This is a genomic window from Helicobacter pylori (assembly GCF_011175115.1).
Lineage (GTDB): Bacteria > Campylobacterota > Campylobacteria > Campylobacterales > Helicobacteraceae > Helicobacter > Helicobacter pylori_DF.
The window spans coordinates 1-57,671 of sequence record NZ_SHOW01000006.1; the positions used below are offsets into that span (position 1 = coordinate 1).

The window sequence follows — 57,671 nt, forward strand, 5'->3', positions numbered from 1 at the left end:
TTTTTAAAAAGTTTAAGATTTATATCTTTGGCAAGAAAAGAGTCCGTATCAATTAAACATGGATTTAAGAAAAAAGTTTTATTCTTTGAGAAAAAGGAAGGGTGAAGGTTATAAGCCTTATAAAAGGGGTCAAAAAATTAAGATTGCTAACCACATCAATATTGACCAAAATTGAGAAAGCCCCAACTCCCCTAAATTCTTAAAGAATTACTCAGAGACTTTTAAACACACCATAGCTTTTATGCGAAAATCTTATGGAGCGGTATCTGTTAATAGTGCAACGATAAAATCCATTAAAGCCAAGCTAAGGGATAACCATTACCATAAAGTGAGTGGTAGCCATCAAGTTGGGGGTGCGCATAAAGTAATCTCTAGTTTCAACGCTAAAAACCCCTTTTTCATTAGACAGCATCTTAAAAGCCACTGAATTTATCGCTAATACTGGATTGGGCGTTTGAGTTGTGGTAATAAGGTTAGTCCTAAACATGCTAACATGTCAAATTAGCTATATAAGGATAAGTTATCTTGTCTCTTTTAGCGATTTTATGATTTGCAAGGAAAGATTTATGGATGAAATTAAAACGCTGTTAGTGGATTTTTTTCCGCAGGCAAAGCATTTTGGGATAATCTTAATCAAGGCTATTGTTGTCTTTTGTATAGGTTTTTATTTTTCATTTTTCTTACGGAACAAAACCATGAAACTCTTATCCAAAAAAGATGAGATTCTGGCGAATTTTGTCGCGCAGGTTACTTTTATCTTAATCCTTATCATCACCACAATCATCGCACTCAGCACGCTAGGCGTCCAAACCACTTCTATTATCACTGTTTTAGGAACGGTGGGGATCGCTGTGGCGTTGGCTTTAAAAGATTACCTTTCAAGCATTGCTGGAGGGATAATCCTTATTATTTTACACCCGTTCAAAAAAGGAGACATCATTGAAATCTCTGGTCTAGAGGGCAAAGTAGAAGCACTTAATTTTTTTAACACTTCTTTACGCTTGCATGACGGGCGCTTGGCGGTTTTACCCAATAGAAGTGTCGCTAATTCTAATATTATCAATAGCAATAACACTGCGTGTCGGCGCATTGAATGGGTTTGTGGGGTAGGGTATGGGAGCGATATTGAACTGGTGCATAAGACTATAAAAGATGTTATTGACTCAATGGAAAAAATTGATAAAAACATGCCCACTTTTATTGGAATCACGGATTTTGGACAAAGTTCATTGAATTTTACCATTAGGGTTTGGGCAAAGATTGAAGATGGGATCTTTAATGTGAGGAGCGAACTCATTGAACGCATCAAAAACGCCCTAGACGCTAACCACATTGAAATCCCTTTCAACAAGCTAGATATTGCTATTAAAAATCAAGACTCTTCTAAGTGATTGGTGTGAGGTGCATTGATTGTAGTAATACTTGAATTTTAAAGGAGACCCTATGTCAAGCGATTTTAAAAACCTTTTCATCGGTGCTAATAATTCTAAACGCACCAAGTTAGCTTAATAGTGAAAAAAACCCTATCAATTCTAACTCGTTATCATCTCTCATTGATGCCCGCCTTTAAGGAATACAAGGAAGCTAAAAGCCAACTACCTCTCTTTAAAATCTCTGTCAACTCTAACCAACCCCTATCCGCTCAATTAAACGAGTATGATAAGAAAAAGTCAGCGTTAAAGTATAGTGCAAGTGGTAGAGTGGTTAGCTCTAGCAAATTGTTACTAAACTATGATTTTTAGAAAGAATTGAAGGCTCTAAAAAGTCAGAGCCATTGATGAGATGAGTAAATAAGAAAAAGAAACCATTAAAAGCCGAGACTATGAGAAGCGGAATTTGAGTAAGGTATAGATTGAGCGCGAAACAAAACCTTGAAATCATTAAAATTTCTAACGCTCTATCACAAGGTAAAAGCGTGAGCGTTGGCCTTATTGCGAGCGTGTTAGAAGTAAAGCTAATGAGCGAGAGTTTTTCACTGATGCGTGCGATTTCTTGAAAAAAGATTATCAAAGAAAGTGATGGATTGTCTGATAAAATCATTGCTATTATCAATTATTTTGATAGGAAAAATATTATCTGTATTTGATGAGATGTGAAGCCCAATCAAATTAAAAATGCATTGATCTCACAAATTCATAACGGAGCGTATAGTTTTAGGGGTGGTGAGTGTGAAAAATAAAGCTCTTGGTTTTTGCCAAATGGGTTTCTAGCGTTTCATTAACCAGGGGGTGCTTTGGGATATTCCCCTTTAAGCACTTTAAAATCTCTCTAAACGCTCTAAAAATCAGCATAACGAAAAATCAAAGTTTTAAAATCAAAGCTTCTCAATTTTATTCTAAAAAAATAAATGAGAGCAAACCCAACAAACCGCTTTATTATGACCCTATAAAAATAGGGGGGAAAGCGAGATCTGCAATTAATCTTGCTGGATCCTTATGGCTGTGGGTGTGGATAGTTCTTCTTCGGTAGGGATTCTTAAAAAATCGCTATTACCCACTTTTCTTGTTTGTTTCACCACAGGCTGAGAGGGCGTAGCGATAGATTCCAAACCCGCTCCACCGCTGTTTCTTTCAGCACCGGTTGCAATGATAGTAACGCGCACATGATCAATGGGGATACTCTCGCTCGTGTGCTGGCCAAACTTAACATCAACATCTTGATTGGCTCGTTCTTGAATAGATATGCAAGCTTGAGAATAAGCATACATAGGATAATCAGGGTGGTGCTCAAAAAAGACAATAATGCTCTTAGCCCCATCAATAGAAGCGTCATCAAGAAGAGGCGATTGGATCGCATTTTCCACCGCTAATTTAGCGGATTCTTCGCCAGTGGCCTCACCAATACCCATTAACGCAAAGCCTTTAAAACCAAGAGCACTTTTTAAATCGGAAAAATCAACATTAATATCACCGGGCTTAGTGATGATCGTAGAAATACCGCTCACAGCCCTAACCAAGACATCATCAACTTCTTTATAGCATTCTTTTGTGCTGGCGTTTTTTTTCATGGTCAAAAGAATTTTATCATTAGGGATAACCAAAATAGAATCGCTAGATTGCTCCAATTCCTTTAACCCCTCTTCGGCTTTCTTGCTTTTTTGAGATCCTTCGTATTTGAAAGGCTTGGTAACGATAGCAATCGTGAGCGCTCCCACTTCTTTTGCGATTTTAACGATAGTAGGGGTGGCTCCAGTCCCAGTCCCTCCTCCAAGCCCTGTAGAGACAATGACTAATTTAGCGTCTTTAATCGCTTCTCTAATTTCATTAGCGCTTTCTTCAGCGGCTTTCCTACCAATATCAGGAATCCCCCCAGCGCCCAAACCTCCAGTGGACTCTTTGCCTAAAAGGATTTTAACCGGAGCAGGATTGTTTTTGAGATGTTGGCCATCAGTGTTCGTTGCAATGGGGGTAACATCTTGATGCACGCCGTATTCAACCAAGTGTTTGATCATGTTAGACCCCCCACCTCCAACACCGATGACGACAATCTTAGCCCCTTTATAAGCTGGATCGCTTACTTCTTCAATGCTCGCTTGACCGATATTATAATTTTCCATCTCTGATTGATGAACCATAGCCACATTCCCCTTGAGATACGATTTTTGCAAATCTTAAACTTTGATAAATAGCTAAAGGATTATACCATGTTTTCTGGCTTTTGATAACTATCAAGGCGTTTTTATCGCATAAAGAAATGGCTGTATCTTAAAAGATTTTAGAAATCTTATCCAAGAGGTTTTGAAAAAAACCTTTTTGTTCGGTGGGTTTTATGGGCAAGAAGTCGTCATTTTTAGCGGTGTTTAAAGGAGCGCTAGGGGTTTTTAAATCGCTTAAATTCCTTTCTGTGGGCGATGAATGGATGTGGGGGGTAGGGTTTGATTGGTGGGCTTTTCTTATATAATCATCGCTTTCATGATAGCGGATAACCCCTTTAGAATCCCTTTCATAATTGGTATGCCCCCCTGCTTTGTATAAAATCAAGCCGACTACGACTGAAAAGCGAGGATCTTTCAAGTCTTCAAACATGCCCATGATATTGTATTTTTCCACAGGGGCCGCCAAACGCACCGGGTAATTAGTGAAATGGGTTCTAGCTAATTCCTTGATCCCTTTCATTAAAGCCATGCCACCGGTTAACACAACGCCCCCGCCCAAATGCTCTTCTAATCCGCTATCTTGAATGCTCCTGTGGATGATTTTAAAAGTTTCTAAAGCCCTTTCCCTCATGATAGTTTGGATTTCACTAAGCGGCACAATATGGCTTTCATGGCCATCAGAGCCGGTGGTAGGGATTTGGACACTTTGAGAGGGCGTTTCTGCGCCGCTTTCAAAAGAAAGATCCCCGTATTTGATCTTAACTTCTTCAGCGTAAGGGAATGGGGTATTGAGCATGTGCGACAAATCCGTGGTTAAATGGTGAGAGCCTACGGGTAAGTATTTGTTATAGCGTATGGAATTGCCGCTATAAATCGTAAGGTTGCATGTCTCTCCGCCCATATCCACGCAAGCCACGCCCAATTCCCTTTCATCATTAGACAAGGTAGCAATTGAGGCTGCATAAGAATTGATCACAATGTTTTCAATCTCCACCCCAGATTGGATCATGATTTTTTCTAAATTTTCAATGTTGTTTTTTTCTGTATAGACAATGTGGATAAAGACTTCTAAGCGAGTCCCGCTCATTCCTAAGGGGTCATTCACTTCTTGTTTGTCTAAAGTGAAGCGATAGGGGAGGGCATGCAAAATATGTTTGTCGTTATCCAAGCCTGCTTTAGCGCATGCGTTATTGATAGCGCGATTGATTTCATCTATAGTAACCACATTGTCTTTAGTGCTAGCCACACCGGTAACATCTCTAATGCTTTCAGTATAAGCCCCAGAAAAAGAAACAATCGCTTTAGTTTTAGGGTAATACGATTCTCTAAAGGAGGAAATGGGGTTATTCCTGTCTTCATCAGCGTTCAAACCTGCCATTTTTTTAGCGCTATTAATCACTTCTTTAATGGCGTTAGAAGCGTGAGCAAGGCTATTGATACGCCCTCTTTTAATGGCTTTTGAATTGATTTCTTTAGAGTCTTGATGGGCGGTGCCAATGATGCGCAAAATCCCTTCTTTAAATTCAGCCACTATGGCGCAAATCTTTCTAGAGCCTATATCAACCCCTATAACGATTTCTTTATGTTCCATGATTTCCCCTTGCATTTATTGAATGTATTTGACTATCTTATAGCGTTTTTTCAATTCTTCTATCAACGCTTTATCAAAAAAATCCGTTTTAGTGTTATTGACTAAACGCTGCATGTATTGGTTTTCTTCTGTGCTAAAGGGGTGGTTGAAATTTTGCTCTGTGATTTGATAAAGCACCACTTTATTACCTATAGTAATAAACCCTTTTTTTTCTTGGCGGTTAAAAAGGGTGTTGATAAACTTAGCGCTTTCTTCTTGGTTAAGCTCACTAATAGTGCCTCCAAAATTAGGGCTTACATAGCCCACGCTTTTGCCTTTAAAATCCTTAAGCTTTTCTTTGGCTAAAGTTTGCAACGCCATAAGGGTTTTTTCTTGAGTTAGGCGGGTTTTAAGAGCGCTTTTGGCTTCATTAAAATTCTGCAATTCGTCTTTAATTTGAGAGATGAGTTGCACCACGATAAAACCATCTTTAAAAGGCTCTGGTTTTAGGATTTCAAGGGGCTTGAGAGCGGTGAGTTTTTGCGTGATTTCAGCAGTATAGGGGGAGTTGTTCTCTTCAAAATCTTGCGTGGTGTAGTTTTGCATGTTCGCTTTTTTTAGAGCGACATAACTCCTTAAGGCTTTTTCATTCGCTTTTTGCATGCTTAAATCATGCTTGACTTGCTCTTGAACGCTTTTAAAATCCTGTAATTTCCCCTCTTTGTCCAAATAAGACACCTTGTTTTTATGGTAGTATTCCTCCAACTCTTTCAAATCAGTTTTTTCTAAACTAGCGTCAAAATATAAAGAGCGTGTTTTAAAGCTTGTGGGCTTTTTAAAATCCTTTTTATGGGACTCGTAATATTTTTTCATCTCTTCTTCATTAAGAGAGATTTTAACATCACTAGGGTTTAGGATAAGAATGTCTAATTTGTCTTGCAATTTTGCCCAAAGCGATAGGCTGGATTGCTCCAAAGGGGTGGTGGTTTTGGGGAAGAGAGCGCTGATTTTTTGAAGGATTAAAAGCCTTTCAACGCTTTCTTCAAAATGCTTGGGGCGGTAATGGCTTTGTTTTAAGATATTTTTATACAATTCTTCATCAAAAACCCCATCTTTTTGAAAAACGCTCGTTTTTCTGATCTCTTTGGCCACTTCTTGCTTGGTAGCGCCAAGCCCTAAATCTAAAGCGAAATTCCTCAATAAAGCTTGATTGATAAGCGAATCTAGTGCGCTTTTTTCCAAATGCATGGCTTTGATTTGATCTTCGGTGAGTTCTTTAAAATCAGGGATAGACTCAGCATAAGCGTCTTTAAGGCGGCGGTATTCTTGGGCTAATTCTTCTTGAGAAATCTTAATCTGTCCCACTTTGGCAGCACTATCGCTATCTAAAGAAAAGCTGTATTGCCCCCAACCTATCATCCCAGCAGCAATAAAAGCGATCGTGCTTATCCATATTGTAACCACTAAATACTTTCTATGATTTTGCATCCATTCAATCATAAGAACTCTAATCCCTTTTAAAAAATCAAAAATGTGAAATTCAGGTTTAAACAACCTTATAGTAAAATCAAATAACCTTATTTTAACCAAAGGTTATTAAAATTATCCTTATTATAGAGAGTTTTTAACATGAATTTTCAAGAAAATTTAGCCGCTTTGGATTTGGAGTATCTTTGGCACCCTTGCTCGCAAATGCAAGAGCATCAAAATTTCCCCATTATCCCCATTAAAAAGGCTCAAGGGATTTACCTCTATGATTTTAATGATAACGCTTACATGGATTTGATCAGCTCATGGTGGGTGAATCTTTTTGGGCATAATAACACCTACATCAGCCAACAGCTCAAAAATCAAATTGATAATCTAGAGCATGTCCTTTTGGCCTCTTTTAGCCATAAGCCCATTATCACGCTCTCTCAAAGGCTTTGCCAGCTCACTCATATGGATAAATGCTTTTATGCGGATAACGGCTCATCTTGTGTTGAAATCGCTTTGAAAATGAGCTATCACGCCCATTTTTTAAAAAACCAAATGTGCCCTAAAAAGCTTTTTTTATCGCTTTCTAATTCCTATCATGGCGAGACTTTGGGAGCGTTAAGCGTGGGCGATGTGAAACTTTATAAAGACACTTACACCCCCTTATTGCTCAAGAATCTCATCACGCCCGTTCCTAAAAACGACAGCGAGATAGAAAATAGTTTGAACGCTTTAAAGCGTTTGTTAGATAAACATGGTGAAGAAATTTGCGCCTTCATTGCAGAACCTCTTTTGCAATGCGCAGGGAATATGCATATTTATAGCGCGAAATATTTAAAACAAGCCGTTTTATTATGCAAGCAAAAAAACATCCACATTATTTTTGATGAAATCGCTACCGGGTTTGGGCGCACAGGGAGCATGTTTGCTTATGAACAATGCGAAATTGAGCCGGATTTTTTATGTTTGTCTAAGGGGATTAGCGGGGGGTATTTGCCTTTAAGCACACTATTAACTCATAATGAAATTTATAACCGATTTTACGCCCCTTATGAAGAAAATAAAGCGTTTTTGCATTCGCACAGCTACACAGGAAACGCCTTAGCATGCGCATGCGCGAACGCCACGCTGGATATTTTTGAAAAAGAAAATGTTATTGAAAAAAACAAGGCTTTGAGCGAGTTTATTTTTAGCGCGCTCCAAAATGCGTTAAAAGACTTGATAGAGCGGCAAGTGGTGTCTAATCTAAGGCATTTGGGCATGGTCTTTGCCTTTGAAGTTTTTCTTCAAACCAAAGAGCGTTTGAGTTTGGCGGTTTTTAAAAAAGCTCTAAAAAAAGGCTTGTTATTACGCCCTTTAAACAACACGATCTATCTCATGCCTCCTTATATTATCACGCATGAAGAAATCAAAAAGGCGATTGTAGGATTAGTGGAAGCGATTGATGAATTAAAAAAGGCTGAAAACAAATAGTAAAAAGCTTAATTTTAGTCAAGCGATAGCTTTTTTGTCTGTTTGATTTCAAAAATCAAGCTTTTATGATATGAAACCTATTCAATGATTTTAGGCACAACGAAGTAATGATCCTGGCTGTGTTTGTTTTGGCTTAAAATCTCTTTGGCGATGTGGGGTTGGCTTTTGGGTTCGTCTTCTCTTAAAGGGGTGCTAAGATGCGTATCTGTTTTTAGATTATTAGTTTCTAAAGCGAAGATGTTTTCTACAAAGCCTAAAACCTCCGCCAAATGGCCTTTAACGCTCTCTTTATGCTCGTCTTTAATTTCTAACATGCTTAATTTTTCCAAGCGTTGCAATAGTTTATCATCAATTTGCATTCTTTTCCTTTAGTTTAAAATAGGGGTTCGTCCATTGTTGCTGGGGCTTTGATGCCCATGAGTTTTAACACGCTGCTAGCGATATTGTTCAACGCTCCGTTTTTTATGGATTTGACTCCATTCCCTAAAACAAAGCAATACACGCTACCGGCAGTGTGGTTGGTTAAGGGGTTTTGGTTTTCATCTTTCATGCGCTCGCAATTCCCATGATCGCTTGTTAAAAGCATGGCGTAATCCAATTCTTTAGCCAGTGAAAGGATCTCCCCTAAGCATGCATCCACCGCTTCTACCGCTTTAATGCTCGCTTCAAAATTCCCTGTATGCCCCACCATGTCGCCATTAGCAAAATTCACAATGATCAAATCCGTCCCTAATTTCATTTGCTCCAACACCGCAAGGGTTACTTCTTTAGCACTCATTTCAGGCTTTAAGTCATAAGTGGTAACTTTTGGGCTTTGGATAAGCACCCGGTTTTCATTTTTAAAAGGCGTCTCCACTCCGCCATTGATGAAAAAGGTTACATGCGCGTATTTTTCAGTTTCAGCGATATGGCTTTGGGTCAGGTTGTGTTGAGAGACCACTTCAGCGAGCGTGTTTTGAACGCTTTCTTTGGGGAATAAAACAGGGTAGGGGAAAGTGTTATCATAAGGCGTCATGGTAGCGATATGGAGTTTTTTAAAAACTTGGCGTTTAAAGCCACTGAATTCCTTTTGGCCTAAAGTACTCACGATTTCTCTAGCCCTATCATTCCTGAAATTGATAAAAATAAAGCTTTCATCATCTTGCATGCCGCAATAATCTTTAAAACAAGCGGGCATGATAAATTCATCGGTAATATTTTTATCATACTGGCTTTGGATATACTCGCTAGGGCTTAAAGGCGTGTGATTAAGCCCCATTAAGCTATGATACGCAAGCTCAATCCTTTCAAAGCGCTTATCCCTATCCATGGCATAAAAACGACCGCTTATGGTAGCGATTTGAATGTTTTCATTGCAGATATTTTGCATTTGTTTTAAATAAGTTAAAGCACTTTTAGGAGCGACATCGCGCCCATCGGTGATCAAATGCAGAAAGACTTTTTTATGGGATTTTTCACACTCTAAAGCCAGAGCGATAAAATGCTCAATGTGTGAATGCACGCCTCCATCGCTCATTAAACCCATAAGATGCACCACTTGGCTTTTTTGGATCGTGTTTAAAAAAGCGGGGTTGTTTTTTAACCCATCGTTTTGAAGGCTTAAAGAAATTTTGACTAAATCCTGATACAGCACCCTACCAGCCCCAATGCACATATGCCCCACTTCAGAATTTCCCATTTGCCCTTCAGGTAATCCCACGCTCAAGCCATGCGTATCAATCAGGCTATAAGGCAAGGTTTTAAACATCAAGTCATAAGTGGGTTTTTTGGCATGGAAGAAAGCGTTATGATCGCTATCTTTACGATACCCAATGCCATCAGTGATAATCAAAAGAGTTTTTTGCGCCATTTTTAGGACTTTTTAAAGCTCTTGCATGAGAGTGATATGGTTAGCTAAAATCGCATTCCTTTGCCCTGGAGAGCAATTTTTGCACACTTCTTTACTTTTGGAAGCGGTTTTGGTGTTGTTTTTAACGCTGATATTATTTTTAGAGGAGCGTTTTGGACTCGCTTTAGCCGGTTTTTTGGGGCTTTTTTTAGCGGGCGCAAAATCAGCGCTATTGATTTGAGCGAAATACATGGGTTTATCTTTTTCTTTTTCTAGCGGCTTATTGATGGCTTGCTCGCTAGCTGTCTCTTTCATTTCTTGGGATTTTTGCGTTTGAGCTTCCTCTATTTGAGTTTCTTTGGTCTCTGTTTGAGCTAAAGTTTGGGGCATGGTGCTGCCGATAGGGTCTAGATCCAAGTTGCTATTAGCGCTTTTTTGCAATTCTTGGTCATTACTAGACTGCGAGTCAAAGATTTTAGATTCTTTCAAACGCCTGATTCTATCTTGTATCTCCTCATAATATTTCTCAGCATCAGCGTTAGCCTTCTCGTTTTTTTCCCAACGACTGCCCTTATTGTAAGACTTGATCATGTCTTTTAGATTGTCGTGGTAGCGCGTTTTCCAATAGAGCAATTCTTTTAGGGCCACTTCAGAAGCAAACGCATCGTCTTTAATGAGCAATTCCCCCATCACGTTACGCAAAAAGGGGCTATTATTATGCCCATAGCTTTTTAAAACGCTAGGGATATACGCATGGTAAATGCCTGCGCTCGGATCCGAAAAATTGATTTTATAAGTCCCTGCGCATGATTCTTTCCATGCGATGCCCGCCATTTCATAGCCTAAATTTTCTTTAGATCCGAATTGATAAGCGGCTTTTAAAACTTCTTTTTGCTTAGCGTTAAAGTCTTTAAGGTTATCGCAATTGGTCATCATGACATTAGTAACAGGCGATTTGGGCTTGTTTTTAACCCCTTTAGCGGGCTTAGGCTCTGTTTTAGTAGGGCTTTCTTCAGCGTTCAAATTCAAACTTAAGAACGCGCTTAAGGCTGCGCCTAGCCATAAGGCTTTAAAAGGGATATGAATGAGTGGGGCTAAATGTTTCAAAACGCTCACCTTTTGTATTAAGAAATAAATTAAACTAGGAATAAATTCAAGTATAATTCTAGCATGATTTAGCTTATTCTTAAGAGTGATTTTGTTTTTTAGGGAGGATTGAGATTTTGCATTCAGATGAATTGTTAGTAGAGGTTTTAGTTGAAGAATTGCCCGCACAAGCGCTATTGAATGAATATAAAGAAATGCCTAAAAAACTCCACGCTCTTTTTCAAAAACGCGCTTTAGAAGTGGGAAATATAGAGGTTTTTTACACCCCTAGGCGTTTGTGTTTGTTCGTTAAAGACTTTCCTCTTTTAACCCAAGAAACTAAAGAGGAATTTTTTGGCCCTCCCGTTAAAATCGCATGCAATCATCAAGATAAAACGCAAGGCTTGAACGCACTGGGTTTAGGGTTTTATCAAAAATTAGGGCTAAAGGATCACCAGCATTTCCAAACGGCGTTTAAAAACAATAAAGAAGTGCTTTATCACGCTAAAATCCACGCCAAACAGCCCACAAAAGATCTGATCATGCCCATTGTGTTAGAGTTTTTAGAGGGCTTGAATTTCGGGAAGTCCATGCGTTGGGGCAATGTGGAAAAAAGCTTTATCAGGCCCATTCATAATATTTGCGTGTTGTTTAATGGGGAAAATTTTAACGGCATTGAAGTTAAAGAGTATGGTTTTAAAACCAAGCAAGCCACCAAAGTGCACCGACAAGAGGGTTTTGATTTTATTGAAGTGGATAGCCCTAAAGCGTATTTTGAAGTTTTAGAAAAAAACCATGTCATTTTAGACCCTAAAAAGCGCGAAGCTAAAATCTTGCAAGAAATTAAAGAATTGGAAAAAAAGCATGACATCATCGTAGAAATGGATAGGGATTTATTAGATGAGGTTGTAGCGATCACGGAATACCCCAGCGTGCTTTTGGGGGAGTTTGACAAGGCGTTTTTAAAATTACCCAGTGAAATCATCACCACTTCCATGAAAGAAAACCAGCGCTATTTTGCGATCTTCAATCAAAAAAGCCAAGAAGAAAGCCCAACATTACACAACGGCTTTATTGTGGTGAGTAACGCTATCAATAAAGACAAGCAAAAAATCATTTTAGGCAATCAAAAGGTTTTAAAAGCCCGCTTGAGCGATGCGGTTTTCTTTTATGAAAACGATCTTAAAAAGCCCTTAGATAACGCCCCTTTAGAGAGCGTGGTTTTTGTGCAAGGTTTAGGGACTTTAAAAGATAAAATGGAGCGAGAATCAACCATCGCTCAATATTTGACGCAAAAATACGCTTCATCTTTAAACATGCCTTTAGAAAAAGCCCTTGAGTTGGTTAAAAGAGCCGTTCAAATCGCTAAGGCGGATTTACTCAGTGAAGTGGTGTATGAATTTAGCGAGCTTCAAGGGATCATGGGCTATTACTACGCTTTAAAACAAAACGAAAACGAATTGGTCGCCTTGAGCTTGAAAGAGCAGTATTTGCCCGCAAGCGAAAACGCCCCCTTGCCCTCTAATGTTTTTAGTTCAATCGTGGCTTTGAGCTTGAAAATAGACAGCCTGTTTTCTCTTTTTAGCGTGGGTAAAATCCCTAGCGGATCTAAAGATCCCTTTGCGTTAAGGCGTTTGAGTTTTGGGCTATTGAAAATCATCGCGCATTATGGGTTAGAATTTGACTTGAAAGCGGATTTAAAAAACCTTTTTCAAAAAGTGGGCGTTTATCAAAGCTTTGATTTAGAGATTTTAGAGAAGTTTTTATTGGAACGATTTAACAATTTAATAGATTGTAACCCCTCTATTATAAGGAGCGTGTTAAACACCAACGAGCGAGACATCGTTACAATCATTCAAAAAGTCAAGGCCTTAAAACGCTTTTTAGACGATCCTAAAAACGCTCAAAAAAAAGAGTTGCTTTTTAGCGCTTTCAAACGCCTAGCCAATATCAATAAAGACAGAAACCCTAACGAGAAAAGCGAGTTTTTTACCCGTCTTTTTAAAGAGCCAAAAGAGCATGCCCTTTTTGAAGCGTTCAATGCGATCAAAACGAGCGCTTTTGAGAGTTTGGATAGCAAAATAGAGGCTTATTTCAGTTTGCATGCGCCTTTGGAAGAGTATTTTAAAAGCGTGTTAGTGATGGATAAAGATATAGAAATCCAAAAAAATCGTAAAAATTTCCTCTGGGATGTGTATCAAAGTTTCTTAGAAATTGGGGATATTAAAGAAATTGCGATTTAATTCTGTCAAACGCAAAGTCCAGCGTTTTTTAGGGGTCGTTTCTTTTATAAGCATGCTTGGTGTGGGCATGCTTGATGCGAAAATCTTTACCCTGCAAGAGTTTTTTAAAGAAGTGGAAACCAACTCTATGGAGTTGATCGGAAAAAAAGCCGATTTTAAAAGCCGTTTGAATGAGCAACGCTCCGTGAACGCTTGGGATTTCCCTTACATTGAGAATGAAACCTCTATGGTGAAAAACTTCCAAGGCATTATAGAAGCACAGCCCAGAACCCTTTTAGTGGTAAGACCCAAGCTCCCATGGGTGAGTTCGCTTTTATCCAAAAGCCTTTCTATTAAAACCATTCAATACGATAAAAGCTATCAATTAAATAAAAATCTCGCTTTTATTGGCGCTAAACGCCTTTATTTGACTTATGTGATGACTAAGGAAAAGTATCAGGTGTATGTGCAACGAGAAGCGAACTTTTATTCGCAGCTCAAAATCGCTAAAGAAAAAGTCAAAGCCGGCAGCATGAGCGAAAAGGATTACATCAACTTCAATAATTCTTATTTGGAATCCAAACTCGCTAAAACCAATGTGGAAACCAAACTCATAGATTTAGAAAAAATGCTAGACACGATGCTCGCTATTGTGGAGCCGGTCAAAGAGGGGGCGCATTTTGACACTTATTTAGACCATTTGCATGACGTCAAGGTGATCGGTTTGGATTTTGAATACGTGCGATTAGAGCCTGAAGCTTTGAAATTCAAACTGGATCGCTCGTTGTATGTGGATATTTTGGATCTAACGGCTAAAGATTATCAGGTGAATGCGAAACTGGCTAATAGAGACGTGTTTAATGCATTTGAATTTGGGATTGGCTCTGAAAGCTATAACTCTTCCACTAATCTTTCCGTGGAAGTGCGTATCCCTTTGCCGGTCACGCCTAAAAATATCTATCAAAAGCGTAAATTCTTGGATTTGCAAAGCGGGACGCTCGCGCAAAATGAAGTGATGAAGCGAAACATACGAATCAACGCCAACTCCTACTTAAACCAGCTCAAAACCAAAGAAGCATACATTGAAACCCAAAAAGAAGCCATTGCCAATAAGAAGCGTTTGATGGAAATGGGGCGCATCGCTTATGAGGCCCAAAAAATCGGGCTTTTTGAATACTTGATTTATCAAAATTCTTACATGGACGCTCTTATTACTCTAGCGGAAGCCAAGATTGAATACATTGATATTAGCGCGCTTTTAGAAGAGACTTTAGGGGAGAGTTTGACCAGATTAGGAGAATTGCATTGAATCGGGCGTTATGGTGGCTTATGTTAATGGGCGTTTTTTCAATTGGTGTTTCTTTAAAGGCCAAAGAGTATCCAGAAATCGTTTTAGAAGAAAAAAACTTGCAACCCATGAGGTTAAAGGTGATTAAATTAGATAAAGAAATTTTCAGTAAAGGGCTTCCTTTTAACGCTTATATTGATTTTGATAGTAAAAGTTCTGTGGTGCAGAGCTTGAGTTTTGATGCGTCTGTGGTTGCGGTTTATAAAAGAGAGGGCGAGCAGGTGAAGGCTGGAGATGCGATCTGTGAAGTGAGTTCTATTGATTTGAGCAATCTGTATTTTGAATTGCAAAACAATCAAAATAAATTAAAAATCGCTAAAGATATTACTAAAAAAGATTTAGAACTTTATAGGGCCGGTGTCATCCCTAAAAGAGAGTATCAAACGAGCTTTCTAGCCAGCGAAGAAATGGGCTTAAAAGTCAATCAACTAGAAAGCACTTTCAAAAGCTTTGGCGTGGATCCCAAAAACCCTAAAGGGCAGTATGGTTTTAGGATTGTGGCTAGAGACAGCGGTCTTTTAGCGTTAGCGCCTAAAAATGTGGGCGAAAAGATTTTGGCTTTCACTAGCTATGTGCGTATTTCAAAAAGCGATGATCTGATCGCTCAAATCAAGTTGCCTGTAGGCGTTTCTAAAACCATTAAAAGGGATTCGCCGGTCTATAATGAAGAGGGGGAAAAAATCGGGAGGATCCAAAGCGTTTCGGTGGTTTTAGATAAAGGATCTAACACGATTTTAGCCACCGCCTTATTAGATGAGGGCAATTACCATGTGGGGGAAATGGTAGAAATGTATATTCAAGGCTCTCAACCCAAAGATTCGGTTTTGATCCCTTCAAACGCTTTAATCAGAAACGGGAAAGATTACCTGGTGTTTGTTAGGACGCCTAAAGGTTTTAAGCCTGTGGTGGTTCAAGTTTTAGAAGAGCGCAACAAGATTTTTATCGTGAACGCTCAAAATTTACACCCTAATGACAGCGTAGCAGTGGGGTCATTGATAGGGTTAAAAGGCATGATCAACAATTTAGGGGAAGAATGATGCTCGCTTCTATCATTGAATTTTCCTTACGCCAAAGAGTGATCGTGATTGTTGGCGCGATTCTGATTTTATTTTTTGGGACTTATAGTTTTATCAACACTCCAGTGGACGCTTTCCCGGATATTTCGCCCACTCAAGTTAAAATCATTTTAAAACTCCCCGGCTCTAGCCCTGAAGAAATGGAAAATAACATCGTGCGCCCTTTAGAATTAGAGCTTTTAGGCTTGAAAGGGCAAAAATCTTTAAGAAGTGTTTCAAAATATTCTATTTCAGATATTACGATAGATTTTGATGACAGCGTGGATATTTATTTAGCGAGAAACATTGTCAATGAGCGCTTGAGCAGCGTGATGAAAGATTTACCCGTGGGGGTTGAAGGGGGCATGGCGCCCATTGTTACGCCGCTATCAGACATTTTTATGTTCACCATTGATGGCAATATCACCGAGATAGAAAAACGACAGCTTTTAGACTTTGTGATCCGCCCACAATTGAGAATGATTAGCGGCGTGGCGGATGTCAATTCTATTGGAGGCTTTAGCAGGGCGTTTGTGATTGTGCCGGATTTTAATGACATGGCAAGGCTTGGGGTGAGTATTTCTGATTTAGAATCGGCTGTGAGAGTGAATTTAAGAAACAGCGGAGCGGGGCGCGTGGATAGGGATGGCGAAACCTTTTTAGTCAAAATCCAAACCGCTTCTTTGAGTTTAGAAGACATTGGCAAAATCACCGTTTCCACTAATTTAGGGCATTTGCACATTAAGGATTTTGCAAAAGTCATCAGCCAGTCTCGCACCCGTTTGGGGTTTGTCACTAAAGATGGCGTAGGTGAGACCACAGAAGGATTAGTGCTTTCTTTAAAAGACGCTAACACCAAAGAAATCATCACTCAAGTGTATCAAAAACTAGAGGAATTAAAACCCCTTTTACCGAATGGCGTTTCCATTAATGTTTTTTACGATCGCTCTGAATTCACGCAAAAAGCCATTGCCACCGTTTCTAAAACCCTCATTGAAGCCGTTGTTTTAATCATCATCACGCTCTTTTTATTTTTAGGGAATTTGAGGGCGAGCGTGGCTGTGGGGGTGATTTTACCCTTAAGCTTGTCCGTGGCGTTTATTTTTATCAAGTTTAGCGATTTGACTTTAAATTTGATGAGCTTAGGGGGGTTGGTTATCGCTATAGGGATGCTCATTGACTCAGCTGTGGTGGTGGTGGAAAACGCTTTTGAAAAATTGAGCGCTAACACTAAAACCACTAAACTCCATGCGATCTATCGCTCTTGTAAAGAAATCGCCGTTTCAGTGGTGAGTGGGGTGGTGATTATTATGGTGTTTTTTGTGCCGATTTTAACCTTGCAGGGGTTAGAGGGTAAGATGTTTAGGCCTTTAGCGCAAAGCATTGTGTATGCGCTTTTAGGCACTTTAGTTCTATCTATCACTATCATTCCAGTAGTGAGCTCTCTTGTCTTAAAAGCCACGCCCCATAGCGAAACTTTTTTAACGAGGTTTTTAAACAGAATCTATGCTCCTTTATTGGAATTTTTTGTGCATAACCCTAAAAAAGTGATTTTAGGAGCGTTTGTTTTTTTAATCGCAAGCCTTTCTTTATTCCCTTTTGTGGGGAAGAATTTCATGCCCGCTTTAGATGAGGGCGATGTGGTTTTGAGCGTGGAAACCACCCCTTCTATTTCTTTAGATCAATCTAAAGATCTCATGTTAAACATTGAAAGCGCGATTAAAAAGCATGTCAAGGAAGTTAAAAGCATTGTCGCACGCACAGGGAGCGATGAATTGGGGTTGGATTTGGGGGGATTGAATCAAACCGATACTTTTATTTCTTTTATCCCTAAAAAAGAATGGAGCGTTAAAACCAAAGATGAATTATTAGAAAAAATCATGGATTCTTTAAAAGACTTTAAGGGGATTAACTTTTCTTTCACCCAACCCATTGAAATGAGGATTTCTGAAATGCTTACAGGGGTTAGGGGGGATTTAGCGGTTAAGATTTTTGGAGATGATATTAGCGCCTTAAACGAGTTGAGTTTTCAAATCGCGCAAGCTTTAAAAGGGATTAAAGGCTCTAGTGAAGTTTTAACCACGCTCAATGAGGGCGTGAATTATTTGTATGTAACCCCTAATAAAGAATCGATGGCGGATGTGGGGATCACTAGCGATGAATTTTCCAAGTTTTTAAAATCCGCTTTAGAGGGTTTGATCGTGGATGTGATCCCTACAGGGATTTCACGCACGCCGGTGATGATCCGCCAAGAGAGCGATTTTGCAAGCTCTATCACTAAAATCAAAAGTTTAGCCTTGACTTCCAAATATGGCGTTTTAGTGCCTATCACTTCTATCGCCAAAATTGAAGAAGTGGATGGCCCTGTTTCTATCGTGCGTGAAAATTCAATGCGCATGAGCGTGGTTCGCAGCAATGTGGTGGGGCGCGATTTAAATTCTTTCGTAGAAGAGGCTAAAAAAGTGATCACTCAAAACATCAAACTCCCTTCTAGCTACTATATCACTTATGGGGGGCAGTTTGAAAACCAGCAACGGGCCAATAAAAGGCTTTCTACTGTTATCCCTTTAAGCATCTTAGCGATCTTTTTCATTCTTTTTTTCACTTTTAAAAGCATTCCTTTAGCCTTGCTCATTCTTTTGAATATCCCTTTTGCGGTTACTGGAGGGCTTATTGCGTTGTTTGCGGTAGGGGAGTATATTTCAGTGCCAGCGAGCATGGGCTTTATCGCTCTTTTTGGGATTGCGGTTTTAAACGGCGTGGTGATGATAGGCTATTTTAAAGAGCTTCTCTTACAAGGAAAAAGCGTAGAAGAGTGCGTTTTATTGGGTGCTAAAAGGCGTTTGAGACCGGTTTTAATGACCGCTTGCATTGCCGGTTTGGGTTTGCTCCCTTTATTATTTTCTCATAGCGTGGGATCAGAAGTCCAAAAACCTTTAGCGATCGTGGTGCTTGGGGGCTTAGTCACCTCAAGCGCTCTAACCTTACTCTTATTGCCGCCCATGTTCATGCTCATCGCTAAAAAGATTAAAATCAATTAAGGGATTTCACATGCTCGCTTTAGAAATTTATATTGATATTTGTTTGAAAGACGCTTTAATAGATTATTTATTTGAAAAAGGCTTTGATGATTTTTTTTATGTGGAATGCTATAAATACGCCGCTTCTTCGCTGCTTTTAAGCCAAAAAGAGCAGGTGAGCGGGCGTAAAGACTACGCTAAATTCAAGCTTTTTTTAAGCGATGAGATCGCTTTATCTCTAGCAAAAGCGCTAAAAAATCAGTTCGCTTCTAAAGAAATGAAATTGTTTTATTCTCAAACGCATGGGTTGTAAAACGCATGGCGTTTTTCATTAAATGCCAATAACTAAAATTTTTAACTTTTTTAAAAAATGGGGTTTTAGTTACTTTGTTTTTGAAACTCATTCTCTTAAGGGGATAGGGGGGTATTTTGTGCTTAACTCTCCCCTTTAACCCCCAACTAAATCCCCCTAACCCAAGAAGACCGCTTTTTATAAGCTATCGCTTGATTAAAATCAAGCTCTTTAATATTTTTGAGTTTTTAGTTTTGATGGTGAAAAATCAAGTATAATACCAACCATTAAATGGTGCTAGGAGTTTGTAATGATAGTCATTCTTAAAAATCCGCTTTCTTTCTCTCTCTAGTCAGCCGTTTTATCTTTTCACCCCCATATAAGCCCATACCCATATAAACCCTATCTATATTTTAGGGATTTTTTGGGGATTTTTGCGTCTTGTTTAGATTTTAATTTTTAATTTTAAAGGATTGGTATGATTTTACGCGCACAGACGAATTTTGTGGAGTTTTTAGAACAGGTTTTAGAAGTTTTAAAAGAAGTAGAGATTGATAAAACAGAATGCTTCACGCTTTTAGCAAGCATTCAAAAACAACAGCTAGTGATACCCGTTGTGGGGAATTTTAGCGCAGGAAAAAGCACGCTATTAAACCGTTTTTTAGAAAAGAGCGTTTTGCCTACTGGTATCACGCCAGAGACTTCTTTAGCCACTGAATTACATTATAGCGCTAATGAACGCATAGAGGCTTTTTCAAACAATGATGAAAAAACAGAGAGTTTTGAACTGAATGAGCAAAGTTTTGAGGCGATTAAAGAGAATGCGGCGGAGTATTCCTACCTTAAGGTTTATTTGAATAATGAAGCGCTAAAAGATAGCGTGCCTTTGGTGTTTGTGGATATGCCCGGGTTTGATAGCCCCATTTCAAGCCACACCCATGCCATTTTGGAATATTTATAAAGAGGCGTGCATTTTGTCATTCTCACAAGCGTAGAAGAGGGCAATCTCACCAAACGCATGGTTAGGGAATTAAAAAACCTTTTAGAGTTTGACAAAGGCCTTAGCTTTATTTTGAGTAAAACGAATTTAAGGACGCCTTCGCAAGTGGGAGAAATCTCTCGCTACATTCAAGATCAAATCCAAGATCACCTTGATTTGACAACGCGTCTTATTTATTCTAATAAAGACAATAACGCTCTTTTAGAGGTGACGGATAAAATAGACGCTGAAAAGCTTTTTAGCGCTTTGTATTTGAAACGATTGAAGTTTTTAAATTCCCAGTTACAAAACAGCCTAAAAAGCGTGATGAAAAGCTTTGATTATTCTAAAGAAAAGGCGTTAGAAGAAATACAAGCGTTGGATTTGAGCGTTAAGGACATTGAAAAAACCTATGAAAAATTAAGGGCTAATTTAGAAGAAGAATATTCTAGCGTGGCTGTGGGATCGGTGGTTAAAAAAGTAGTAGGAGAGGTCAGGGAGCAAAAATCCTATTTAGCCTCTTTAATCAACAAGCCTAACGAGTTCAATAGCGAAATAGAAAGCATCATGCAACAAAGCTTGATCAAAAACGCTAAATTAGAGATTGAAAAGATCAACCTTTCTTTTTCAAAAGATTTTTGCGCGGAATTTGAAAGCTTGAACAACACGCAGCTTTCTAGCGATTTGTCTGTGAATTTAGAGCATGGCCTTGAACTAGGGATCAACGCCTTAAGCGTGATTTTAGCCAAGAATCCGGTTACAAGACCCTTCGCGCTGATCTTGCAAGGGTTAAAACCTCTTTTAAAAGATTTATTGACTTTATTGCCTAATATCATCGCTTCATTCTTTAGAAACGAGGAAAAAGAGCGGGCGAAATTAGAAAATCTGATTGAAGTCAAAGTGATACCAGAGGTTCAATACAAGCTTAAAAAAGTTTTACCGGGCTTGTTTAATGAATGCTTGGAAAATTCCCTAAAAGGTTTAAAAGATCGGTGCGAATTAGAAATCACGCATAAAAAACAAGAAATCGCGCTCGCTCAAAAGGAAAAAGAAAAACACCTAAACGATTTAGAAAATCAAAAACAAATCTTAGAAAACAAGATCAACGCTTTAAGCGATCTAGAACAACAATATTTAAAGGATCAACAATGAACGCTCAAGAACTCATTAAAAAAAGCGCTTTAATTGAAAAAACGCTACAAGAACAAGGTTTGCAAGAAAAAGCGAAGCCTTTTATGAGCGAAAACGCTGTGATTACAACCGAAGAGTTAGAGAAAACGCTAAAAGAAATGCAGGCTGAAGATAGGGATCTTAAAGTCGGTATCATCGGGCGCGTGAAAGCGGGTAAAAGCTCGCTCTTAAACGCTTTGATTTTTGAGGGTGTAGAGGTTTTACCCAAAGCGGCAACACCCATGACCGCTAGCCTTACCATTTTAAAATACGCAAAAACCCTGAGCGCTGAAGTGGAGTTTTATAGCCCAAAGGATATTGCAGAGCTTGAAAACGAACATGAAAGGTATGTAAGGGAGTTTAACAGGATTGTTGGTGAAGAAGTCAACAAACAAAAAGAAAAACAGAGTTTGTCAAATAGGGCTAAAGAGAGAGTAAAGAGTTTTAGCAACAAGTTTAGCAGAAATAAAAGCACTGAAGCAGCGCCCAAAGAGAGGGTTTTAAGCGATGAAGAAATATTGGAAAAGGCTAGAAGGATCGCTAAAAATACATTAAAAGGGGACGAAAAACTCGTTTCATCATACGATCAATACGAAAGAATGAAAAAAAGCGGATTGCTCAACACTGAAAAATTGGATCCGCGCATTCAAGCCAACAGCTTACAAGAGCTGAATCAGAAATTGCTTCAATTCGTGGGCACAAACGGGAAGTTCATGCCCTACACTAAAGCGGTGCAAATTTCTTTGAATAACCCCAATCTTAAAGATTTGGAAGTGATTGACACCCCAGGAGTGAACGATCCGATCGCTTCCAGAGAAGAGCGCACCAAAGCCTTATTGAAAGATTGCGATGTGGTGTTTATCATAAGCCCTTCTAATCAGTTTTTAACGGATAGCGATATGAGTTTGTTTGACAGGGTTTCTAACAAAGAAGGCCTTCAAGAAATTTATTTTGTGGCAAGCCAAGTCGACAGCGCTGTTCTTTCTATGAGTGAAGTGGAAAAATCTCGCCAACACCTCCCTACAGCCTTAGAAAACGCGCAAAAAGCCCTTTCATCTCAATTAAATAATATCATGGGAGCGTTGATTCAAAACTACCCTAACCAACAAGAGATTTTTGAAAAAGCAATCAAAAACGGCGTTATTTTGGCTTCAGGGGTTTGCTTTAGCATGCATAAAGATTTTGAAAACCAAGCTTCTTGGGAAAGAAGCCAAAAAACAGAAGAGTATCACAACGCCTTACGGAATTTAAAAGATTCTTACCCTGACGCTTTTAGTAGCGATGATAAGTCTAAAGAAAGCTTACTCTTTTTAAGCAATATGGGCGCGATTGAAGAGCGTTTAAAAAAAGCCACCAAAGAGAAAGAAAAAATCATTTCTCAAAAATTGCAAAATTACGCAGAGAGCCAAGCAAACAACCTCCATAAATTCATAGTGCAGTTGTTGCAAGACCTAGAAGATGAAAAAAAGAGGATTAAAAACGCTGACATTAGCGCTATCAAAGAGCAAATAGTGGTTTATCAAAACCTCTCTAATGAGATTGAAACAGGGTTTGATGGGGTGTATGAAGAATTTATCTTGCATTTCATCAAAAACACTAGAGATGGCTTGAATGAAACCTTAACGAAAGCTATCCGAACGGCTAAAACGCACTCTAGAGAAGAAGAGGAAGAAGAGCATTATATTGAAAGAGTGAAGCAAGGCGGTCTTTTTGGAAGCTTGAAAAGAAATTTTTTGTGGTGGGCTGATGATGATGCGGGCTATAATGAAGTAGAACGCACAAGAGCAACCATTAAAGCCGGAGCGGTGCTTGATCATTTAACAGAGATGCATGAACGCTGCGAAAGTGCTTTGAATGACAGCGTTGAATCTTTTAAAATCGTTTTTAGAAAAGAACTCTACGCTAAAGTTCTTTCTCAATTGCGCGAAATCATCTCTGATGATTTGATTGATAAGGTGGATTTCAAAAGAAGCGTGGATGCTGTTTTAGATTCCATTAAATTTAAAGAGTTTGATTATGCTGATAAGCTTCCTAGCGAGATAAGGGGGAAAACGGGCTTTTTAAAAGGCGATGAAGCTAATGCTTTCATACAAAGCGTGGAAAATCATGTGAGAGGTTTTGAAGCTGAGACTAAAAAAGATGTGAAAGGCTATATCCAAGGTTTAAGAGAGAATTTAGGCGAACAAGATTTTGCTAATGGGGTGCTTTCAAAACTCCAAAAAGACATGCAAAACTTGCAAAATCAAGTGCAAAACAAAGAACAATCCATCGCTCAATTAGACGCAAAAATCCAAGCTTTAAAGGGGATCCAATGAGCATTAATAATTTTTTTAATGGTATTTTTAATAACAATAGCGCAGCTGAAAACCACTACAATATAGAGCCGGTGGGATTAGAGGAGCGCTACGATTTGATTGCTTGTATTTTAAACGCCAAAACAAGCAATGAAGGGCTAGAAGAATACCAGAGCGTCTTAGACAACGAGTTTTTAGAGTTTGCTAGCGGCGTGGATTCGCTCAAAGAAAAGGAAATAGCGTTACTGACGCTCCAAGGAATCCAAAAAGAATTGCAATTGGTGGCGAGCTACCCTAGTTTGTTCCAAAAAACCATCGTTGCGGTGGGGGGAGGGTTTAGCGCGGGCAAATCCACTTTTTTAAACAACTTGTTGGGCTTGAAATTAAAACTCCCTGAAGACATGAATCCCACCACAGCTATCCCCACTTATTGCCTAAAGGGTAAAAGGGAAGTTTTAATGGGGTTTTCTCAAAATGGGGGCATGGTGGAATTACCTAATCTCGCTTTTGACCATCAGTTTTTAAAATCCCTTGGCTTTAATTTGAAAGAAATCATGCCTTCCATGCTTTTGAGCGCTCCTAGCGTGCCTTTTGAATTTTTGTGCTTCATAGACACGCCTGGTTTTAACCCTGCCAATCAAGGCTATACGGGTGGGGACAAAGAAGCCTCTAAAGAATCCCTAAAACACGCTAAACACATTTTATGGTTTATTAGTTGCGAGCGTGGGGGTATTGAAAGCGATGATTTAGAGTTTTTGCAAGAATTATACGAAGAAGGCAAGCAGGTTTTTATCGTATTGAGTAGGGCTGATAGGCGCACCAAAAGCCAATTAGAAGAAGTCGCTAAGAAAATTAGAGAGACTTTAAAAGATAATGGCATTGAATTTTTAGGGATTTGCGCTTATAGCGCTACAAGGTATCAAGAATACAAAGAGTTCAGCGAAAAAAGCCATGTTTTCAATTCGCTTGAGGAATTTCTAATGAAGTTAAATCAAAGGAACGAGAAACAAAACGAAATTTTAGAATCTTTATACGAGGTGCATTCCATGTATGAAAAGGCTATTAATCAAGACGCTAACCGATTCAAACGCTACCAAAAGGCTTTGCATTCTGTCAAACTGGATTTGATGCAAAAAGGCTTTGACGATTTCAACAACGATGCTACCTTTAATAAAATTAAATCGCTCAACAACGAATTTTCTGAGCAAGAGCGATCTAAAGAAGAGAGTTTAGCGCGATTGAATGAAGTGATTGACTTGTTTAAGGAAAGCATTGATAAGGTTTTTGATCGCGTGAGCGCTTTCACTTGGGAAAAATACAAAGAACAAAACGACGACGAAGAGGACGATGAAGCAAACTAATCAAAAAAATGGTGCTGTTTTACAAGGAACTCAACATGTATGGTATAGACTCTTGGGATTTGAGCCAAGAAGAAATCCGAGAATACAGAGAGAAAATAGAATATTACAATAAACTGCTCCAATTAGACTATTCTTTAAGAAATTTATCAATACTTAAGGACTTTAAAGAAGCAAATGAGAGAGATTATCAAGAGAATTGGTTAAATAATAGTGATTTTCAAAACGATTTGCGAAAGTGGAAAAATGGCGATAAGCCAGGCTTTTTTGAAAGCCTTTTTAATGATTTGTTTGGCAAATAAGAAAACAGCAATTAAGAATTTAAAAATACTGAAAGCATTTTTTATAATCAAAGTAAAAGAGCTTGCGTCAAGCAAGCGATAACCCCTTGAAGCGGTATTTTTGGGTTAGTGGGATACTTAAGGAGGTTAAGGGGGAGAGTTATTTCAAAATACCCCCCTATCCCCTTAAGAGAATGAGTTTAAAGTAAAGCAATTTAAATCCCATTTTTTAAAATTTAAAAAATTTTTTAAACTACCCTATTTTTAATCAAAGACAGCGTTTTGAATGTAAGGGCTATTTTAAACTTATTATTGTAAAATGGTGAGTTTTACAATCAATGAGATTAGGAATTTAATGGAAATTGCAGTATTTGGTGGCGGGGCGTGGGGGAGGGCTTTAGCCTTTGCTTTTGGAGAAAAGAATGAAGTGAAAATCATTTCAAGGCGGGATTTAAACGAGCCGCTAAAAAAGCTCAATGATGCCTTGATTTCTAAAGGTTCTGCCCCCATAGAGCAAGTGGATTTACAAAGAGGCTTAAAAGCGGCACTCTATGTGATCGCTATTAGCGTGCAGCACTTAAGGGAATGGTTTCAAAACGCTTCTTTACCCAAAAACGCTAAGGTTTTAATCGCTTCTAAAGGGATAGAGGTGTTAAATAAGGCGTTTGTGAGCGAGATCGCAAAGGATTTTATCGATCCTAATGCTTTGTGTTTTTTAGCGGGCCCGAGTTTTGCGGCTGAAATCATTCAGGGCCTGCCTTGCGCGTTAGTCATCCATTCTAATAATCAGGCTTTAGCACTAGAATTTGCCAATAAAACCCCCTCTTTTATCAGAGCCTACGCCCAACAAGACATCATAGGGGGTGAAATCGCCGGGGCGTATAAAAATGTGATAGCCATTGCGGGGGGGGTTTGTGATGGCTTGAAATTAGGCAATAGCGCTAAAGCGAGTTTATTATCTCGTGGTTTAGTAGAAATGCAACGCTTTGGGGCGTTCTTTGGGGGCAAGACAGAGACTTTTTTAGGGCTTTCTGGGGCTGGGGATTTGTTTTTAACCGCTAATTCTATTTTATCTAGGAATTATCGTGTGGGTTTGGGGCTAGCCCAAAACAAGCCTTTAGAGGTGGTTTTAGAAGAATTGGGCGAAGTGGCTGAAGGGGTGAAAACGACCAACGCCATTGTGGAAATCGCTAGAAAATACGGCATTTATACGCCCATTGCGAGCGAATTGGCCTTGCTTTTAAAGGGTAAGAGTGTGCTAGAGAGCATGAACGATTTGATCAGACGCGCTTAAAAGGAAAGAGAGCATGCAAGATTTTTCAAGTTTATTATTAAAATTACAAGAGTATTGGAAAGATCAAGGCTGTTTGGTGATCCAGCCTTATGATATTCCTGCAGGAGCTGGGACATTCCACCCGGCCACGCTTTTAAGGAGTTTGGATAAAAAGCCATGGAATGTGGCGTATGTCGCGCCCTCTAGAAGGCCTACTGATGGGCGCTATGGGGAAAACCCTAACCGCTTGGGGAGTTATTACCAATTCCAAGTGGTTATCAAGCCAAGCCCTTCTAATATCCAAGAAATGTATTTAAAAAGCTTGGAAGTGTTAGGGATAAACCTTAATGAGCATGATATACGATTTGTAGAAGACAATTGGGAGAGTCCGACTTTAGGGGCATGGGGGCTTGGCTGGGAAGTGTGGCTTGATGGCATGGAAGTTACGCAATTCACTTATTTCCAGCAAGTGGGGGGCATTGCTTGTAGCCCTATCCCTGTGGAAATCACTTACGGCTTAGAAAGATTAGCGATGTATGTGCAAAAAGTGGAAAATATCCTAGAGATTGAATGGGCTAAAAACAATCATGACAGCGTGCGTTATGCGCAAGTGCATTTAGAAAGCGAATACCAATTTAGCAAGTATCATTTTGAAATAGCGAGCGTGAAAAGGCTATTAGAAATGTTTAAAAACGCTCAAGCCGAAGCCTTGCATTGCTTAAAAAACAAGCTCCCCTTGCCGGCTTATGATTTTGTGATGCTGTGCTCGCATTTTTTCAATATTTTAGACGCCAGAAAAGCGATTTCGGTGGCTGAAAGGCAAAATTATATTTTACAAATCAGGGATTTAGCCAAATGGTGCGCGCTTTTTTATAAAGAGCAAGAAGAAGAGAGGGAAGAGCGCTTAAAAAACGCTTTAACAAAGGCTTAAAATGGCGTTAGTTAAGGAAGTGTTGGGAGTTTTGAACCGCCTTTCGCCTTTTGAACTCCAAGAATCGTGGGATAATAGTGGGTTGAATGTGGGGAGCAAAAATAGCGAGTTTAGCCAAATTATCGCATGCTTAGAAATCACGCTTCAAATCGCTCTAAACGCGCCACAAAACGCCCTAATCATCACGCACCACCCTTTAATTTTCAAGCCCTTAAAAACGCTAAATTATGAGACTTATCCGGGGAATATTTTAAAAATCCTAATCCAAAAAAACATTTCAGTCATCAGCATGCACACGAATTTTGACAAAACGCATTTAAACAAGCATTTTGCTAGTGCGCTTTTAGGGTTTGATGGCTTGATGGAAAAAGGCCTTATGTTAGTGAAAGAAAACGCTAATATGGAATTTGATGCGCTGTTAGAAAGGATTAAATCTTCTTTAGGGGTGGGAAAATTAGCATGCGTCAAAAGTTCTCAAATGATTAAAGATTTAGCGTTTGTGTGCGGATCGGGGGCATCCATGTTTTCTTCTTTAAAAGAGCAAAGCTGTTTGATTACAGGCGATGTGAAATACCATGACGCTATGATCGCTCAATCTTTAGGGATAAGTTTGATTGACGCCACGCATTATTATAGCGAAAGGGGTTTTGCACTGATTGTGGCTGAAATTTTGCATTCTTTTAATTATTTGGTTACAATAGAGAATTTTAAAAACCCCTTGCAAATCATTTAAAGGAAAGCGATGAACACCCACCTCAAACAATTGATTGAAATTTCGCATTTGGATAAAGAAATTGACTCCTTAGAGCCGTTGATCAGAGAAAAACGAAAAGACTTGGATAAGGCCTTGAATGATAAAGAAGCTAAAAATAAAGCGATTTTGAATTTAGAAGAGGAAAAATTAGCCCTAAAATTACAGGTTTCTAAAAACGAGCAAACCCTACAAGACACGAACGCTAAAATCGCCAGTATCCAAAAGAAAATGAGCGAGATCAAATCCGAAAGGGAGTTGCGCTCTTTAAACATTGAAGAAGATATTGCTAAAGAGCGTTCCAACCAAGCCAACAGGGAAATTGAAAACCTGCAAAATGAAATCAAGCGCAAAAGCGAAAAACAAGAGAATTTGAAAAAAGAAATGCTAGAGCTTGAAAAATTAGCGTTGGAATTGGAAAACTTAGTGGAAAACGAAGTCAAAAACATCAAAGAAACCCAACAAATTATCTTTAAAAAGAAAGAAGAACTCGTGGAAAAAACCGAGCCTAAAATCTATAGCTTTTATGAAAGGATCAGAAGATGGGCGAAAAACACGAGCATCGTAACGATCAAGAAACAGGCTTGTGGGGGTTGTTTTATCAGATTGAATGATAAGATTTATACCGAAGTGCTAACGAGTGGGGACATGATCACTTGCCCGTATTGCGGGCGTATTTTATACGCTGAGGGCGCGTATGAAAACAGTGCTCAACCTCCAAAAGAAAGCCAACCAAAAGAAAGCCAACCAAAAGAAAGCCAACCAAAAGAAAGCCAAGAATTAGTTTGATTGTTTAAGTTTTTCTACCTTTTATTTTTGACTTTGGGGCATCTTTTTGGTGCACCTTTCATCTTGCTTTTGAGTTTTAAAGAAAAATACCGCCATTCTTTAAAGGCTCGTTTTTTTCTCAAGGACAATCTTTTAAAAAGCGAGCCGGTTTTTTGGTTTCATGCATGCTCTTATGGGGAGGTCAAATCCTTAGAGCCGATCATTCAAGCTTTAAAAGAGCCGATTTTAATCAGCGTTACCACTAATACCGGCTTTGAATTAGCCGCTCAAACTTATCAGCATTCTCAACATATAGAAGTGCGTTACTTGCCTTTTGAAACCCTATTATTTGCATGGGAAAAAAACTTAAAACGCTTAAAAACTTTGGTGGTTACAGAAGCGGAATTGTGGTTTAACGCGTTTGATACGGCTCAAAAATTAGGGGCAAAAACCATGCTCATTAACGCTAGGATCAGCGTTCACTCTTACCCCAAGTACCAGCGTTTTTCTTTCTTTTATGCACTTTTATTCAAACGCATTGATTTGATTTTAGCACAAAGCAAGGACGATCAAAAGCGCTTGTTGAATCTAGGGGCAAAAAAAGTGGTGGATTTTTTGAATATCAAGCGTTTTTCAAAGCCTGTGATCACTTCGTTTTACCCTAAAAACCCAAGCGCTCTAAACATTGTTTTAGCCAGCACGCATGAGGGCGAGGAGGAATTGGGGTTAAAAGCGTTTTTAGAATTGAAAAAGACTTTTAAAAACGCAAGGCTCTTTATCGTGCCGCGCCACCCGGAGCGTTTTAAAAGCGTGCGGAATTTGTTGCAAGATATTTTAAAAACGACGCCTTTTAGTTTGGAGTGTTTTTCTTCAAAGGGTTTTGTGGAATGCGATATTTTGTTAGTGGATAGCTTGGGGGAATTGAATAACTTCTATAAAATCGCAGACATTGTCATTTTAGGGGGTTCGTTTGTCAAAATGGGGGGGCATAACCCTTTAGAGCCGGCGTTTTTTAATACGCGCCTAATCACAGGGGAGTATCTTTTCAACCAAGTGGCGTTGTTTGAATTAGTCAAGCCTTATAAAATCGTTCCAAAAGAGGATCTGTTAGACGCTCTCTTAGATTACAAAAATTTAGGCGTGGTGCGTTTTTTAGAAAATGGGCATGATTTAAACGAATTGCTCGCATTCATCAAACATTAAAAAAATAAAGGATAAACATGGAAAAAGCCTACAAATTATTGAGTATCCAAGAAAACATTTCGCATAAAAAAGCCAAATCTTTGATTGATTTGGGGTTAGTGAGCATAGGGGGGAAGAAATTGAGTGTTGCTAGAAAGGAATTACCCCAAAACACGCGCTTTAATGTCCAAAAAATTGAAAAACCCAGCGTGATTTTTGAAGATGAAAACATTCTAGCCCTTTTTAAACCCCCTTTTATAGAGAGCTATGATTTAGTTTCTTTTTTCAAAGGTTGGGCACTGTTGCACCGCTTGGATAAAGAAACAAGCGGGGTGATTTTATTGGTGAAAGAAAATTCAGAATTCCACTTGAAAGCTAAAAAGGCTTTTAAAAATAGGGCGGTTAAAAAGGAGTATTTAGCTCTCGTTCAAGGCATCATAGAAGAAGAGCGAGAAATCAACGCTCCCATTCTTACGATTAAAACCACTAAAGCTTTCAGTAAAATCTCTAAAAAAGGGCAAGAAGCGGTTACAATCATCACGCCCTTAAAAATCATCAACAAAAAAACCCTTTTAAAAGTGGGAATCAAAACCGGAAGAACCCACCAAATCAGAGTCCATTTAAAGCACATCAACCACCCCATTATAGGCGATACGCTCTATGGCGATAGCCAACACTCCGCCAAACGCTTGATGCTCCATGCGCATAAAATCGCGCTGCTAGGGTATGAATTTGAAGCGATCGCTCCTAAAGAATTTGAAATTTAAGGATTGATTATGAACGCTTGGAATACGATTTATGATCAATTTAACCCTATCGCTTTTAGTCTTGGCAGTATTGAAGTGCATTGGTATGGTTTGGCGTATGCGTGCGCGATTGTTATCGCTTTTTACATGGCGTTAAGAATGATCCAAAAAGATCCCAAGCGATTCCCCATTGAAAGGAAGGAATTTGAGAGTTATTTTCTATGGGCGGAGCTTGGCATTGTGCTAGGGGCAAGGATAGGATACATTCTTATTTATGAGCCTAATTCCAGCTATTATTTGACGCATTTTTGGCAAATCTTTAACCCTTTTGATAGCCATGGGAATTTTATAGGCATTCGTGGGATGAGCTATCATGGGGGGTTGGTGGGGTTTTTGATCGCTTCGTATCTTTATAGCCGTAAGGATTTGAAAAAGCTTTTGATTTATTTGGATTTGATTGCGATCAGCCTGCCTTTAGGGTATGTTTTTGGGAGGATTGGGAATTTTTTAAATCAGGAGCTTGTGGGGAGGATTGTCCCCAAAGACAGCCATTTAGGGCAAATCATAGGCATTATGGTGGATAACGAGTTGCGTTATCCCAGCCAGTTGATTGAAGCGTTTTTAGAGGGGGTTATTGTGTTTTTTATGGTAATGTGGGCTAAAAAACACACCAAAACGCATGGGCTGCTCATCGTGGTTTATGGCTTGGGGTATTCCCTGATGCGCTTTATTGCGGAATTTTACAGAGAGCCGGATAGCCAAATGGGGGTTTATTTTTTGAATTTGAGCATGGGGCAGATTTTAAGCTTATTTATGGTAATTGTTTCATTAGGGATTTTATTGTATGCTACAAGGATCACGAAAAAAGAAGACAATTATTGAATGAGCGCCATTCTTGCAAGATGTTTGACAGCCATTATGAGTTTTCTAGCACAGAATTAGAAGAAATCGCTGAAATCGCCAGACTATCGCCAAGCTCTTACAACACGCAACCATGGCATTTTGTGATGGTTACTAATAAGGATTTAAAAAAACAAATTGCAGCGTACAGCTATTTTAATGAAGAAATGATTAAAAGTGCTTCAGCGTTAATGGTGGTATGCTCTTTAAGACCCAGCGAGTTGTTACCACACGGCCACTACATGCAAAACCTCTATCCGGAGTCTTATAAGGTTAGAGTGATCCCCTCTTTTGCTCAAATGCTTGGCGTGAGATTCAACCACAGCATGCAAAGATTAGAAAGCTATATTTTAGAGCAATGCTATATCGCTGTGGGGCAAATTTGCATGGGCGTGAGCTTAATGGGATTGGATAGTTGCATTATTGGAGGCTTTGATCCTTTAAAAGTGAGCGAGATTTTAGAAGAGCGTATCAATAAGCCTAAAATCGTGTGTTTGATCGCTTTGGGTAAGAGGGTGGCAGAAGCGAGCCAAAAATCAAGAAAATCAAAAGTTGATGCAATTACTTGGTTGTGATTAAACGAAATCAAAAACTTTTTAACTATAATCAAACCTAAATTAAAGTTTAAGGAGTGGTATTTTGTTTAAAAGAATGGTTTTAATCGCTCTTTTAGGGTTGTTTTCAAGCGTTTCATTAAGCGCTAAGAGTCTTTTAAGAGATGATGGGATTTTAGTCTCTGATTTAAAGGGCATGAAATCAGAATTGTCTGATGCTCCTGCTTGGGTTTTTGAAGACCCTAAAGTCCCCTACGAAGAAATGGGCGTGGCGTATATCCCTGTTAATAACAAATATTTAGGGATTGAACAAGCGACTTTAAACGCTAAATTGAGCTTGATCGTGGTTTTTCATGAAATCATGTTGAAGTATAAAAAACGCTTCATGGAGCAATTCCATGAGTCCGAGCAAACGGCTACGAATATCAGCTACGCTATCTATAATTACCTAGCAACTAAGATCCAAGTAGCCTACACTTACACGAATTTAAAATCGGAGGTGGCTGTGGTGAAAATCAAGCTAGTGGGTTGCCAGATTGATCAAATCAAAAGGTATTTAAAAGCGAGCGTTGAAAACCTTAACGATAACGAAATCGCTTATATCGCTAAGGTCGCTCAAAAAGAATTTGGTAGTGTTTGCGCTTTAAGGTAGTTTTATAGCATTCTAGCGAGCATGTTTAGGGCATGCTCTACGCTTTTATTTTGAATGCTTTCTCTGTCCCCTTCAAAAAAACAACGATCGATTAAAGCTTGAGATCCTAACTTTTGCACACCAATATAAATCGTGCCTACCGGATTAGCCTTACTCCCCCCATTAGGGCCAGCCACCCCGCTAATCGCCAGCGCTAAATCCACTTTAAAATTGAAAAACACGCCTAGTAGCATTTCTTTCACGCATTCTTCGCTATAAACCCCAAAGACTTTTAAAGTCGTGGCATTGACTTTCAATAACTCGCACTTAACCTCTTCACTATAACACACAACACCCCCCATAAAAACCGCTGAAGCCCCGCTAATGGAAGTGAATGCATGCGATAATAACCCCCCAGAGCAGCTTTCAGCCACCGCAATTTTTAAATCTAAAGATTTCAAGCGCTCTATTAAAGCGTTTGCACTTTTTTGATGATCGTCTAATTCCACAATATTAGAGTTAAAAAGCGTTTGAAGATAAATTCTCGCTTGTTCTGTGTTTTCGCCTTTTAATTCAATGCCATCCTCTTTGACTTGAGCGGTAAGATTCAATCGTTTCAATTCCTTTTCAATCAAAATAAAACCGCTCTCATTATCCATATTCAAAAATTTAAATTTCATTTTTAACCTTTTAAAACCCTAAATTCAGCGTGCGCCATAATTCTTCCACTTCTTCTAATTCTAAATCAATCGTGCTTTGAGTGCGAAAAAAGACTTGGATTTTTTCTAAATCCAAGCTTTTAGCTTTCAAGCAAGAGGGGTGCGCTAAAATAAACCCTTGCGCTAAAGCGACAGAACGCTCTAATTTTGCATCGCATAAAAAACAAGAATTGTAACTTTGCAAGCGCCCTTCAAAATTCAAAAGCGTTGCATACATTTCTAAAACCACTCTTAAGGGGTGCTGTTTGGAGAGTTTGCTAGCCCCATCATCTAAAGTGTCAAAATAGATGCTATCCAAAGAATGCACGCCTTCTAAATGTTTGAATAAAAGAGTGCAAAAGCGTTGCCAAAAAAACAAGCGCTCCATTTCTCTTTCCCAAATATAGCCTAAATGCAAAATATTCCTTAACTTGGGTAAAAATTTATCATCGTTTTCTTCTTCAAAATCAATTTTACGCCCCACATTCAGCACGCTATGGCGTTTGCCATAGAAACGATAGAGGGTTTTGAGCTGGTTTTTGGTTAAAACGCGCACGATCAAATCTTCATCTCTTATGCTTTGTGTTTGTAAAAGAAACCCTTGCATCACTACTCTTAAGATAATTTGGTTTATTATAAGCAAAACTTGGATACAATCCTAATAAAACTGCAAAATTAAGGAAAAACATGGGATTTGCAGATTTCTTTAAAAATTTTAAGATCAATAAATTGCGGACAACGCCAAGTAAGGAAGAACAGCCAAGCCATTGGGTGAAATGCCCTAAATGTTATGCGTTAATGTATCATAAAGAAGTGTTTGGCAAATACAGCGTGTGCTTGAAATGCCATTACCATTTCCGCATGAACGCGACTGAAAGGATTGAATTTTTATGCGATGTGGGGAGTTTTGAAGAGTTTGACAAACACTTACGGCCTAATGATCCTTTAAATTTCGTGGATAAAGAGAGCTACAAGCAACGCATTAAAAAATACGAAAAAAGGACTAACCGCCCAAGCTCAGTGATCAGCGGTGAGGCAAAAATCAACCGCATGCCTTTGCAGATCGTGGTGTTTGATTTTAGCTTTATGGGGGGGAGTTTAGGCTCTGTGGAAGGCGAAAAGATCGTAAGAGCGATCAATCGTGCGGTCGCCAAAAAAGAAGCGTTATTGATCGTTTCAGCGAGTGGGGGGGCTAGGATGCAAGAATCCACTTATTCGCTCATGCAAATGGCTAAAACGAGCGCGGCTTTGAACCGATTGAGTGAGGCCAAACTCCCTTTCATTTCGCTCTTAAGCGATCCCACTTATGGGGGCGTTAGCGCGTCTTTTGCTTTTTTAGGGGATCTCATTATCGCAGAGCCTGGGGCGATGATAGGTTTTGCAGGGCCTAGGGTGATTAAGCAAACTATAGGGGCGGATTTGCCTGAGGGCTTTCAAACAGCGGAATTTTTATTAGAGCATGGCTTGATTGATATGATTGTGCACAGGAAGGATTTGAAGAAAACTTTGAGCGATCTCATCGCTATGATGACGCATAAGACTTCAAAGATTTTTTAAAGTTTTAAGATTGATGCGTTGCGTGGTGTATTCTATCGCTAAAAGTTCGCCCCTAGAGTTAGTGGAAAGCTATCAAAAGCAATGCAGGCAATTTGATTGCGAGCTGGAATTGGTGGATTTATTCCCTAAAAATACCGCCAACGCTCAAAAAATCTCTAGAGAACTCGCTCAAAAAAGCTACTCTCTAGCCTTTGAGCCGTATTTAAACCCTAAGGCAAAAAATATTGCCTTACACCCTAAAGCTCAAAGGGGCGATAGCTTTGCGTTTAGTAAAATGTTAGAAAATCATCTTAATATTAATTTTTTTATCGCTGGAGCGTATGGGTTTGAAGAAAATTTTTTAAAGGATTGTCAAGCTTGGAGTTTGAGCGAGATGACTTTTAGCCATGAAGTGTCTAAAATTGTCTTATGCGAGCAAATTTATAGGGCTTTAAGCATTATTTTTAAGCATCCATACCATAAATAGGAGGTGCGCATGCGTTTTTACATTATCTTTACATTTTTGTTCATTGTGGGTTTTGGCGTGTTTGTTTATAGTATTGATCCGCAAGCTTACGCCTTTAATTTAGGGAGCTACAGCTTTAATCTTCCCATTGCGGTATGGCTTATGGGCGTTTTAGGCATGTTCGCTTTTTTTTCATGGGTTTTTTTATTCAAGCACAATCTCAGCCATAAAATCCGCTTATACCACGAAAAAAGGGATTTTGACAAATTGCTCAAACAAATCCTATCCCAAGACACCCAAAAGACTTTTTTAAAAACGAAATTTAAAAGCGATCTCGCTAAAAACCTCTCCCAAATCTTAGCCCGCTATGATTTAAAAGCTGATTTAAACACGCCAAATAGCGGGTGCGAAAAAGTGGATAACCTTTTTAAACATTACCACAATATAGAAAACAACACCCTTGAGCCTAAAGATCACGCTAAGCATTCCCTAGCTTATGAGCATGCTTATTTTTCTAAACGCTTGAAGGCTTTCATTCATAACGATTTAAAAAACGCCTTTGAAGTTTTAACAAACGCGCAAATCCCTTTGGAATTACGCCGCTACGCTTTTATGGAAATCGCCCAAAAAGGCAACAAAAAAGAGGTTTTAAAGGCTGTGAATGCGATGCAAGAGGATTTGGATAAAGAGTGCGTGAAAGCTTTTTTAAAAGCCTTTTTTGAAAAATCTTTAAACACAGACACTTTAAAAATTTCAGAGCTTTGCAAAAAGGTGGGTTATGACAAAGACGATTATTTAAAGCTCGCGCAAAAAGCGCAAAAATTTCTTGTTCCCGATCAATGGTTCCAATTTTTTGAGATTTTAAGCCAAGAAGACGATAAGGCGCAAAAAGCCTTTTTATTCGTGTTGTTAGAATTAGAAATGAACGATCTCGCTAAAGAACATCTAGCGGTTTTGTCTTTTGAAGAATACATGCTTTTAAACGCTTACATGGATTTGAAACAAGAGCATAAAAAAGCCTATAAGCTGGAAGCGTTTTTGTAGGGGGATTGTTTTACTTCATATTTTAGGGCAGATAAAAATAGATGGTTACAAAAAATCAATCATCAAGGAATGGGCTAATGGAGTCGCTTTTAGCACCAAATGATAAGAGGAAAGACGCTAATGCTTTAAACCTTGATGAAACTAATCCTAAAAGAAACAACCAAAGCCAAAAATACGCTTTAACCCGCCATAAAAAGTTTTAGTAACCCGTATTTGATGAAAACAGAGCTTTTTTATTTTTCTTCTACGAATTTTTATCCATATCTTGAAAATACCCCACTCAATCAATGTGAGAGTGTTCCTTTCTAAAGAAAGAAGCTTCCTAACTAAACATTGAACGCTAACACGAAAGGCTTTGTTTTTTAAAGTCTGCATGGACATTTCCTACCCTATAAAAGACTAGGGGGATTTTAACCTCTTTTAGCCTAACGGCTATGTGCTTCTTGCGCCCTAAAGGACAGGGTTTTTCGCACTAGTGGGATAAAAAATCCTAAGAAGATTTAAAAAAGCTAAATTTGTGTTCTTAAAAGATAATAAGAAAAAGATGATAATGGTATTAAAGAATACCTCCAAATAACGCTTTAAAAACGCACCACCATAGTGGCCATGTATGAACCTGATTTGAAGTTGCTAGGAGCGCCTTCAGGCAATTTGATATGGAAATACTTTTGACAACCATTAACCGCTTTTTCATAATTTTTAGTGAAAGAATGGTGATGGCGGTTTTCCAAAGGCCCTTTCATGTGTTTGCTCGTCAACGCAGAATGCTTTAATTTGACAAACAAAAGCAAGTTTTCACCAAACAACGATTTCATCGTGAAAGCGAACGCTCGTTTATAAAATGTCCGTTTGTCAATATCAATCCCAATAATCCCACTTCCAGCCGAATAGACTAAAGGCTTTGAATACAATCTCAGATCATCGCCACTCAAAACGCTTAACAAAATCCCTAAACTTATTAGTGTCCTAACCCCATTTTCTTTCCTTAAGATATAACATTATCCGCATGTTTAACAGATAAGGAAATTTAACCTAAAACACCTTAATGGTTGATTAAAAAATTAAAAAAAATGTATTTTTTAAAAAAGCGTTACGATTTAGAGAATTGTGAAGATTTTTATAATTGATGGTTATTTTTGAATAATTTTTTAAATTGATTGATAATGAAATAAGACTCTTTTTCAATCCAGTAGGGATCGCTAAAACCTTATTTTAATTTTAAAAAATGGGATTTTTAAATTTTTAGGTCAATGCCCAATTTAAGTTTTTAGATTTTCACCATACAACCTTTTTAAAAGATAAAACACCCCCACAAGCAAAGCCACACCAATGACAAGCGCGAGCGAGCGAGAATGTATAAAACTTGCCACCCCTAAACTCACCGCGCTGCAAAGCATCGCAATAGTCGCATAAGGGAGTTGCGTGATGAAATGGCTTTGCACCGAACACCCTGCCCCTGCAGCCGATAGTATAGTCGTGTCAGAAATGGGGCTTGTGTGATCGCCATAAACCGCGCCTGAGAGGATCGCTGAAACAATCAAAATAATATCGCTTTCATTGGCCATGCCCGCTCCAATGGGCAGCATGATCGCAAACGCCCCCCAGCTTGTGCCGGTAGAAAAAGCGATAAACCCAGAGATTAAAAAAAAGATTAAAGGCATATACGCGCCTCCCCCGCTATTTAAAAATCCCTTGCTGATGTGGGCCAAGTAAAGCCCTGTTTGAGCGTCGTCTCTGATCACAGGCCCAATAGCCCAAGCGAGCGTTAAGACTAATATCGCCGACCCCACACTCTTAAAGCCATCCAACATGAGTTTAAAAAAACTCCCTTTTTCTAAAAACTTATAAGCTAAAAGATAGGTGATAATGAGCGAAAACAGCCCCCCATAAAAGAGCGAAAAACTCGCATCAGTGTTTTTTAAGATCACTGCGGTATAAAAAATCAATGATGAAATGGACACAATCAATAATAAAATAGAAAGGGGTAACAGGCTTAAGGGGGCTAGTTTTGAAGAGCTTTCTTCTTGTTCGCTATAAAAATCCTTCACGCCCATGTTTTGATACTTCCTCATGCTAGGGAGGTTGATTTGCCATAAAATGGTGAGAAAGACTGCAATGAGCGCAAAAATCGCATAATAATTACTGCTCAAGCTTTGCACAAGCACCGAAAAACTATCCTTCAATAGGGGCGAGTTGTCGTTATTCATGATCCCCATAATATACGCCCCCCAGCTAGAAATAGGGACTAATAAGCACACCGGCGCTGAAGTGGAGTCTATAATATAAGCTAGGCGTTCTCGTGTGGAGTTATGAGCGTCGTTTAAAGACTTTGAGATTTGCCCCACGGTTAGGGCGTTAAAATAATCATCTACAAAAATAATGATGCCTGAAAAAAAAGCGATAAATTCGGGGGTTTTGGCGTTTTTAGAGTATTTTTTAGCTTTTTTGACAAAGTTCTGCACGCTACCGGATTTTAAAATCACTTGGCTTAAGACGCCTAAAAAGATTAAAAACCCAAAAACATAGAGGTTGGAAAGATTGAAATGAAGCCCTTTTTCTGGCTCGTAAGTGTAAAAAACGGAAGTGATTTTATGATAAATATATTCTATAAGTTGAGAAAGGTGTAACGAATGCATTAAAACAGCACTCACTAAAATGCCCACAAATAACGAGAGCGCGACTCTTTTAGTAAAAACCACCATTAAAATAACGCTAAAAGGAACAATAAGGCTTGATGCTGACAATCCCACCGAATAAAATCCTTTAAACTAATCTTTAAATTTCAATTAAAAGAGACAATCAATATTCACAAAATTCTTTATTAATTAAAAGAAGAGATGAATTTGCCAAAACCAATCGCTTAAAAGATTTTAATCAAGTGGCCGGGAGAGAGGGATTCGAACCCCCGGAGGTATGACCCTCAACGGTTTTCAAGACCGCCGCTTTCAACCACTCAGCCATCTCCCGCTATTTTCATAAAAGTCCCTTACAAAAGTCCCTAAATGACTACAATATGGAGGCGACACCCGGATTCGAACCGGGGAATCAAGGTTTTGCAGACCCATGCCTTACCACTTGGCTATGTCGCCTTAAATTTAACAATAGCACATCTATTGAGATAACAAAATCAAACCATGTTTAATTTGGTTTAATTTGCAACGATGGTGCCCAAAGCCGGACTTGAACCGGCACGGTATTGCTACCGAGGGATTTTAAGTCCCTTGTGTCTACCAATTCCACCACCTGGGCAAACTAAATAGAAACCATGCTCTAGAAGTTAAATCAAAATATGGAGCGGGAAACGGGGATCGAACCCGCGGCCCCGACCTTGGCAAGGTCGTGCTCTACCACTGAGCTATTCCCGCGCTCTTTATTCAAAAAGACGATTGTTATTGTATCTAAACTCAATAATAAAAGTCAAGGGCTTATGAAAAATTTCAAAACTGATTTTAAAACCAATCAAAACAGCCAAAACCCCTTTTATTTAAAAAATGAACAATAATGTTTTGAGTTTCCATTCAAACAAAACCCGTTTAAGAATTTCTAAATATGGGTAAAAAATATACAATACCTTATAACAGGATGAAAATTCATGGCGTTTTGCGCTCATTTTTTATTTCTTTTTAATTTGATTGCATAATAATAGCTGACATAACACATCATCATAGGAGTTTCAATCATGAAAGAAGTCATTCATTCAACGCTAGCCCCAAAAGCGATAGGCCCTTATTCTCAAGCTATCGCTACTAACGATCTTGTTTTTGTCTCTGGGCAATTAGGCATTGATGTAAGCACCGGCGAATTTAAAGGCACAGACATTCATTCTCAAACCACGCAGTCCATGGAAAATATCAAAGCGATTTTAAAAGAAGCAGGGTTAGGGATGGATAGCGTGGTTAAAACGACTATTTTATTGAAAAGTTTAGACGATTTTGCGGTGGTGAATGAAATTTATGGGAGTTATTTTACAGAGCCTTATCCGGCTAGAGCGACCTTTCAAGTGGCTAAACTGCCTAAAGACGCTTTAGTAGAAATTGAAGCGATAGCCATTAAGTGATTTATTAAAGAGACTATCAGCATGAAAAAAGAAGTCGTGGTCATAGGCGGTGGGATTGTGGGGCTTTCTTGCGCGTATTCTATGCATAAATTAGGGCATAAGGTTTGCGTGATTGAAAAAAGCGATGGTGCAAACGGCACTTCTTTTGGGAATGCCGGGCTCATTTCTGCATTTAAAAAAGCCCCACTCTCATGCCCTGGTGTGGTGTTAGACACCCTAAAGCTCATGCTCAAAAACCAAGCCCCTTTAAAATTCCATTTTGGGCTTAATTTAAAGCTCTATCAATGGATTTTAAAGTTTATGACAAGCACGAACGCCAAATCCACGCACCGCACCATGGCGTTGTTTGAACGCTACGGGTGGCTGAGTGTTGATATGTATCATCAAATGCTAAAAGACGGCATGGACTTTTGGTATAAAGAAGATGGGCTTTTAATGATCTACACTCTAGAAGAAAGTTTTGAAAAAAAACTTAAAACTTGCGATGACAGCGGTGCTTATAAAATCCTTAGTGTGAAAGAGACCAAAGAATACATGCCTATTGTTAATGACAATATCTGCGGGAGCGTGCTTTTAACCGAAAACGCGCATGTGGATCCGGGCGAAGTGATGCGCTCTTTACAAGAATATTTACAAAATGCGGGCGTGGAGTTTCTCTATAATGAAGAAGTGATTGATTTTGAGTTTAAAAACAACCTCATTGATGGCGTTATCACGCATAAGGAAAAAATCCAAGCAGAAACAATCATTCTAGCCACTGGGGCTAACCCCACTCTCATTAAAAAAACCAAAAACGATTTTTTAATGATGGGGGCTAAAGGTTATAGCATCACCTTTAAAATGCCTGAAGAATTGAAACCCAAAACCTCTTCCTTATTTGCGGATATTTTCATGGCAATGACCCCACGAAGAGACACCGTTAGGATCACTTCTAAATTAGAATTAAACACCAACAACGCTCTCATTGATAAAGAGCAAATCGCTAACATGAAAAAGAATTTAGCCGCTTTCACGCAGCCTTTTGAAATGAAAGACGCCACAGAGTGGTGCGGTTTCAGGCCCTTAACCCCTAATGATATTCCTTATTTGGGCTATGACAAACGCTATAAAAACTTAATCCATGCGACAGGGCTTGGGTGGCTTGGCATCACTTTTGGCCCGGCCATTGGTAAAATCATCGCTAATTTGAGCCAAGATGGCGCGAATGAAAAAAATGCCGATATTATGCTTTTTTCTGCATTTTTTAGGGATTAAGGAATTTCTTTTTTAAACCCTAGTTTGTTAAGGAGCTTTTATGGAAACGATTGATTCGGTGGTGCGTTTATTATCCAATTTTGTGTGGGGGATTCCCATGCAAATCTTATTAGTAGGCACCGGTTTGTTTTTAACCTTTTATCTTAGGGGTTTGCAATTCAGTAAGATCTTTTATGCGATCAAAATCCTTTTTGACAAAGAGTCCCAATCTAAGGGCGACATTTCGCAATTTTCCGCTCTCATGCTCTCTTTGGGGGCGACTGTAGGCATTGGGAGTATCGTAGGCGTAGCGACTGCTATCAGCATTGCAGGGCCAGGAGCGGTGTTTTGGATGTGGGTTACTGGGCTTGTTGGCATGGCGACTAAGTATTCTGAGGGGATTTTAGCGGTGAAATACAGGGAAAAAGGGGCGTTTGGATACAACGGAGGGCCCATGTATTACATCAAAAACGGCCTTAACATGCCCAAACTCGCCATGGCGTTTGCGATTTTTACGATTATTGCGAGCATTGGCACCGGTAACATGACGCAATCTAATGCGGTTTCTTCCATTTTGAGCGAACAAGCGAACCTGCCTAATTGGGTTTCAGGTTTATTGCTCACTCTTTTAACCGCTGTTATTGTCATAGGGGGGATCAAATCCATTGGTAAATTCACTTCTTACTTAGCTCCTGTTATGGTGCTTTTATATTTGATCGCTATTATTTATATTATTGTCAGCCATTTTGATTTAGCCCTTCAAGCGATCAAACTCATTTTTGAAGAAGCCTTTAACCCTAAACCCGTTGTGGGCGGAGCGAGCGGTGCGTTGGTAGCGACGATGATAAAAACCGGCGTGGCTAGGGGGTTGTATTCTAATGAAGCGGGGTTGGGGAGCTCAGCCATTATTGCCGCAAGCGCTCAAACACACCACCCGGTGCGTCAAGCCCTAGTGTCCATGCTTCAAACTTTTATCGTGACTTTAGTGGTGTGTTCGGCGACGGCGAGCGTGATTTTAATGGCGCCAGAATACAACACCTTGCTCCCTAATGGGGAGAAATTGAGCGCTAATTTGCTCACTTTAAAAAGCACGGAGTATTTTTTAGGATCATTGGGGGCGGTGGTGATTTTTACAACCATGATCTTTTTTGCCTACTCTACGATTATTGGTTGGGCTTATTATGGAGAAAAATGCACTGAATACGCCTTTGGTGAAAAAAAAGTGAAATATTACCGCTTGATCTTTTTAGCGAGCGTGATGGTGGGGGCTATGGCTAAAATTGATTTTGTGTGGAATTTAGCGGATCTTTCTAACGGGCTTATGGCTATCCCTAATTTAATCGCTTTAATCTTATTGCATAAAGTGGTTTATTCTGAAACTCGTTGGTATTTTAGCAAGCATTCTAACAAGTAAGACAACATGTTAAAAAGGGCGAGTTTTGTAGAAGTGAACACCCATTCTTTAAGGCATAATTTTAACGCAGTTAAAAGCGTTGTCCCTAAAGACGCTTGTATCATGGCGGTTGTTAAGGCGAACGCTTATGGGGCGGGGGCATTAAAAGCGAGCGAAATTTTCTTACAAGAAGGGGCTAATTATTTAGGGGTAGCGACTTTAGATGAAGCTTTAGAGTTGCGTTCTCATTTCCCTAAAACCCCTATTTTGATTTTAGGTTATAGCCCTAACGCTAACGCTTCCATGTTGGTTGATAACGATTTGAGCGCTATGGTTTTTAGCCTTGAACAAGCGGAAGTTTTTTCTCAAGTGGCTTTAAAATCTCAAAAACGCTTAAAAGTGCATCTCAAAATTGATACCGGCATGCACCGCTTGGGCTTAGAGCCTAATTTTAAAAGCATAGAAATCATTAAAAAAATCCGCGCTTTAAAGGGCTTGGAAGTGGAAGGAATATTCACGCATTTAAGCAACGCTGATGCTAAGATTAAAACCCATGCTAAAAACCAGATGAAAGCCTTTAACGCTTTTTTAGAGCAGCTTTTAGATCAAAAAATAGAGTTTCAATACCGCCATGCCTACAATTCCGCTGGCATCCTTTCTTTGTGTAACGGGAATGAAAATCGTTTGTTAAACCTCTATCGCCCAGGGATCATGCTCTATGGTTTTTACCCTTCTAATGGAATGAAAGAAACATGCCCAACCATTTTAAAAAATGTTATCAGTTTAAAAGCTCAAATCGTTCAAATCAGAAGCGTTAAAAAAGGCGAATTTATTGGCTATGGCGAGCATTTTTATACCAATGAAGAAACTTTAGTGGGTGTTTTGGCTCTAGGGTATGCGGACGGGTTAATGCGCGCTTTAGGCAATCGCATTCAAGTAGCGATCAATAACCAATTAGCCCCCCTTATTGGCAAGGTGTGCATGGATCAGTGCTTTGTCAAGCTTAATAATATTCAAGCCAAAGAGGGCGATGAGGTCATCTTGTTTGGGGATAAAAGCGCTAAGGCTAACGACGCAAGCGAAATCGCTGCACTTTTAAACACCATTCCTTATGAAACCATCAGCACCCTATCCAAACGCTTGGAGCGCGTCTATATTTAAAATCAAACCATGCAAAATTTTTATTTTGTGTTAGAATGCTTGAAAAAATTTAGGATTAAAATATAAAATGAAAAAAGTTTTATTTTTGTTAGTAATAAGTTTTTTGGGGGGTTTTTTGAACGCTTCTAGCTTGTATGAAAAGCTTGTCAATAAAGAAACGATCAGCGTTGGCACAGAAGGCATTTACCCCCCCTTCACTTACCATAATAAAGAAGGCAAGCTCACCGGCTATGATGTGGAAGTGGCTAGGGAGTTGGCTAAAGAGCTTGGCGTGAAAATCAAATTCCACGAAACTTCATGGGATATTATGCTTGCAGGCTTGAAATCAGGGCGTTTTGATATGGTCGCTAACCAGGTGAGTTTGACGACTAAAAAACGCCAAGCGGCTTTTGATAAAAGCTTGCCCTATAGCTATTCAGGCACGATCATGCTGGTTAGAAAAGATGAAAACCGCATTAAAGGCATTGAAGACATTAAGGGCTTAAAGGCGGCTAACACTTTAAGCTCCACTTATGGGGAAATCGCTTTTAAATACGACGCTCAAATCGTTTCGGTGGATTCTATGGCGCAAGCCTTGTTGCTAGTGGCACAAAAACGAGCCGATTTGACCTTAAATAGTTCTTTAGCGATCTTAAACTACCTAAACACCCATAAAAACAGCCCCTTTAAAATCGCATGGGAGTCCAAAGAAAAAGACGGGGGCGCTTCCTTTGTTATTAACAAGCACCAAGAAAAAGCTTTAGAGCTTATCAACCAAGCGATGCAAAGATTGATCAATAAAGGGGTTTTAAAACGCTTAGGCGAACAATTTTTTGGAAAAGATGTCAGCCAGCCCTAATCTGTCTTTGTTTTTTGAATCTTTAGATTTAAGCAAGGAGCGTTTGGAATTACTATTAGAGGCTTTTTACCCCATGCTGAAAGCCGCTTTTTGCATTTCTTTGCCTTTAGCGATCATTTCTTTCATTTTGGGCTTATTCATTGCGGTTTTGGTGGCTCTCATTAAAATCGCACCCCCTAAACATTTCATTCATAAGGCTTTATTAGCGGGCGTGAATTTCTATGTTTCGCTCATTAGAGGCACGCCTTTATTGGTCCAAATCGTGGTGGTGTTTTATGGTTTGCCCGCCCTTGGGGTCTATATTGATCCAATCCCAGCAGGCATTATTGCGTTTTCTTTCAATGTAGGGGCATACGCTTCAGAGACTTTGAGGGCGAGCTTTCTTTCTGTCCCTAAAGATCAATGGGATTCAAGCTTGAGTTTGGGTTTGAATTACTTGCAAACCTTTTGGCATGTCATCTTTTTTCAAGCGCTCAAAGTCGCCACGCCTAGTTTGAGTAACACCTTCATCAGCCTTTTTAAAGAAACTTCTTTGGCGTCTGTGGTAACTATCGCAGAGGTTTTTAGAATCGCGCAGCAAAAAGCGAACGCCAGCTATGATTTTCTGCCTATTTACTTGGAAGCCGCTTTGATTTATTGGCTTTTTTGCTTGGTTTTAGAAGTGATCCAAAAGTGCATGGAAAAAATCTTAAATTAAAGTTAGCTCAATCTAATATTTGATTATAATACAGCCTAAATAATACAAAATAAGGAAATTCCCATGGGTGTGTTCTTGGATAAGGCCATTAAAGAAGTGGTAGATGGATTGAATGATCGTTATTTTTTGCCTGACATTCAGCGTGAATACGTGTGGCTCAAAAAAGCCGATGAAAAAAAGATAGAGCAACTTTTTGACTCCATTCTTAGGGGCTATCCTATTGGCTCTTTTTTATTTTGGAAATTACAAAAGGAGGATATAGCCAAGAGCGATGAACAAGATAGCGATAAACTCAATTTCCAACTTTATCAATTCATTACAAATTACGATGAGCGAAAGCCTCACAATGAAAAAATCCATATTGAACAAATCAAGCGTGATGATTTGTATATCGTCCTAGATGGCCAACAGCGTTTAACCTCGCTTTATATCGGGCTTAAAGGCACTAGAACGCTTAAGAAAAAGAACGCTAAAATCAACAACCCTAACGCTTATGAAGAGAAGCGTTTGTATTTGAACTTGAAGCACCAGCCAAACATGGACAACCCAGAAGACAACTACGAGTTTGAATTTCATGCTCAAAAGCCTGAGAATGATAAAAAACATTGGTGGTTTAAGGTGGGGGATATTTTGGAATTGAAAAATGTTTGGAATTATGCGCAAGAACATGGTTTAAAGGGTAATGAATTGGATTTATTAGAAAATCTAAGCAAAGCTTTTCACGACAAACAACTCATTTCATTTTTTGAAGAAACAGAAAAAAATCTTAATAAAGTTTTAAATATCTTTATCCGTGTCAATAGTGGCGGGGTCAAGTTAAGCTATTCTGATTTATTGATGTCTATTTTGACAGCAAGCTTTTCAAGCGATATTAGAGAAAGAATGAATGAGCTAGTGGATGCTTTAAAAGACCAAGGCTTTTCAAACATGGGGCAAGACCAGGTGCTAAAAACTTGCTTGCTTCTCATTGGTAAAGACACTACTTTTGAATTAAGAAATTTTAATAAAAAAAATATCAAAGAGATTGAAGACAATTGGGAAAAAATTACAAAGAGCATCTACAAAGTTGCAAAAGTATTAGAAAATTTTGGTTATGTAAAATATTTGGGTTCAGCTTATATTTTATCCACTTTAGCCTATTTTTATTTTTTAAATCCAAAAATGGATAAAAACGATGAAGAACAAGCCCTAAAATTTGTCCGCAACGCTCAAATCACGAGTTATTTTACTCCTTCAACGGATACAAAATTAAACAACATAGCCCATAGCATGAAGGATGCGCCAACCTTTGAATCATTCAACCACAATTTAGCCAAACACCAAACATGCCCTTTAAAAATCACTAACGATGCTATAGAAGACATGATGTGTTCTAGTAGCCATGCTCGAGTCTTTCCTATCTTGCAAATCTTATACCCAAACCTGAAGTATAAAACCACCACTTTTCATATAGACCATATTTATCCAAAGTCCAAGTTTAATGAGAAAAATAAAAAATTGGATAAAGATTTCTATAAGTGTGGGAATCATTTATATAACCTCCAACTTTTAGAAGGCACAGAGAACCAAGCCAAAAAGGATAAAGACCCTGAAGTGTGGCTCAAAGAAGAATATAAAGATGAGCGAGCCATAGAAGAGTATAAAAAAAGAAATTATATTGACCTTACCCTAAAATTAGAATGGGAAAATATCAAGGAATTTCGTGAAAAAAGAGAAGAAGCTATCATTACCAAATTAAAAGAAGTGTTATTGCCCAAGTCTTCATAGGAGTGTTTTTTTAGCTGATAGAATCAAGTAAAGCGTTTTGACAAAACGGGTAAACAAAATGTAAACTCATTTAAGTGATGCTTAATGATAAAAAAGGTAGAATGGTTCACTTTTTGAGTGCTAATAAATTTCATTTACTGCTTATTATCTAAAAAAATTCCTTTAAGGTGTAAGGTAGCTATATAAAATTAATTTTATCAATCTTAGTTTCAAAATGAAAAATTAAAAGGGCGATAGCCTTAGTGAAAGGATGATCAATAAAACATTTAGGCAAAAAAGAGGTAAAAACCTTAGGGTTATCTTCGCTTGGTGGGGCTTTAGAATTTTACGATTTTATCATCTTTGTATTTTTTACAAGCATCATTGCCAAGCACTTTTTCCCAAACACGCTTAGCCCTATTTGGTCTGAAATCAACACTTATGGTATCTTTGCTGCAGGTTATCTGGCGCGCCCGCTTGGTGGCATAGTGATGGCTCACTTTGGGGATAAATTCGGTCGTAAAAACATGTTCATGCTCTCTATTTTATTGATGGTGATCCCAACCTTTGCGCTAGCTTTAATGCCAACTTTTGATGATTTGGTGGGTTTTGGCGTGGATAGCATGGGGCTTACCCCTAAAAACGCTCATTATCTTGGTTACATAGCTCCTATTTTTTTGGTGCTTGTTAGGATTTGTCAAGGCGTTGCTGTGGGTGGTGAATTGCCTGGCGCTTGGGTTTTTGTCCATGAACATGCCCCACAAGGGCAAAAAAACACTTATATCGGTTTTTTAACCGCTTCCGTAGTTTCTGGGATTTTGCTTGGGAGTTTGGTTTATATCGGGATTTACATGGTTTTTGACAAGCCTGTTGTTGAAGATTGGGCTTGGAGGGTTGCTTTTGGGCTTGGAGGGATTTTTGGTATCATTTCTGTGTATTTGAGGCGCTTTTTAGAAGAAACTCCCGTTTTTCAGCAAATGAAGCAAGACGATGCCTTAGTCAAATTCCCGCTTAAAGAGGTGTTTAAAAACTCTCTCTTTGGTATATCAATCTCCATGCTTATCACTTGGGTTTTAACCGCTTGTATTTTGATTTTTATCCTTTTTGTCCCGAATTTTACTCTTACGCATCCCAATTTTCATTTCACTCCGTTTGAAAAAACCTATTTTCAAATTTTAGGACTTGTTGGTATTGTAAGTTCTATTATTTTAACCGGGTTTTTAGCCGATAAAATCAAACCACACAAAGTTTGCATGGCTTTTAGCGCGGCCTTTGCCTTTTTTGGCTTTTTATTCTTTAAGGAATTTTATTCTAACGCGCCAAGTTTAGTCAATACCATAGTTTTATACTTTTTAGCTTGCTTTTGCGCGGGCATTATGAATTTTTGTCCCATTTTTATGAGCGATGTGTTTAGCGCCAGAATCCGTTTTAGTGGGATTTCCTTTGCTTATAACATAGCCTATGCTATAACCGCTGGATTTACCCCTCAACTTTCAAGCTGGTTAAACGCAAAAGCTATAGCAGCCCCTGAAAGTTTGCAAAGTTATGGTTTGAGCTTTTATATCCTCATAGTTTCTTTAATTGCTTTTATTACATCGCTTTTAATGGCTCCAATTTACCACAAATCCAGTGATACCGAAGTGTCGCCCACAGCATGAAGGATGCGCAAACCTTTGAGTGATTCAATCAAAACTTAGCCGATAGCGTTGGTGGGTTTTGGTGACGATAAAATTTTTTCGTTTTGGATCTCATTTTGTTGTAAAACTCTTAAGGGGGTTGGGGTATAATTCCTCTCTGCAACCTCATTAAAACCCCCTAACCCCTATTTTTATTGGAGTAAGTGGTGATGAAATCCACCAACAAATCTATCCCACCGCCATAGCTCAATTGCTGGACTTTCTCACTGCTCGCTTTAGCGTAATTGTATTTGATGATGCCATAATAAGCCAGCCCTATAAAATCATTAAAGTAGTTTTGATAGCCTATTTTAGCGTTAACCCCTAAAATAGGGCTTCTAAAACTTTGCGAAGCGCTTGAAAAACAAAATTTTAAAAACAAGCGTTTGTTTTAGGGTTTATTTAACATTAATTAGGCTGTGTTAATCAAAGTTTGATAGTTAAAATTATCGCTTGGGCGTGTGTCAAATGATGCGTTAATTAAGACAGAATCTTTTCCATAAAAAGAGTGGGGAAAATCAAAGCCTCTTCGCCCAACTCCACCGCGCAATCCTCTTCTTTAATGCGCGTAAAACCCAGCTTTTGATAGAGGTTGCATGCCTTGATTTGACTCTTGCTCACATGCAGAGAGATTTTAGTATAGCCTTTAATTAAAGCGTATCGCTCCACGCTCTCATAGAGTTTTTGACCCAGTCCTTGGGATTGATAAGCGGTATTTATGTGGAATTTACACAACTCGGCTTCCGTTTGATTGATATGATTAAGCCCACAGATCCCAATGAGCTTTTCATTGTCTCTCATTTCAAAAAATTCCCCGCCATGCTCGCGCAATTTTTGAACGAACCCGCTAATGCTGGGCAAAAGATCCAAGCGTTGGATAAACCCTAAAGGGTTGTCAGCGATGCGCTCAGCATAAAATTCTTCTAATTCAGTGGGGTATTGGGGCGAAAAAATTTTGATGGTCATGATTTCCTAACTTTAGAGGTAAAATAATCTCTTAATGGTGTATGATAACAGTTTTTAGCTTAAAATAATAACGCTATTATGAGTTTAAAACCCTTTCTTATTGTCCCACAAGCGGATATGGAGCCTATCGCTCAGCCTGAAACCATGCTTTATGGCTAGGGGGGCTAGGGTTTTTAGGTTTTTGTCTAACTCGTTGTTAGTTGTGCCTAGGGGCATTAAAAAGATTTCATTATTTTTTAAGGAGAGTTGTTTCAAAAGGCTTTGAATTTCTATAATAGATTGAGCGGCGTTTTGACTCTCCAATACAAATTTAAAATGCACGCTTTTAGCGTTATTTAAGATATTTTGTAAGGCTTTGAGGTTGATCCGCTTGCTTTCTTCCTCCAAAGAAAAAGAGAGTTTGACGCTTAGAGTGAAATGCAATTCTTTTAAAATAGGGCTAAATTCAAAAAAAATAGAACCATTGCTCTCTACACATAAAGGGATTTTTTGGCGATAAAAATGCTCTAAAACGCTGATTAAAATAGGGTTATTAAAATACAAGCTTGGCTCCCCGCCTGTGAGAATGAAATCAAAATCCTTATAACTAGGGGCTAAATTAACTAATCGTTCAATCAAGGGCTTAGGCTCATTGTAATAATCCCAAGTTTCTTTGAATTTAGGATGCACCGCATACAAACTATCGCAACCTGTTAGGATTTCATCATTGAATAAGGTTTTACAATTAAAGCCCTTGCATGAAAGGTTACACCCCCCTAAGCGCAAAAAAAGACTGGGCTTGCCTATCCTTTTCCCTTCACCCTGTAAGGAAAAAAAGCTCTCAACGACCGGGAGTTTCATGGGATTTGGTGTAAGGGCTTAGCGTGAAAAAAGCATTTTTCTTCATCACTAATGATTTTATGGAAAAAGTCCTTATCATGCCACAAACTTTGAATGCCTTGCGAAAAAGAAACGCAATGATCATGCACTAAAGATTTAAAATAAGGGTTTTCTAAATCTTTTAAAAAGCTTTCAGCGTAGCCGTTTTTAGTCTCATGCACGCGCACGCTAGAGACTTTTAACTCCCCTTCATTATTAGAAAAAACGCTTTTTTGTAAAATCCTTGTCAAGTAGTATAAAAACATGAGGGCGTAACTCTCCGCGCTCAAATTAAACGAGCATTTCACGTAACGAACGCAATGATTTTCTATAAAACGCTGAAACTCAACGCTTTCTTTATCCCAAAAATGATGGGCATGATCAAAGGAGTCTATAAAGGTTTGCATTTCTTGTTGCATCAACCCAAAATCTAGCGCCATGTTCGCGTTATCCAAGCGGTTGGTTTCAATAAAGACTTCCACTTCATAATTATGCCCATGGATATTTTGAGCGCATCTTAAAGAAGAGCAATTACGCACCACATGGCTAGCGCAAAATTTATACAATCGCCTGATAACCATTACTCATTCCCTATAACATGGCTGATAAAGGGGCAGTCTTAAATTGTAGTAGTAGCGTTCAGGACGGTTAAAATCAATGCGTTTGATCGTGCTTTTAATCAAATCCCTATACAGCATTTGATAGCCACAAGTCCTTCCGCTCACGCTCCCATCCACATATAAAACCCGTTTTTGCAGCACCACATCATACCAATCCAAAATAAAATGCGAATTAGTGCTCATTAAAATTTGCTCGCTAAAGCCATTGATAGCGTAGTAATCGGTAGGGGTTTGGGAGCAATAAAACTGCCCCCCAAGAAAATAACAAGGCTTATTGACTTGATCGATCAGCTGGTAATTGTATTGATAAAACGGCACAGCCGAGATGTTACGGACAATGCGCGCATAGATCACATTTTTTGCTTTATCTAGCGGGAATTCCGCTTGCGTGAAGACGTTATAAAAGCCTAATTTTTGCAATTCATAAACGATCACATTGATATAATAAGAAGTCATCGCATCGCTTCTGTCATAAGCCACCACGATAGTGGAATTATAGTTGAACAAATAATCCCCTGTAACTTCTGAATAATACCCCATGTGCAAGCGGTGTTGGCATGCGCTAAAGAAGAATAGAACCCCAACAATCAGCCCTAAAAAAGCCAAGCGGTGATTTTTACTCACTTTAACATTCCCTTATGCCAAGATTCCAAATTTTTCAAATCATCATAACTGGTTAAGTCTAAATTTAAAGGCGTGATAGAGGCATGGTTTGAAGCAATAGCGTCAAAATCAGAGAGTCTGTCTTCATTTTCACGCTTTTGCCATTCTAAAGGGTGCAGCCCTAGCCAAAAATAGCTTTCATTCTTGGGGTCTGTGCGTTTGTGCACTTCTTTTTTATACAGCCTATAGCCCTTAGGGGTGATGCGTTCACCCTTATATTCTTGTAAGGAGCAATTAGGGATATTCACGTTTAGGAGTTTGCGCCCCTTTAAGGGGTAGCCTTTGGTGAAGATATTTTGGACTAAATCCTGGATGATCTTTTGAGCTAGATCAAAACTTAAGGGAGTGTTTTTGTTTTTGTTAGAAAGGATTTGAGAAATCGCAATGGAAGGCACGCCCTGGATCGTGCCTTCAATCGCTCCGGCCACCGTTCCAGAATAAATCGTGTCTTCGCCCATGTTAGAGCCAAGATTGATCCCTGAAATCACCAAATCAAAACAAACATGTTTAAAAAGCTCATTGATCGCCAGATACACGCAATCGCTTGGCGTGCCATCATCAATCCTGTAATGCCGGCCTTCTTTGCCTTTAATTTTCTCCGCTCTTAAAGGCGCGGTGATCGTGATGCATTGCGAGCATGCGCTTTTTTCATGCTTGGGGGCGACCACATAGATTTCTGCCATGTTTTCTAAAGCTTGTTCTAAAGCTTTAATGCCTTTTGCATGGTAGCCATCATCGTTGGTGAGTAAAATTTTTTTCATGTCTTGCCTTTAAATAGAGTGTTCAATAATGCGTTTAAATTTTCTTGCAATAAAGGATAAGCGGTTTTTAATAGATTTAGATCGTTTAAAACCTCTGTTTTTAAAGTTTGAGCGTAATCATTCGCCTTTTCTAGCCCCAATAAATTCACAAAGCTGTTTTTAGCGCTGTCTAAATGAGTGGTTTTACCGCTTTCTTCTTCATCTTGTGTAACATCTATAATATCATCTAACACTTGAAAACAAAGACCCGTTTTTAACCCAAAAGCCTGAAGCCATTTAAAAAGCTCTTCATCTTTAATACCGCTTGCAACAAGCCCCATCATCAAGCTCGCGCTAATCAATTTAGCGGTTTTATGCTCGTGTAAGAAAGTGAGTTGTTCTAAATTTAAGGGCGTGTTTTCAAAATAGCAATCCAAAGCCTGCCCTAAGATCATGCCTTTAATCCCCCCATTAGCGCTTAAAATTTTGATCAATTCCACAATGATGTGGCTTTCTAGTAAAGCGTTTGAAAGCAATTCAAAAGAGTAAGTGTTGAGTGCATCGCCGATTAAAACGGCTGTGGTTTCATCGTATTTAGCGTGTAAAGTGGGGTGGTTTCTCCTTAAAATAGCGTTATCCATGCATGGCAAATCATCATGGATAAGCGAATAAGTGTGCAAGCATTCAATGCTTAAAGCGATTTTAAAATATTCTGTTTGTTGGTTAAGATAATCTTTTTTACCCACTAAAGCACAAAGCACGGCTAAAAAAAGCTTAGGGCGGAACCTTTTGCCCCCATTAAGCACCATTTCAAAAAAGGCTTTTTCCAAATAAGGGTGGAAGCTTTCAAGGTGTAAATGATGGCTTTTTAAAAAGCTTTCAAAACGCTCGCACTCATTATAATAAAAGGATAAATTAGGGTTATTCATGCACAGAATTATAACCTAAGATTTTAAGAGTTGCATAAATTCAGCTCTGGTTTTAGGGTCTTTTTTAAAGAGGCCTCTTAACACGCTTGTTTTAATGATCGCATTTTGCTTTTGCACCCCTTGCATGCTCATGCACAAATGCTTGGCTTCACAAACCACGATCACGCCCCTTGGCTCTATGATTTCATCAAAGGTTTCTGCAATTTGAGTGGTCAGCCTTTCTTGGATTTGTAGGCGTTTGCTATAAATTTCAATGAGTTTAGCGATCGCGCTAATGCCTACAATCTTTTCTTTAGGAATGTATCCTAAACTGATATTCCCCAAAAAAGGGAGTAAATGGTGTTCGCAAGTGGAGTAAAATTCAATGTTTTGAGCCACTATCATTTCATCGCAAACGCCTTGAAAATACGCGCTTTTTAAAGCCACTCTAGGATCTTCTTTATAGCCTTTATACAAGAAATTCCATAATTCTTGAACCCTTTTAGGCGTCTCTTTCAAGCCTTCTCGATTCTTATCTTCGCCGATGTTTTCAAAAAATTGGTTGAAAAAATTTTCCATTTAAATCACACGCTTTCTTAAGGATTGGATACGATTTTTAACGCTAGGGTGGGTGCTAAACATTTCAGCGTTAAAAAGATAGGCCGCTGATCGGGTGCTATTCTTATCTATTTCTTTATAATCGTTGTTCGCATAGTCGTTAGAAATTTTTTGTAAGGCCCTAATCATGGGCTTATTGTCATGCATTAAAAACGCCGCCCCGCTATCGGCCATGTATTCTCGTGTGCGGCTCAAATACATTTGTAAAATGAGCGTTAAAAAAGGCAAAATGATCTGTAAGAGTAATAAAATCATTCGGGCTAAATTCGCCCCACTATTCTTGCGATTCCCCATGAAAAAATACACGCTAAAATTAGCCACTAACAGCATGATATTGCTTAAAATCCCCACGCACATGGTCAAGCGGATGTCATTGTGCCGTATGTGGCTGAGCTCATGAGCGATCACGGCTTTTAATTCATCTCTATCCAACCTCTCTATTAAAGCGCTTGTAAGAGCGATAAGAGAATTAGATTCATCCCACCCGCTCGCAAAAGCGTTCATGTAAGGGGCGTTAATGATATAAAGCTTAGGTTCAAAATGAAGCTTAGCCTCTTCTAAAAGCTCTAACAAAAGGCGATGGATTTGATTTTCTTTAGAGCTTAGAACCTTGCTTGGGTCAATAAGCTTGTATTCATCACCGCTTAACATGATAGAGCTAAAATTTTGGATACAAATAACAATAACGACAAAAGCCACCACAAACATGATAATGGTGATCGTAGGAAAAATTTGAAAAGTGATGAGTTTAAAAAGAGCTATTCCTAAATCATTAGCGTTGATTCTAATAGCATCCACCAACAACCCAATAAAAGCAAAAATTACGCAATAAGTGGTTAAAACCGCGTTCGTTTTGAGCCTGTTTTGCGCGATAATCTTTTCAAAATTCGTCATTATTTTCTCCTTTCTCATGCTTGATTTCTTTGAGCAACGCGCTCGCATAACTCCCTTTAGGCAAGTAAAATTCCAATTCAAATTGCGCTTTTTCTTTGATGTATTGAGAAGTTACATTTTCTAAAAACACCCAAAAAAACCGCCTGGATCCTAGCGTTTTAGCATGGCTATTTAAAAGATTATGCTGGAATTCTTTTTCAATTTCTAAACTCAAATTTTTTGCATAAAGAGCTTTTTTGCCATCTAGTAACCCGGTAGGCACAGCTTCTTTGTTTAAAAACCTTTCGCTCTCTTTTTCTAATTTTAAAGCATCAAAAAACTTCCCATAAGGGTAATGGCGCATCACATCGCCTTCTAGGATTTTAAAGGGGTGGGCTTGGTTTTTAAGGGCTTTTAGGGTGTTTGAATTGACGCTTAAATTGTTTTGTTTAAAAAATTCTAAATTTTCTTTTAGGCTAAAAGCGCTAATGATTTTACTGATTTCTAATCGTTTGCTTAAAAGCGAATTAAACAAATAACTTTGATAGCTTGAAATTAAAAAAGCGTTTAATTTTTGATGGGCGAATTTCGTTTTATTTTGTAAGATTTTTAACCCTTCTTTGTGGTTGTCATTGAACTTCCCAAAGCGTTGCGAACCAAAATAATTAGGCATGCCAAACTGCGCGATTTGTTCTAAAACCTGCTTTGTTTTTTGAGCATTTAGGGGGGTCATTTTTTTAAAACGCATAAAAAAGCGATTCCCCTTTAAATGCCCTAATTTGATTTTATTGTGATGGTAATTCAAAGACAGGATTTTAAGGTTTCTTTCTTGAAAGTTGCTCGTATTTTTTTCTAATAAAGGGGCGTATTTTTTAGGGAGTGAGATGAATTGAGTCGTCAGCGCGTTTTTATCTTTCAAGCCCGCATAACCCAATTCGGCGATTTTTACCCCTAAAATTTGAGAAAAAATTTGAAGCATTTCTAAAGTGCTTAAACCGCTTTTTCTCACTTGAATAACGGCATGTTCGCCTGTGTTGCTAAATTCATACAAAGGCACTTCATGCACGCAAAAATCCCTAGCGCTAGAATTGAAATGAAAATCAATGCTCGCATGGTTATAGGCGTGCAATAGGGGCATAAAGTTTAAATTCATGCCTTGATCCTTGAATTAAACGCTCTTGAAAGCGAAACGGAGTCAATGTTTTCAAAATTCACTCCAGTAGGCACGCCTTGAGCGATTTTAGTGAAAGTGAGGTGGAGGTGTTGTAATTTATCTTCAATGTAGAGCATTAAAGAATCATTGGCCAAAGTGGGGGGGAAAGCAAAAATGATTTCTTTAATGTTTTCTCCAACCAGGCGTTTTTCTAGGGCGTTAAAATCCACGTCTTCTATAGAATTTAACACATAATAGCGCCCTAAAAAGTCCTTTAAATCTTCTAAAATAAACACGTCTCTTGGGTGTAAAACCATGCAAAGCTGAGAATTTTGCCGGCTCTCATCAGAGCAAATCTCACAAACCTCACTCTCGCTGAGCGCGTTACAAGATGCACATGTTTTAAGGTTTTCTAGGGCGTTTTCTAAAGCGTGCGTGATTTTTAGCGCCAGATAGGGGTTTTCCAAACCCAAATGATACGCCATTTTAAAGGCGGACTTTTTACCCACATTGGGGATTTTTTCTAAACAATCCACTAAATTTAAAAAGTGATTCAAGCTGTTTTTATAAGTATTCATTCTGTTAGTATATCAAACTTAACTTGACTTGAAAGCCACTAAAAGGGCTTTTATTGTTTTTAAAAGGGGGTTTAATTAATATCATATGAAAAAGCGCTTAATGAAGCGTTTAAATAGAAGTGTTATAATGTGCTATCTCAATTTTAAGGAATAACATGCCGTTTATCAATATCAAACTTGTGCCAGAAAATGGAGGGCCAACAAACGAGCAAAAACAGCAATTGATTGAAGGGGTTTCAGATTTGATGGTGAAGGTGTTAAACAAAAATAAGGCTTCTATTGTGGTCATTATAGATGAGGTTGATTCTAATAATTATGGTCTTGGGGGCGAGAGCGTCCATCATTTGAGGCAAAAAAACTAGATCT

General features: G+C 38.8%; 52 protein-coding genes, 4 tRNA genes and 3 pseudogenes. 34 read left to right on the plus strand and 25 right to left on the minus strand.

The genetic code is table 11. The features are described from left to right. Positions 1 to 232 precede the first annotated feature (232 nt). The 3 genes and pseudogenes from EXS92_RS07885 to EXS92_RS08035 all read left to right on the plus strand — a co-directional run. A complete protein-coding gene (locus tag EXS92_RS07885) occupies positions 233 to 427 on the plus strand; it encodes a hypothetical protein (protein ID WP_120826194.1) in 195 nt (64 codons plus the stop codon). A 139-nt stretch (positions 428 to 566) separates the two neighbouring features. Beyond that, entirely contained in the window at positions 567 to 1,391 is an 825-nt protein-coding gene (mscS, locus tag EXS92_RS06130) for a small-conductance mechanosensitive channel MscS (RefSeq protein WP_000343432.1), read from the plus strand. A gap of 370 nt (positions 1,392 to 1,761) precedes the next feature. Beyond that, positions 1,762 to 1,996 (plus strand): annotated as a pseudogene (locus EXS92_RS08035) (hypothetical protein); the annotation flags it as partial. A gap of 420 nt (positions 1,997 to 2,416) precedes the next feature. On the opposite strand, the gene ftsZ reads toward EXS92_RS08035, so the two are convergent. From ftsZ to EXS92_RS06150, 3 genes are all read right to left on the minus strand, one after another. Continuing rightward, entirely contained in the window at positions 2,417 to 3,574 is a 1,158-nt protein-coding gene (gene ftsZ, locus EXS92_RS06140; protein ID WP_000233604.1) for a cell division protein FtsZ, read from the minus strand. A gap of 130 nt (positions 3,575 to 3,704) precedes the next feature. Then, positions 3,705 to 5,186 (minus strand): cell division protein FtsA, encoded by a 1,482-nt coding sequence (gene ftsA / locus EXS92_RS06145; RefSeq protein WP_165515886.1) that lies wholly within the window; start codon positions 5,184 to 5,186, stop codon positions 3,705 to 3,707. Positions 5,187 to 5,201: 15 nt separating this feature from the next. Then, positions 5,202 to 6,665 (minus strand): peptidylprolyl isomerase, encoded by a 1,464-nt coding sequence (locus EXS92_RS06150; protein WP_165515887.1) that lies wholly within the window; start codon positions 6,663 to 6,665, stop codon positions 5,202 to 5,204. 129 nt (positions 6,666 to 6,794) lie between these two features. On the opposite strand from EXS92_RS06150, the gene EXS92_RS06155 reads away from it, so the two are divergent. Next, positions 6,795 to 8,114: an adenosylmethionine--8-amino-7-oxononanoate transaminase gene (locus tag EXS92_RS06155; protein ID WP_165515888.1), complete on the plus strand. Its 1,320-nt coding sequence runs from the start codon at positions 6,795 to 6,797 to the stop codon at positions 8,112 to 8,114. 77 nt (positions 8,115 to 8,191) lie between these two features. Here EXS92_RS06155 and gatC read toward each other — a convergent pair whose 3' ends face one another. The 3 genes from gatC to EXS92_RS06170 are packed head-to-tail and all read right to left on the minus strand — an operon-like array spanning position 8,192 to position 11,058. Then, positions 8,192 to 8,473 (minus strand): Asp-tRNA(Asn)/Glu-tRNA(Gln) amidotransferase subunit GatC, encoded by a 282-nt coding sequence (gene gatC / locus EXS92_RS06160; protein ID WP_001165264.1) that lies wholly within the window; start codon positions 8,471 to 8,473, stop codon positions 8,192 to 8,194. 14 nt (positions 8,474 to 8,487) lie between these two features. Continuing rightward, positions 8,488 to 9,963, minus strand: a complete 1,476-nt coding sequence (gpmI, locus tag EXS92_RS06165) for a 2,3-bisphosphoglycerate-independent phosphoglycerate mutase (protein WP_165515889.1) — start codon at positions 9,961 to 9,963, stop codon at positions 8,488 to 8,490. A gap of 12 nt (positions 9,964 to 9,975) precedes the next feature. Then, positions 9,976 to 11,058, minus strand: coding sequence for a hypothetical protein (locus tag EXS92_RS06170; protein WP_165515890.1), 1,083 nt, complete (start codon positions 11,056 to 11,058; stop codon positions 9,976 to 9,978). A 107-nt stretch (positions 11,059 to 11,165) separates the two neighbouring features. Here EXS92_RS06170 and glyS point away from each other — a divergent pair, with 107 nt between their 5' ends. The 17 genes and pseudogenes from glyS (at position 11,166) to EXS92_RS06260 (ending at position 32,804) form a co-directional block, all read left to right on the plus strand. After that, complete coding sequence (gene glyS, locus EXS92_RS06175) at positions 11,166 to 13,271, plus strand: glycine--tRNA ligase subunit beta (protein ID WP_165515891.1); 2,106 nt, start codon at positions 11,166 to 11,168, stop codon at positions 13,269 to 13,271. After that, positions 13,261 to 14,559, plus strand: coding sequence for a TolC family protein (locus tag EXS92_RS06180; RefSeq protein WP_207633395.1), 1,299 nt, complete (start codon positions 13,261 to 13,263; stop codon positions 14,557 to 14,559). The genes glyS and EXS92_RS06180 overlap by 11 nt, the downstream gene beginning before the upstream one ends. Then, complete coding sequence (locus EXS92_RS06185) at positions 14,556 to 15,635, plus strand: efflux RND transporter periplasmic adaptor subunit (RefSeq protein ID WP_165515893.1); 1,080 nt, start codon at positions 14,556 to 14,558, stop codon at positions 15,633 to 15,635. Before EXS92_RS06180 ends, EXS92_RS06185 begins: the two co-directional genes overlap by 4 nt. Further along, positions 15,635 to 18,694: an efflux RND transporter permease subunit gene (locus EXS92_RS06190; protein WP_165515939.1), complete on the plus strand. Its 3,060-nt coding sequence runs from the start codon at positions 15,635 to 15,637 to the stop codon at positions 18,692 to 18,694. The genes EXS92_RS06185 and EXS92_RS06190 overlap by 1 nt, the downstream gene beginning before the upstream one ends. 10 nt (positions 18,695 to 18,704) lie before the next feature. Next, complete coding sequence (locus EXS92_RS06195; RefSeq protein ID WP_000880304.1) at positions 18,705 to 18,986, plus strand: DUF3240 family protein; 282 nt, start codon at positions 18,705 to 18,707, stop codon at positions 18,984 to 18,986. Between the two features lie 457 nt (positions 18,987 to 19,443). Continuing rightward, positions 19,444 to 21,096 (plus strand): annotated as a pseudogene (locus tag EXS92_RS06200) (dynamin family protein). Beyond that, on the plus strand, positions 21,093 to 23,429 hold the full coding sequence (locus tag EXS92_RS06205) for a dynamin family protein (RefSeq protein WP_165515894.1): 2,337 nt from the start codon (positions 21,093 to 21,095) through the stop codon (positions 23,427 to 23,429). Before EXS92_RS06200 ends, EXS92_RS06205 begins: the two are co-directional and overlap by 4 nt. Beyond that, positions 23,426 to 25,068, plus strand: a pseudogene (locus EXS92_RS06210) (dynamin family protein). Before EXS92_RS06205 ends, EXS92_RS06210 begins: the two are co-directional and overlap by 4 nt. A 334-nt stretch (positions 25,069 to 25,402) precedes the next feature. Then, complete coding sequence (locus EXS92_RS06220; RefSeq protein WP_000401696.1) at positions 25,403 to 26,341, plus strand: NAD(P)H-dependent glycerol-3-phosphate dehydrogenase; 939 nt, start codon at positions 25,403 to 25,405, stop codon at positions 26,339 to 26,341. Positions 26,342 to 26,354: 13 nt separating this feature from the next. Beyond that, complete coding sequence (gene glyQ, locus EXS92_RS06225) at positions 26,355 to 27,251, plus strand: glycine--tRNA ligase subunit alpha (RefSeq protein ID WP_165515896.1); 897 nt, start codon at positions 26,355 to 26,357, stop codon at positions 27,249 to 27,251. 1 nt (position 27,252) lies between these two features. Next, positions 27,253 to 27,984: a GTP cyclohydrolase I gene (locus EXS92_RS06230; protein ID WP_165515897.1), complete on the plus strand. Its 732-nt coding sequence runs from the start codon at positions 27,253 to 27,255 to the stop codon at positions 27,982 to 27,984. 9 nt (positions 27,985 to 27,993) lie between these two features. After that, positions 27,994 to 28,791, plus strand: a complete 798-nt coding sequence (locus EXS92_RS06235) for a zinc ribbon domain-containing protein (RefSeq protein WP_165515898.1) — start codon at positions 27,994 to 27,996, stop codon at positions 28,789 to 28,791. Continuing rightward, positions 28,792 to 29,973 carry a lipid IV(A) 3-deoxy-D-manno-octulosonic acid transferase gene (waaA, locus tag EXS92_RS06240; protein ID WP_165515899.1) on the plus strand — a complete coding sequence of 394 codons (1,182 nt, stop codon included), beginning with the start codon at positions 28,792 to 28,794 and terminating at the stop codon, positions 29,971 to 29,973. 17 nt (positions 29,974 to 29,990) lie between these two features. Next, positions 29,991 to 30,719 carry an RluA family pseudouridine synthase gene (locus EXS92_RS06245; protein WP_165515900.1) on the plus strand — a complete coding sequence of 243 codons (729 nt, stop codon included), beginning with the start codon at positions 29,991 to 29,993 and terminating at the stop codon, positions 30,717 to 30,719. A 9-nt stretch (positions 30,720 to 30,728) separates the two neighbouring features. Beyond that, complete coding sequence (gene lgt, locus EXS92_RS06250) at positions 30,729 to 31,580, plus strand: prolipoprotein diacylglyceryl transferase (RefSeq protein WP_165515901.1); 852 nt, start codon at positions 30,729 to 30,731, stop codon at positions 31,578 to 31,580. 20 nt (positions 31,581 to 31,600) lie between these two features. Beyond that, positions 31,601 to 32,173: an oxygen-insensitive NAD(P)H-dependent oxidoreductase RdxA gene (gene rdxA, locus EXS92_RS06255; protein ID WP_242673990.1), complete on the plus strand. Its 573-nt coding sequence runs from the start codon at positions 31,601 to 31,603 to the stop codon at positions 32,171 to 32,173. A 64-nt stretch (positions 32,174 to 32,237) separates the two neighbouring features. Next, positions 32,238 to 32,804, plus strand: a complete 567-nt coding sequence (locus EXS92_RS06260) for a hypothetical protein (RefSeq protein WP_165515903.1) — start codon at positions 32,238 to 32,240, stop codon at positions 32,802 to 32,804. 2 nt (positions 32,805 to 32,806) lie between these two features. Here the strand turns inward: EXS92_RS06260 and EXS92_RS06265 are convergent, their stop codons facing one another. After that, the gene (locus EXS92_RS06265) at positions 32,807 to 33,463 is read right to left on the minus strand and encodes a CinA family protein (protein ID WP_165515904.1); all 657 of its coding nucleotides are present in this window, start codon (positions 33,461 to 33,463) and stop codon (positions 32,807 to 32,809) included. A 10-nt stretch (positions 33,464 to 33,473) separates the two neighbouring features. Further along, the gene (recO, locus tag EXS92_RS06270; RefSeq protein ID WP_165515905.1) at positions 33,474 to 34,088 is read right to left on the minus strand and encodes a recombination protein RecO; all 615 of its coding nucleotides are present in this window, start codon (positions 34,086 to 34,088) and stop codon (positions 33,474 to 33,476) included. Between the two features lie 80 nt (positions 34,089 to 34,168). Between recO and accD the strand changes: the two genes are divergently transcribed. From accD to EXS92_RS08085, 4 genes are all read left to right on the plus strand, one after another. Beyond that, positions 34,169 to 35,038 carry an acetyl-CoA carboxylase, carboxyltransferase subunit beta gene (gene accD, locus EXS92_RS06275; RefSeq protein ID WP_000505071.1) on the plus strand — a complete coding sequence of 290 codons (870 nt, stop codon included), beginning with the start codon at positions 34,169 to 34,171 and terminating at the stop codon, positions 35,036 to 35,038. 13 nt (positions 35,039 to 35,051) lie between these two features. Continuing rightward, a complete protein-coding gene (rlmH, locus tag EXS92_RS06280) occupies positions 35,052 to 35,504 on the plus strand; it encodes a 23S rRNA (pseudouridine(1915)-N(3))-methyltransferase RlmH (RefSeq protein WP_165515906.1) in 453 nt (150 codons plus the stop codon). Positions 35,505 to 35,513: 9 nt separating this feature from the next. After that, on the plus strand, positions 35,514 to 36,527 hold the full coding sequence (locus EXS92_RS06285) for a LapA family protein (protein WP_165515907.1): 1,014 nt from the start codon (positions 35,514 to 35,516) through the stop codon (positions 36,525 to 36,527). A 77-nt stretch (positions 36,528 to 36,604) separates the two neighbouring features. Then, positions 36,605 to 36,730 (plus strand): hypothetical protein, encoded by a 126-nt coding sequence (locus EXS92_RS08085; protein ID WP_269562627.1) that lies wholly within the window; start codon positions 36,605 to 36,607, stop codon positions 36,728 to 36,730. A gap of 378 nt (positions 36,731 to 37,108) precedes the next feature. Here EXS92_RS08085 and EXS92_RS06290 read toward each other — a convergent pair whose 3' ends face one another. The 6 genes from EXS92_RS06290 to EXS92_RS06315 all read right to left on the minus strand — a co-directional run bounded on the left by EXS92_RS06290 (position 37,109) and on the right by EXS92_RS06315 (position 39,892). Further along, positions 37,109 to 37,471, minus strand: coding sequence for a hypothetical protein (locus EXS92_RS06290; RefSeq protein WP_000953827.1), 363 nt, complete (start codon positions 37,469 to 37,471; stop codon positions 37,109 to 37,111). A 315-nt stretch (positions 37,472 to 37,786) separates the two neighbouring features. Beyond that, a complete protein-coding gene (locus EXS92_RS06295) occupies positions 37,787 to 39,277 on the minus strand; it encodes a Na+/H+ antiporter NhaC family protein (RefSeq protein ID WP_165515908.1) in 1,491 nt (496 codons plus the stop codon). Positions 39,278 to 39,406: 129 nt separating this feature from the next. Beyond that, a tRNA-Ser gene (locus tag EXS92_RS06300) sits at positions 39,407 to 39,494 on the minus strand. Between the two features lie 47 nt (positions 39,495 to 39,541). Next, positions 39,542 to 39,616 (minus strand) — tRNA-Cys (locus EXS92_RS06305). A 73-nt stretch (positions 39,617 to 39,689) separates the two neighbouring features. Further along, positions 39,690 to 39,776 (minus strand) — tRNA-Leu (locus EXS92_RS06310). A gap of 41 nt (positions 39,777 to 39,817) precedes the next feature. Then, positions 39,818 to 39,892 (minus strand) — tRNA-Gly (locus tag EXS92_RS06315). A gap of 314 nt (positions 39,893 to 40,206) precedes the next feature. Between EXS92_RS06315 and EXS92_RS06320 the strand changes: the two genes are divergently transcribed. The 8 genes from EXS92_RS06320 (at position 40,207) to EXS92_RS06355 (ending at position 49,310) form a co-directional block, all read left to right on the plus strand. Beyond that, a complete protein-coding gene (locus EXS92_RS06320) occupies positions 40,207 to 40,584 on the plus strand; it encodes a RidA family protein (protein ID WP_000665824.1) in 378 nt (125 codons plus the stop codon). A 21-nt stretch (positions 40,585 to 40,605) separates the two neighbouring features. Continuing rightward, positions 40,606 to 41,838, plus strand: coding sequence for an NAD(P)/FAD-dependent oxidoreductase (locus EXS92_RS06325; RefSeq protein ID WP_165515909.1), 1,233 nt, complete (start codon positions 40,606 to 40,608; stop codon positions 41,836 to 41,838). 40 nt (positions 41,839 to 41,878) lie between these two features. Beyond that, a complete protein-coding gene (locus EXS92_RS06330) occupies positions 41,879 to 43,231 on the plus strand; it encodes an alanine/glycine:cation symporter family protein (RefSeq protein WP_165515910.1) in 1,353 nt (450 codons plus the stop codon). Positions 43,232 to 43,237: 6 nt separating this feature from the next. Further along, positions 43,238 to 44,371, plus strand: a complete 1,134-nt coding sequence (gene alr / locus EXS92_RS06335) for an alanine racemase (RefSeq protein WP_165515911.1) — start codon at positions 43,238 to 43,240, stop codon at positions 44,369 to 44,371. Between the two features lie 67 nt (positions 44,372 to 44,438). Further along, on the plus strand, positions 44,439 to 45,209 hold the full coding sequence (locus EXS92_RS06340; protein ID WP_165515912.1) for an amino acid ABC transporter substrate-binding protein: 771 nt from the start codon (positions 44,439 to 44,441) through the stop codon (positions 45,207 to 45,209). Further along, a complete protein-coding gene (locus tag EXS92_RS06345; RefSeq protein WP_165515940.1) occupies positions 45,193 to 45,906 on the plus strand; it encodes an amino acid ABC transporter permease in 714 nt (237 codons plus the stop codon). Before EXS92_RS06340 ends, EXS92_RS06345 begins: the two co-directional genes overlap by 17 nt. A 63-nt stretch (positions 45,907 to 45,969) precedes the next feature. After that, positions 45,970 to 47,673, plus strand: a complete 1,704-nt coding sequence (locus tag EXS92_RS06350) for a DUF262 domain-containing protein (RefSeq protein ID WP_165515913.1) — start codon at positions 45,970 to 45,972, stop codon at positions 47,671 to 47,673. 257 nt (positions 47,674 to 47,930) lie between these two features. Continuing rightward, positions 47,931 to 49,310 carry an MFS transporter gene (locus tag EXS92_RS06355; protein ID WP_165515941.1) on the plus strand — a complete coding sequence of 460 codons (1,380 nt, stop codon included), beginning with the start codon at positions 47,931 to 47,933 and terminating at the stop codon, positions 49,308 to 49,310. A 157-nt stretch (positions 49,311 to 49,467) separates the two neighbouring features. Here the strand turns inward: EXS92_RS06355 and EXS92_RS06360 are convergent, their stop codons facing one another. From EXS92_RS06360 to recR, 11 genes are all read right to left on the minus strand, one after another. After that, entirely contained in the window at positions 49,468 to 49,710 is a 243-nt protein-coding gene (locus tag EXS92_RS06360) for an outer membrane beta-barrel protein (RefSeq protein WP_000478803.1), read from the minus strand. A gap of 98 nt (positions 49,711 to 49,808) precedes the next feature. Then, entirely contained in the window at positions 49,809 to 50,294 is a 486-nt protein-coding gene (locus EXS92_RS06365) for a GNAT family N-acetyltransferase (protein ID WP_165515914.1), read from the minus strand. An 84-nt stretch (positions 50,295 to 50,378) separates the two neighbouring features. Continuing rightward, positions 50,379 to 51,134, minus strand: coding sequence for a 7-carboxy-7-deazaguanine synthase QueE (locus EXS92_RS06370; protein ID WP_165515915.1), 756 nt, complete (start codon positions 51,132 to 51,134; stop codon positions 50,379 to 50,381). After that, the gene (locus EXS92_RS06375) at positions 51,131 to 51,733 is read right to left on the minus strand and encodes a 6-pyruvoyl trahydropterin synthase family protein (protein WP_000236855.1); all 603 of its coding nucleotides are present in this window, start codon (positions 51,731 to 51,733) and stop codon (positions 51,131 to 51,133) included. The genes EXS92_RS06370 and EXS92_RS06375 overlap by 4 nt, the downstream gene beginning before the upstream one ends. A gap of 3 nt (positions 51,734 to 51,736) precedes the next feature. Next, entirely contained in the window at positions 51,737 to 52,396 is a 660-nt protein-coding gene (locus tag EXS92_RS06380; RefSeq protein WP_096528357.1) for a hypothetical protein, read from the minus strand. Next, a complete protein-coding gene (gene surE, locus EXS92_RS06385; protein ID WP_165515916.1) occupies positions 52,393 to 53,196 on the minus strand; it encodes a 5'/3'-nucleotidase SurE in 804 nt (267 codons plus the stop codon). The genes EXS92_RS06380 and surE overlap by 4 nt, the downstream gene beginning before the upstream one ends. Further along, entirely contained in the window at positions 53,193 to 54,104 is a 912-nt protein-coding gene (locus EXS92_RS06390) for a polyprenyl synthetase family protein (RefSeq protein ID WP_165515917.1), read from the minus strand. The genes surE and EXS92_RS06390 overlap by 4 nt, the downstream gene beginning before the upstream one ends. Positions 54,105 to 54,119: 15 nt before the next feature. Further along, positions 54,120 to 54,662, minus strand: coding sequence for a GTP cyclohydrolase I FolE (gene folE / locus EXS92_RS06395; RefSeq protein ID WP_000426990.1), 543 nt, complete (start codon positions 54,660 to 54,662; stop codon positions 54,120 to 54,122). Beyond that, complete coding sequence (gene htpX / locus EXS92_RS06400; RefSeq protein ID WP_242673989.1) at positions 54,663 to 55,595, minus strand: zinc metalloprotease HtpX; 933 nt, start codon at positions 55,593 to 55,595, stop codon at positions 54,663 to 54,665. Then, on the minus strand, positions 55,582 to 56,727 hold the full coding sequence (truD, locus tag EXS92_RS06405; protein WP_165515919.1) for a tRNA pseudouridine(13) synthase TruD: 1,146 nt from the start codon (positions 56,725 to 56,727) through the stop codon (positions 55,582 to 55,584). The genes htpX and truD overlap by 14 nt, the downstream gene beginning before the upstream one ends. After that, the gene (recR, locus tag EXS92_RS06410; RefSeq protein WP_001924745.1) at positions 56,724 to 57,305 is read right to left on the minus strand and encodes a recombination mediator RecR; all 582 of its coding nucleotides are present in this window, start codon (positions 57,303 to 57,305) and stop codon (positions 56,724 to 56,726) included. The genes truD and recR overlap by 4 nt, the downstream gene beginning before the upstream one ends. Before the next feature lie 155 nt (positions 57,306 to 57,460). Here recR and EXS92_RS06415 point away from each other — a divergent pair, with 155 nt between their 5' ends. Continuing rightward, positions 57,461 to 57,667 carry a 2-hydroxymuconate tautomerase family protein gene (locus tag EXS92_RS06415; RefSeq protein ID WP_001115881.1) on the plus strand — a complete coding sequence of 69 codons (207 nt, stop codon included), beginning with the start codon at positions 57,461 to 57,463 and terminating at the stop codon, positions 57,665 to 57,667. Positions 57,668 to 57,671 lie beyond the last annotated feature (4 nt).

Bases quoted from the DNA above. Each gene is read 5' to 3' on its own strand.
- EXS92_RS06220 (WP_000401696.1), top strand. From the start codon at position 25,403: ATGGAAATTGCAGTATTTGGTGGCGGGGCGTGGGGGAGGGCTTTAGCC.
- EXS92_RS06390 (WP_165515917.1), bottom strand. From the start codon at position 54,104: ATGAATAACCCTAATTTATCCTTTTATTATAATGAGTGCGAGCGTTTT.
- EXS92_RS06375 (WP_000236855.1), bottom strand. From the start codon at position 51,733: ATGGTTATCAGGCGATTGTATAAATTTTGCGCTAGCCATGTGGTGCGT.
- EXS92_RS06330 (WP_165515910.1), top strand. From the start codon at position 41,879: ATGGAAACGATTGATTCGGTGGTGCGTTTATTATCCAATTTTGTGTGG.
- htpX (WP_242673989.1), bottom strand. From the start codon at position 55,595: ATGACGAATTTTGAAAAGATTATCGCGCAAAACAGGCTCAAAACGAAC.
- alr (WP_165515911.1), top strand. From the start codon at position 43,238: ATGTTAAAAAGGGCGAGTTTTGTAGAAGTGAACACCCATTCTTTAAGG.
- EXS92_RS06265 (WP_165515904.1), bottom strand. From the start codon at position 33,463: ATGAAATTTAAATTTTTGAATATGGATAATGAGAGCGGTTTTATTTTG.
- gpmI (WP_165515889.1), bottom strand. From the start codon at position 9,963: ATGGCGCAAAAAACTCTTTTGATTATCACTGATGGCATTGGGTATCGT.
- EXS92_RS06190 (WP_165515939.1), top strand. From the start codon at position 15,635: ATGCTCGCTTCTATCATTGAATTTTCCTTACGCCAAAGAGTGATCGTG.
- EXS92_RS06370 (WP_165515915.1), bottom strand. From the start codon at position 51,134: ATGAAACTCCCGGTCGTTGAGAGCTTTTTTTCCTTACAGGGTGAAGGG.
- folE (WP_000426990.1), bottom strand. From the start codon at position 54,662: ATGGAAAATTTTTTCAACCAATTTTTTGAAAACATCGGCGAAGATAAG.
- EXS92_RS06325 (WP_165515909.1), top strand. From the start codon at position 40,606: ATGAAAAAAGAAGTCGTGGTCATAGGCGGTGGGATTGTGGGGCTTTCT.
- EXS92_RS06205 (WP_165515894.1), top strand. From the start codon at position 21,093: ATGAACGCTCAAGAACTCATTAAAAAAAGCGCTTTAATTGAAAAAACG.
- EXS92_RS06155 (WP_165515888.1), top strand. From the start codon at position 6,795: ATGAATTTTCAAGAAAATTTAGCCGCTTTGGATTTGGAGTATCTTTGG.
- rdxA (WP_242673990.1), top strand. From the start codon at position 31,601: ATGTTTGACAGCCATTATGAGTTTTCTAGCACAGAATTAGAAGAAATC.
- EXS92_RS06150 (WP_165515887.1), bottom strand. From the start codon at position 6,665: ATGATTGAATGGATGCAAAATCATAGAAAGTATTTAGTGGTTACAATA.
- mscS (WP_000343432.1), top strand. From the start codon at position 567: ATGGATGAAATTAAAACGCTGTTAGTGGATTTTTTTCCGCAGGCAAAG.
- EXS92_RS06235 (WP_165515898.1), top strand. From the start codon at position 27,994: ATGAACACCCACCTCAAACAATTGATTGAAATTTCGCATTTGGATAAA.
- EXS92_RS06350 (WP_165515913.1), top strand. From the start codon at position 45,970: ATGGGTGTGTTCTTGGATAAGGCCATTAAAGAAGTGGTAGATGGATTG.
- glyQ (WP_165515896.1), top strand. From the start codon at position 26,355: ATGCAAGATTTTTCAAGTTTATTATTAAAATTACAAGAGTATTGGAAA.
- recO (WP_165515905.1), bottom strand. From the start codon at position 34,088: ATGCAAGGGTTTCTTTTACAAACACAAAGCATAAGAGATGAAGATTTG.
- gatC (WP_001165264.1), bottom strand. From the start codon at position 8,473: ATGCAAATTGATGATAAACTATTGCAACGCTTGGAAAAATTAAGCATG.
- rlmH (WP_165515906.1), top strand. From the start codon at position 35,052: ATGCGTTGCGTGGTGTATTCTATCGCTAAAAGTTCGCCCCTAGAGTTA.
- recR (WP_001924745.1), bottom strand. From the start codon at position 57,305: ATGAATACTTATAAAAACAGCTTGAATCACTTTTTAAATTTAGTGGAT.
- EXS92_RS06285 (WP_165515907.1), top strand. From the start codon at position 35,514: ATGCGTTTTTACATTATCTTTACATTTTTGTTCATTGTGGGTTTTGGC.
- ftsA (WP_165515886.1), bottom strand. From the start codon at position 5,186: ATGGAACATAAAGAAATCGTTATAGGGGTTGATATAGGCTCTAGAAAG.
- EXS92_RS06195 (WP_000880304.1), top strand. From the start codon at position 18,705: ATGCTCGCTTTAGAAATTTATATTGATATTTGTTTGAAAGACGCTTTA.
- EXS92_RS06345 (WP_165515940.1), top strand. From the start codon at position 45,193: ATGTCAGCCAGCCCTAATCTGTCTTTGTTTTTTGAATCTTTAGATTTA.
- EXS92_RS06365 (WP_165515914.1), bottom strand. From the start codon at position 50,294: ATGACCATCAAAATTTTTTCGCCCCAATACCCCACTGAATTAGAAGAA.
- lgt (WP_165515901.1), top strand. From the start codon at position 30,729: ATGAACGCTTGGAATACGATTTATGATCAATTTAACCCTATCGCTTTT.
- ftsZ (WP_000233604.1), bottom strand. From the start codon at position 3,574: ATGGTTCATCAATCAGAGATGGAAAATTATAATATCGGTCAAGCGAGC.
- EXS92_RS06230 (WP_165515897.1), top strand. From the start codon at position 27,253: ATGGCGTTAGTTAAGGAAGTGTTGGGAGTTTTGAACCGCCTTTCGCCT.
- surE (WP_165515916.1), bottom strand. From the start codon at position 53,196: ATGAAAAAAATTTTACTCACCAACGATGATGGCTACCATGCAAAAGGC.
- EXS92_RS06340 (WP_165515912.1), top strand. From the start codon at position 44,439: ATGAAAAAAGTTTTATTTTTGTTAGTAATAAGTTTTTTGGGGGGTTTT.
- EXS92_RS06415 (WP_001115881.1), top strand. From the start codon at position 57,461: ATGCCGTTTATCAATATCAAACTTGTGCCAGAAAATGGAGGGCCAACA.
- EXS92_RS06245 (WP_165515900.1), top strand. From the start codon at position 29,991: ATGGAAAAAGCCTACAAATTATTGAGTATCCAAGAAAACATTTCGCAT.
- truD (WP_165515919.1), bottom strand. From the start codon at position 56,727: ATGAATTTAAACTTTATGCCCCTATTGCACGCCTATAACCATGCGAGC.
- accD (WP_000505071.1), top strand. From the start codon at position 34,169: ATGGGATTTGCAGATTTCTTTAAAAATTTTAAGATCAATAAATTGCGG.
- EXS92_RS08085 (WP_269562627.1), top strand. From the start codon at position 36,605: ATGGAGTCGCTTTTAGCACCAAATGATAAGAGGAAAGACGCTAATGCT.
- EXS92_RS06320 (WP_000665824.1), top strand. From the start codon at position 40,207: ATGAAAGAAGTCATTCATTCAACGCTAGCCCCAAAAGCGATAGGCCCT.